The sequence below is a fragment of the Mesorhizobium sp. M0045 genome, assembly GCF_040323385.1.
Classification (GTDB): domain Bacteria; phylum Pseudomonadota; class Alphaproteobacteria; order Rhizobiales; family Rhizobiaceae; genus Mesorhizobium.
Map to the genome: position 1 here is coordinate 1 of NZ_JAMYUY010000024.1, position 56,585 is coordinate 56,585.

52 protein-coding genes and 2 pseudogenes are annotated in these 56,585 nt (G+C 60.5%); 24 read left to right on the top strand and 30 right to left on the bottom strand.

What is annotated here, in order from left to right; genetic code table 11:
• Positions 1-1,568 (top strand): calcium-binding protein (locus tag NKJ72_RS26615; protein WP_352480108.1); only part of this gene is annotated, 1,568 nt, incomplete at its 5' end.
• Between the two features lie 301 nt (positions 1,569-1,869).
• Positions 1,870-2,757: a LysR family transcriptional regulator gene (locus NKJ72_RS26620; protein ID WP_352480109.1), complete on the top strand. Its 888-nt coding sequence runs from the start codon at positions 1,870-1,872 to the stop codon at positions 2,755-2,757.
• A gap of 127 nt (positions 2,758-2,884) precedes the next feature.
• On the opposite strand, the gene NKJ72_RS26625 is transcribed toward NKJ72_RS26620, so the two are convergent.
• Positions 2,885-3,013 carry a DUF2274 domain-containing protein gene (locus NKJ72_RS26625; RefSeq protein WP_352480110.1) on the bottom strand — a complete coding sequence of 43 codons (129 nt, stop codon included), beginning with the start codon at positions 3,011-3,013 and terminating at the stop codon, positions 2,885-2,887.
• A complete protein-coding gene (locus NKJ72_RS26630; protein WP_352480111.1) occupies positions 3,006-3,686 on the bottom strand; it encodes a hypothetical protein in 681 nt (226 codons plus the stop codon). The genes NKJ72_RS26625 and NKJ72_RS26630 overlap by 8 nt, the downstream gene beginning before the upstream one ends.
• Positions 3,687-3,875: 189 nt before the next feature.
• Between NKJ72_RS26630 and NKJ72_RS26635 the strand changes: the two genes are divergently transcribed.
• From NKJ72_RS26635 to NKJ72_RS26660, 6 genes are all read left to right on the top strand, one after another.
• Positions 3,876-4,082, top strand: coding sequence for a helix-turn-helix domain-containing protein (locus tag NKJ72_RS26635; RefSeq protein ID WP_352480112.1), 207 nt, complete (start codon positions 3,876-3,878; stop codon positions 4,080-4,082).
• Between the two features lie 1,425 nt (positions 4,083-5,507).
• A complete protein-coding gene (locus NKJ72_RS26640; RefSeq protein WP_352480113.1) occupies positions 5,508-6,695 on the top strand; it encodes a magnesium transporter in 1,188 nt (395 codons plus the stop codon).
• 141 nt (positions 6,696-6,836) lie between these two features.
• The gene (locus tag NKJ72_RS26645; protein WP_352480114.1) at positions 6,837-7,937 is read left to right on the top strand and encodes a cyclic nucleotide-binding domain-containing protein; all 1,101 of its coding nucleotides are present in this window, start codon (positions 6,837-6,839) and stop codon (positions 7,935-7,937) included.
• Positions 7,938-8,249: 312 nt separating this feature from the next.
• On the top strand, positions 8,250-9,524 hold the full coding sequence (locus NKJ72_RS26650) for a tetratricopeptide repeat protein (protein ID WP_352480115.1): 1,275 nt from the start codon (positions 8,250-8,252) through the stop codon (positions 9,522-9,524).
• An 11-nt stretch (positions 9,525-9,535) separates the two neighbouring features.
• Positions 9,536-10,348: a FecR family protein gene (locus tag NKJ72_RS26655; protein WP_352480116.1), complete on the top strand. Its 813-nt coding sequence runs from the start codon at positions 9,536-9,538 to the stop codon at positions 10,346-10,348.
• Positions 10,349-10,363: 15 nt separating this feature from the next.
• The gene (locus NKJ72_RS26660) at positions 10,364-12,388 is read left to right on the top strand and encodes a CHASE2 domain-containing protein (RefSeq protein WP_352480117.1); all 2,025 of its coding nucleotides are present in this window, start codon (positions 10,364-10,366) and stop codon (positions 12,386-12,388) included.
• A gap of 86 nt (positions 12,389-12,474) precedes the next feature.
• Here the strand turns inward: NKJ72_RS26660 and NKJ72_RS26665 are convergent, their stop codons facing one another.
• From NKJ72_RS26665 to NKJ72_RS26695, 7 genes are read right to left on the bottom strand one after another with little or no spacing between them, the layout of a single operon-like run.
• Complete coding sequence (locus NKJ72_RS26665; protein WP_352480118.1) at positions 12,475-13,266, bottom strand: sugar isomerase domain-containing protein; 792 nt, start codon at positions 13,264-13,266, stop codon at positions 12,475-12,477.
• Positions 13,267-13,300: 34 nt separating this feature from the next.
• On the bottom strand, positions 13,301-14,071 hold the full coding sequence (locus NKJ72_RS26670; protein WP_254820103.1) for a GntR family transcriptional regulator: 771 nt from the start codon (positions 14,069-14,071) through the stop codon (positions 13,301-13,303).
• Entirely contained in the window at positions 14,068-14,943 is an 876-nt protein-coding gene (locus NKJ72_RS26675) for an ROK family protein (RefSeq protein ID WP_352480119.1), read from the bottom strand. The genes NKJ72_RS26670 and NKJ72_RS26675 overlap by 4 nt, the downstream gene beginning before the upstream one ends.
• Positions 14,940-15,680, bottom strand: a complete 741-nt coding sequence (locus NKJ72_RS26680) for a PIG-L deacetylase family protein (RefSeq protein WP_352480120.1) — start codon at positions 15,678-15,680, stop codon at positions 14,940-14,942. The genes NKJ72_RS26675 and NKJ72_RS26680 overlap by 4 nt, the downstream gene beginning before the upstream one ends.
• Positions 15,677-16,516 (bottom strand): carbohydrate ABC transporter permease, encoded by an 840-nt coding sequence (locus NKJ72_RS26685; protein ID WP_352480121.1) that lies wholly within the window; start codon positions 16,514-16,516, stop codon positions 15,677-15,679. The genes NKJ72_RS26680 and NKJ72_RS26685 overlap by 4 nt, the downstream gene beginning before the upstream one ends.
• Positions 16,513-17,445, bottom strand: a complete 933-nt coding sequence (locus NKJ72_RS26690) for a carbohydrate ABC transporter permease (protein WP_352480122.1) — start codon at positions 17,443-17,445, stop codon at positions 16,513-16,515. Before NKJ72_RS26690 ends, NKJ72_RS26685 begins: the two co-directional genes overlap by 4 nt.
• Before the next feature lie 27 nt (positions 17,446-17,472).
• On the bottom strand, positions 17,473-18,738 hold the full coding sequence (locus NKJ72_RS26695; RefSeq protein WP_352480123.1) for an extracellular solute-binding protein: 1,266 nt from the start codon (positions 18,736-18,738) through the stop codon (positions 17,473-17,475).
• Between the two features lie 327 nt (positions 18,739-19,065).
• Here NKJ72_RS26695 and NKJ72_RS26700 point away from each other — a divergent pair, with 327 nt between their 5' ends.
• The 4 genes from NKJ72_RS26700 to NKJ72_RS26715 all read left to right on the top strand — a co-directional run bounded on the left by NKJ72_RS26700 (position 19,066) and on the right by NKJ72_RS26715 (position 23,053).
• Complete coding sequence (locus NKJ72_RS26700) at positions 19,066-20,358, top strand: ABC transporter substrate-binding protein (RefSeq protein ID WP_352480124.1); 1,293 nt, start codon at positions 19,066-19,068, stop codon at positions 20,356-20,358.
• 43 nt (positions 20,359-20,401) lie between these two features.
• On the top strand, positions 20,402-21,292 hold the full coding sequence (locus NKJ72_RS26705; protein WP_352480125.1) for a carbohydrate ABC transporter permease: 891 nt from the start codon (positions 20,402-20,404) through the stop codon (positions 21,290-21,292).
• Entirely contained in the window at positions 21,289-22,161 is an 873-nt protein-coding gene (locus NKJ72_RS26710; protein ID WP_352480126.1) for a carbohydrate ABC transporter permease, read from the top strand. The genes NKJ72_RS26705 and NKJ72_RS26710 overlap by 4 nt, the downstream gene beginning before the upstream one ends.
• A 211-nt stretch (positions 22,162-22,372) precedes the next feature.
• Complete coding sequence (locus NKJ72_RS26715; RefSeq protein WP_352480127.1) at positions 22,373-23,053, top strand: hypothetical protein; 681 nt, start codon at positions 22,373-22,375, stop codon at positions 23,051-23,053.
• Between the two features lie 668 nt (positions 23,054-23,721).
• Here NKJ72_RS26715 and NKJ72_RS26720 read toward each other — a convergent pair.
• The 7 genes from NKJ72_RS26720 to NKJ72_RS26750 form a co-directional block, all read right to left on the bottom strand.
• Entirely contained in the window at positions 23,722-24,600 is an 879-nt protein-coding gene (locus tag NKJ72_RS26720) for an SMP-30/gluconolactonase/LRE family protein (protein WP_352480128.1), read from the bottom strand.
• 36 nt (positions 24,601-24,636) lie between these two features.
• Entirely contained in the window at positions 24,637-25,599 is a 963-nt protein-coding gene (gene kce / locus NKJ72_RS26725) for a 3,5-dioxohexanoate:acetyl-CoA acetone transferase (protein WP_352480129.1), read from the bottom strand.
• The gene (locus tag NKJ72_RS26730) at positions 25,596-26,543 is read right to left on the bottom strand and encodes a 3-hydroxyacyl-CoA dehydrogenase (protein WP_352480130.1); all 948 of its coding nucleotides are present in this window, start codon (positions 26,541-26,543) and stop codon (positions 25,596-25,598) included. The genes kce and NKJ72_RS26730 overlap by 4 nt, the downstream gene beginning before the upstream one ends.
• Positions 26,544-26,553: 10 nt before the next feature.
• On the bottom strand, positions 26,554-27,360 hold the full coding sequence (locus NKJ72_RS26735) for an SDR family oxidoreductase (protein ID WP_352480131.1): 807 nt from the start codon (positions 27,358-27,360) through the stop codon (positions 26,554-26,556).
• Positions 27,361-27,373: 13 nt separating this feature from the next.
• Entirely contained in the window at positions 27,374-29,440 is a 2,067-nt protein-coding gene (locus tag NKJ72_RS26740; protein WP_502901901.1) for an ABC transporter permease, read from the bottom strand.
• Positions 29,437-30,975: a sugar ABC transporter ATP-binding protein gene (locus NKJ72_RS26745; RefSeq protein ID WP_502901902.1), complete on the bottom strand. Its 1,539-nt coding sequence runs from the start codon at positions 30,973-30,975 to the stop codon at positions 29,437-29,439. The genes NKJ72_RS26740 and NKJ72_RS26745 overlap by 4 nt, the downstream gene beginning before the upstream one ends.
• Before the next feature lie 72 nt (positions 30,976-31,047).
• Positions 31,048-32,175, bottom strand: coding sequence for a sugar ABC transporter substrate-binding protein (locus NKJ72_RS26750; RefSeq protein ID WP_352480132.1), 1,128 nt, complete (start codon positions 32,173-32,175; stop codon positions 31,048-31,050).
• 232 nt (positions 32,176-32,407) lie between these two features.
• On the opposite strand from NKJ72_RS26750, the gene NKJ72_RS26755 reads away from it, so the two are divergent.
• Positions 32,408-33,088, top strand: a complete 681-nt coding sequence (locus tag NKJ72_RS26755; RefSeq protein WP_352480133.1) for a GntR family transcriptional regulator — start codon at positions 32,408-32,410, stop codon at positions 33,086-33,088.
• Between the two features lie 180 nt (positions 33,089-33,268).
• Here NKJ72_RS26755 and NKJ72_RS26760 read toward each other — a convergent pair whose 3' ends face one another.
• Entirely contained in the window at positions 33,269-33,568 is a 300-nt protein-coding gene (locus tag NKJ72_RS26760; protein ID WP_352480134.1) for a DUF1236 domain-containing protein, read from the bottom strand.
• Positions 33,569-34,483: 915 nt separating this feature from the next.
• Here NKJ72_RS26760 and NKJ72_RS26765 point away from each other — a divergent pair.
• The 6 genes and pseudogenes from NKJ72_RS26765 (at position 34,484) to NKJ72_RS26790 (ending at position 39,322) form a co-directional block, all read left to right on the top strand.
• Positions 34,484-34,909: a YidB family protein gene (locus NKJ72_RS26765; RefSeq protein ID WP_352480135.1), complete on the top strand. Its 426-nt coding sequence runs from the start codon at positions 34,484-34,486 to the stop codon at positions 34,907-34,909.
• Positions 34,910-35,835: 926 nt separating this feature from the next.
• Positions 35,836-36,375: pseudogene (gene selD, locus NKJ72_RS26770) on the top strand (selenide, water dikinase SelD); the annotation flags it as partial.
• Between the two features lie 571 nt (positions 36,376-36,946).
• A complete protein-coding gene (locus NKJ72_RS26775) occupies positions 36,947-37,342 on the top strand; it encodes a helix-turn-helix domain-containing protein (protein WP_352480136.1) in 396 nt (131 codons plus the stop codon).
• Between the two features lie 567 nt (positions 37,343-37,909).
• Positions 37,910-38,374: a nucleoside diphosphate kinase regulator gene (gene rnk / locus NKJ72_RS26780; RefSeq protein WP_352480137.1), complete on the top strand. Its 465-nt coding sequence runs from the start codon at positions 37,910-37,912 to the stop codon at positions 38,372-38,374.
• Positions 38,375-38,534: 160 nt separating this feature from the next.
• Positions 38,535-39,098 (top strand): GreA/GreB family elongation factor, encoded by a 564-nt coding sequence (locus NKJ72_RS26785; RefSeq protein ID WP_352480138.1) that lies wholly within the window; start codon positions 38,535-38,537, stop codon positions 39,096-39,098.
• 95 nt (positions 39,099-39,193) lie between these two features.
• Complete coding sequence (locus NKJ72_RS26790) at positions 39,194-39,322, top strand: hypothetical protein (protein ID WP_352480139.1); 129 nt, start codon at positions 39,194-39,196, stop codon at positions 39,320-39,322.
• Between the two features lie 87 nt (positions 39,323-39,409).
• On the opposite strand, the gene NKJ72_RS26795 is transcribed toward NKJ72_RS26790, so the two are convergent.
• Positions 39,410-40,255, bottom strand: a complete 846-nt coding sequence (locus NKJ72_RS26795; RefSeq protein ID WP_352480140.1) for a LysR family transcriptional regulator — start codon at positions 40,253-40,255, stop codon at positions 39,410-39,412.
• A gap of 125 nt (positions 40,256-40,380) precedes the next feature.
• Here NKJ72_RS26795 and NKJ72_RS26800 point away from each other — a divergent pair, with 125 nt between their 5' ends.
• From NKJ72_RS26800 to NKJ72_RS26810, 3 genes are all read left to right on the top strand, one after another.
• A complete protein-coding gene (locus NKJ72_RS26800; RefSeq protein ID WP_352480141.1) occupies positions 40,381-41,043 on the top strand; it encodes a 5-formyltetrahydrofolate cyclo-ligase in 663 nt (220 codons plus the stop codon).
• Between the two features lie 102 nt (positions 41,044-41,145).
• Positions 41,146-42,741: a cytochrome c oxidase subunit I gene (gene ctaD, locus NKJ72_RS26805; RefSeq protein WP_352480142.1), complete on the top strand. Its 1,596-nt coding sequence runs from the start codon at positions 41,146-41,148 to the stop codon at positions 42,739-42,741.
• Positions 42,742-42,790: 49 nt separating this feature from the next.
• Positions 42,791-43,483 carry a Tim44/TimA family putative adaptor protein gene (locus NKJ72_RS26810; protein ID WP_352480143.1) on the top strand — a complete coding sequence of 231 codons (693 nt, stop codon included), beginning with the start codon at positions 42,791-42,793 and terminating at the stop codon, positions 43,481-43,483.
• Between the two features lie 443 nt (positions 43,484-43,926).
• Here NKJ72_RS26810 and NKJ72_RS26815 read toward each other — a convergent pair.
• From NKJ72_RS26815 to NKJ72_RS26855, 9 genes and pseudogenes are all read right to left on the bottom strand, one after another.
• A pseudogene (locus tag NKJ72_RS26815) lies at positions 43,927-45,332 on the bottom strand (glucoamylase family protein).
• Positions 45,333-46,077: 745 nt separating this feature from the next.
• Positions 46,078-46,374, bottom strand: coding sequence for a hypothetical protein (locus tag NKJ72_RS26820; protein WP_352480144.1), 297 nt, complete (start codon positions 46,372-46,374; stop codon positions 46,078-46,080).
• A gap of 76 nt (positions 46,375-46,450) precedes the next feature.
• The gene (locus NKJ72_RS26825) at positions 46,451-47,986 is read right to left on the bottom strand and encodes an FAD-dependent oxidoreductase (RefSeq protein ID WP_352480145.1); all 1,536 of its coding nucleotides are present in this window, start codon (positions 47,984-47,986) and stop codon (positions 46,451-46,453) included.
• Between the two features lie 240 nt (positions 47,987-48,226).
• Positions 48,227-48,883, bottom strand: coding sequence for a fructose-6-phosphate aldolase (gene fsa, locus NKJ72_RS26830; protein WP_352480175.1), 657 nt, complete (start codon positions 48,881-48,883; stop codon positions 48,227-48,229).
• 137 nt (positions 48,884-49,020) lie between these two features.
• Positions 49,021-49,392, bottom strand: coding sequence for a DUF488 domain-containing protein (locus NKJ72_RS26835; protein WP_352480146.1), 372 nt, complete (start codon positions 49,390-49,392; stop codon positions 49,021-49,023).
• Entirely contained in the window at positions 49,389-49,610 is a 222-nt protein-coding gene (locus tag NKJ72_RS26840) for a hypothetical protein (RefSeq protein WP_352480147.1), read from the bottom strand. Before NKJ72_RS26840 ends, NKJ72_RS26835 begins: the two co-directional genes overlap by 4 nt.
• A 39-nt stretch (positions 49,611-49,649) precedes the next feature.
• Positions 49,650-50,057, bottom strand: coding sequence for a c-type cytochrome (locus tag NKJ72_RS26845; protein WP_352480148.1), 408 nt, complete (start codon positions 50,055-50,057; stop codon positions 49,650-49,652).
• Between the two features lie 110 nt (positions 50,058-50,167).
• Complete coding sequence (locus tag NKJ72_RS26850; RefSeq protein ID WP_352480149.1) at positions 50,168-51,937, bottom strand: GMC family oxidoreductase; 1,770 nt, start codon at positions 51,935-51,937, stop codon at positions 50,168-50,170.
• Between the two features lie 27 nt (positions 51,938-51,964).
• A complete protein-coding gene (locus tag NKJ72_RS26855; RefSeq protein WP_352480150.1) occupies positions 51,965-52,726 on the bottom strand; it encodes a gluconate 2-dehydrogenase subunit 3 family protein in 762 nt (253 codons plus the stop codon).
• Positions 52,727-52,912: 186 nt separating this feature from the next.
• On the opposite strand from NKJ72_RS26855, the gene NKJ72_RS26860 reads away from it, so the two are divergent.
• Positions 52,913-53,773: a LysR family transcriptional regulator gene (locus tag NKJ72_RS26860; protein ID WP_352480151.1), complete on the top strand. Its 861-nt coding sequence runs from the start codon at positions 52,913-52,915 to the stop codon at positions 53,771-53,773.
• 8 nt (positions 53,774-53,781) lie between these two features.
• On the opposite strand, the gene NKJ72_RS26865 is transcribed toward NKJ72_RS26860, so the two are convergent.
• The 3 genes from NKJ72_RS26865 to NKJ72_RS26875 all read right to left on the bottom strand — a co-directional run bounded on the left by NKJ72_RS26865 (position 53,782) and on the right by NKJ72_RS26875 (position 55,659).
• Positions 53,782-54,612, bottom strand: a complete 831-nt coding sequence (locus NKJ72_RS26865) for an ATP-binding protein (RefSeq protein ID WP_352480152.1) — start codon at positions 54,610-54,612, stop codon at positions 53,782-53,784.
• A 112-nt stretch (positions 54,613-54,724) separates the two neighbouring features.
• Entirely contained in the window at positions 54,725-55,249 is a 525-nt protein-coding gene (locus NKJ72_RS26870; RefSeq protein ID WP_352480153.1) for a plastocyanin/azurin family copper-binding protein, read from the bottom strand.
• Positions 55,246-55,659 carry a DUF5602 domain-containing protein gene (locus tag NKJ72_RS26875; RefSeq protein ID WP_352480154.1) on the bottom strand — a complete coding sequence of 138 codons (414 nt, stop codon included), beginning with the start codon at positions 55,657-55,659 and terminating at the stop codon, positions 55,246-55,248. Before NKJ72_RS26875 ends, NKJ72_RS26870 begins: the two co-directional genes overlap by 4 nt.
• 414 nt (positions 55,660-56,073) lie before the next feature.
• Here NKJ72_RS26875 and NKJ72_RS26880 point away from each other — a divergent pair, with 414 nt between their 5' ends.
• Positions 56,074-56,577 carry a PTS sugar transporter subunit IIA gene (locus NKJ72_RS26880; protein WP_352480176.1) on the top strand — a complete coding sequence of 168 codons (504 nt, stop codon included), beginning with the start codon at positions 56,074-56,076 and terminating at the stop codon, positions 56,575-56,577.
• Positions 56,578-56,585: the final 8 nt, after the last annotated feature.

The window sequence follows — 56,585 nt, forward strand, 5'->3', positions numbered from 1 at the left end:
CGAACACCTACAATCCGGCCAACACGCATATCGACTATTTCGGAATAGACCCCTATCCGGTGCGCACGGGAACGGACACGGTCGACTACGACATGATCGATCGAGCCGTGGCTGCAGCGGTGAAATCGGGCATCCCGGTTAGCAACATCGTTCCGGTCTACCAGGCCTTTGGCGGCGGTAACTGGGAGACTTCCGATGGCGGAAGACATGTCATGCCCACCCCCGAACAGATGCAAATCATGATCGATCATTGGGCCGCATTGGTTCCGACGCCTGCCTTCGACTACACCTATAAATGGGGAACGCAGAACGGCGACACCGCGCTTGAAAGCTCCTCCGAACTGCAGGCCTTTTTCCGGGAGCACAACCTCGCTACCACCGAAACCACCCCGCCTCCCGTCGACACAAGCGACATCTTGTATGGCACCAGTGGCGACGATGTATTCCACGGAGCCGGCGGCCACACGATGATCGGCTATGGCGGCAATGATACCTATTATGTCGATGACATCCGCGACAAGGAGATCGAGGCTGCGGGCGGCGGTACCGACAAAGCATTCGCCTCCGTAAGTCATGCGCTTGCGGCCGGATCGGAAATCGAACTTCTCGCCACCAACAGCCCGTCCGGTACCACGGCGATCAACCTGACCGGCAATGCGTTCGCCCAGACTATCCAGGGCAATGCCGGCGCCAATGTCATCAACGGCGGGGGTGGGGCCGATACCATGACCGGCTATGGTGGCAACGACACCTATCATGTCGACAATGCTGCCGACAAGGTGGTCGAGGCCGCTGCCGGCGGCTCCGACAAGGTGCTCGCCTCGGTGAGCTATGTCCTTTCGGCAGCCTCGCAGGTCGAACTTCTTGCGACCACGAACCCCTCCGGTACGGCCGCAATCAATCTCGTTGGCAACGAATTCGCCCAGACGATCCAAGGCAATGCCGGTGCTAATTACATCAACGGTATGGGTGGCGCCGACACGCTGACAGGCTATGGCGGCAACGACACTTACTATGTCGACAATGCCGGCGACAAGGTGATTGAAGCGGCGGTCCCGGGCCACGACAGGGTATTCGCCTCGGTGAGCTATGCGCTTTCGGCCAGCTCGTCCATCGGGCTGCTCGCCACCACGAACCCGTCCAGCACGACGGCAATCAACCTCACCGGCAACGAGATCGGCCAGACCATCCAGGGCAATGGCGGAGCCAACATCATCAATGGTGGCGGCGGTGCCGACATCTTGAGCGGTAACGGAGGCAATGATGCCTTTGTGTTCAACAGCGCTCTTGGAGCCGGCAATATCGACAGGATCACCGACTTCAACAAACTCCAGGACAAGATCCAACTCGACGACGCGGTTTTTGCCGGGCTTAAGCTGGGAGGCCTTTCATCCGATGCTTTCTTTGCTGGCACGGCCGCGCATGATAGCTCCGACCATATCATCTACAACAACTCAACAGGAGCACTCTCTTTCGACAGCGACGGGATCGGTGGCGCAGCTCAAATACAGTTCGCCACGCTCTCTCCAGGTCTGTCGCTTGCAGCAGGTTCGTTCCTTGTGATCTGAACGACCCGGAACGGCGGACCTTCTGCTCGAGCCGGTCCGCCGCTCCGTCTTTGTTCAAGCACCGGATTTTCCAAGCAAGTAACCAGTCCGGGTGGCGCTCTCCTTCTGGAGCTAGCGCGACGTGCCCTCGATAAGGTTCGCCGAAAAATGGAAAGGTATCGTCCTTATCCTCCTGATCCTGCTTGAAGGCTTAAAGACGCAGGGATGGTTTCACCCTGTGTCAATACTGAGATTTGGCGATAGCCCGCAGCGGCCAAAAGCGCTCAAACGCGTTTTGTCGCCAACTTGACTTTGAGCAGAGATGCGGAGCTCCATCCAACTTGCTACCCTCAATTATGCACTTGTGGTCGCGGAGGAGGGCAGCTTCCTTCGCGCCTCGCGACGTACAGGGATCGATCACTCCGCGCTCAGCCGGCGCATCCGCGATCTCGAATACGCGATGGGTACGCGGATATTTCATCGCCATGCCCGCGGCGTCGGCCCAACCCCGGCCGGCGAGCGCTTCCTGGAGCATCTGCGCTCCGTGCTGCTCGAGCTCGACAACACGCTCACCCTGGCCAGGTCCGGCACCAAACATGACCAACAAAAGCTTTCCATCGGCTCCAACGGGATCCTCCTCGCCGGGCGAGCCTTGGATGCAATCATCGAGTTCGGGCAATCTCATCCCAACGTGACCATCAGCTTGACAGAAAGTCCTTACCCTTCGCCTGAGGCTGCTCTGTGTGCCACTCAGGTCGACGTGGTCGTGACCTCCTCCTCCCGATTTACCGGCGGCGCATTCGAATTGACGCTGTGGAGAGACACTCTGGCTGTCGTTCTTGCCGCAAATCATTCTCTCGCCAGCCGTTCCGTGATCGAGTGGCACGAGTTGCAGCAGGAGACATTACTGGTGCGCAGGGGCGAAGCATTTCAGCTCGCCGACGCCGTTGGACGCGCCGTGCAGCTTCCTTCAATCGTCGAACATCACGTCAGTGCGGGCATCCTTTTGCGCCTTGTCGGAAACGGGCTCGGAGTCGCTCTGATTCACGACCAAGATGCCGACAGTGTTCCTCAGGATGCGGTCTGCCGCAAGCTGCGGATCGGGGGCAAACCAATCCAGATCTCCGGTCTAGCCCGTTGGCGCCCCGACAACGCCAATCCTGCCCTGCCGACCTTCATCTCTTTCCTGCGCGATCGGTATTCGTGCTGACAGTCATCCGACCGGCATGACCCGAACAGTCACCCGGTTTCAGAGTGCGTTGGGTCTGGCGAACGAACGCTCTGTCTGTTGTCATGAATCGTGTCAGCATCGGCTCATCAGCTTGCCGGATCGGCGGCTACCTGTCCAGTCTCGCGGCCGAGCAATTCGGCATAAGGACGAGATCGCGATGAACCGCGCCGGACAGTTTGACAGTGATTTTGACCGGACGGTCAGCGGGTATGGCGGAGAGTTTCAGCTTAGTCATGACGGATCTTTCGGCGTCGCACCCGGTCAGCACCAAAGCCTTCGGCGATGCGCACCAGATCACAGAGCGCTGAGCGGATTTGCGGCCAAGGAAATTCGGAGCATTCCTCCCATGCCTCGCCCTCGCGCAATACGGCATCGAGCTTGCCTGCCACACCGGCGACGGTGGTGGCGGGAGTTGCTGAGAATGCTTGCATCACATCTTGCATTTTCTCGCCAGCCTCGCGCTCGGCCCTGAAGGCGGCGGTGTAGCCAGTTTCCTCGGCAGCCGCATCCCACCGCGCCTGATGCGCAAGGAACTCAGTTTCGGCCTTCTTTCGGACAGCGGCGGTATCCGGTCCGTTGCCGAGCACCTGATTGAGCGCCTCGATCGAGTGGACCGTCAGTTCCTCACCTTCTGGCACGCGGAGGGTCACACAAGGGAAGCCGACTCTCTCGACAACCTTTGTCTCGAGGCGCTGCTGCCTGCGGCAAAGCCGCTCGGTCAGTTTGTGGACTCTCTCCCATTCCCGCCAAAGCGCCAGCGCGGGATCAGAACGCACATTCGTGCTTCCGGCGCCGCTTGCGGACGCGTTGCCTTCGAGCGTCCACGCAGTTGTGGCCACAACTGTTCCCGCAAGCACTCGCCTGCGGGTGACGTAAGGCAGAGTCGTGGTATTGTCGGAATCAGCCATGATCCGAGCTCCAATCAGCTTGGGTTGCGGTCAGGCCGGGCGGGATGGTGCAAACATCCTGTTCGGCCGCGAACTTGCCGCACGTACAGCCGGGACAATTTGACAAGTTGCCGGGGAAAAGTCAACCCAAGAGATAAACGTTTGACTTATAGTAAGATTTCTGCCGCGCAGTGCCGGGGCGCTCGCGCGATGTTGGGAATAAGTCAGCGCGAGCTGGCGGACGCGGCCAAGGTATCACGGCCTACGGTGGTCGATTTCGAGCGAGGCGCCCGGGTTCCGCATCCGAACAATATGGCAGCGATTCGCCAAGCGTTGGAGGTTGCCGGCATCGAATTCATCCCAGAAGACAGCGGCGGGCCTGGCGTACGACTGGTACGCCGTCCGGAAAGCAAATGACCTGACGGCAGCGAGCAAACCCGAATCCGGGGGCATCCCGCCACCGTATCGTAGACCGGCAGGCGCACCGAACGTCATGTGCAGGTCGGCTATTCCCAGCGCTGCACCCTCCTGCGGGAGGTAGGTTCTGTGGAAGCCCTGCGGGCGCCCGAAGAAGTCATGGACATGCAGGTGCCCGCCACCGCGCCATGGGTCGCACCTGCTCGCGGAAGTTCAGGCCCGCGAGTGGTGGACTCAATATAGGCGTGGCTGAAAATCGATAGGTGCCACTTGGGATGGCCGAGCGCCTTCACCTGCGCAATCTCCGCCGGGCTGCGCCGACACTGCCCCGGTTCTGGCGAAGAGGTTCTCGAAGACGATGCGCGCCCCATAGGGCTTGCTGAACTCGGCAAGCTCTAACAACGCTTCGCGTTCGCGTTCCTCGGCACGGGCTCGTTCGACACTCTGGTCGCCGCCAAAATGCCCACTATGCTGGACAAGGACGCGCGCATCGATCCGATCGCAAGTTCGATCAAGGCCTTGGCGGCATCAATCCGGTAGCGGCGGACCGCCGGGTCCATGAGGTTCGATGAGACGACGCCATGAACCGTAGTCGAATTGGCCGGTCAGCGCGACAAGCCTCTCGGCTCTTTCAGAGATGACACGGCGGGACCTGCTGTGAGGTCGAGGGACGTCAATCTCAGTTCGACGGCTTTGACGCCCATATCGGCAAAGCTGCGAAAAGTCCGCTACAACACTCTCCAACCGAGATTGGCAGACATAGAATTGAAACCGGCTGCAATGATGCTGCCAATATGCATTTCCCAAGGTCCAGAAAAGCAGACTCTTGGCGCCGGGGCTGCGAGCTCTTCAAGAGCACGTTGATTCGCGACGAACCTTAATGCAGAGAATCCCTGTCCCCGAGTAAGCTGTTACATAAATCACCTTATCGCGTCTCGGATATTGCATCGCCCATCAACTGAGGGTGGGAACCGGCAAGATGCATCCAACGAAGCACAAAAGTTCGACCCTGCCCTTGCAGCATTTCCGGCGCTCATGTTGTTTATGATGGTGACTGGACCGCTATGGCGGGTTAGTGGGTCTAGGAGGCTGTGGATTTCCGCATGCTGCTACCAGATAAATTTATACGCTATGCGACCTCATCAAGAGTGGCCGCTGGAACAATGAGTTCGTTGATGGTTCCGGCGTGCCCGTAGGCCCCCGCAAGAGTGGGTGAAGTTCGGTAACAGGTCAATTTCTTGGCGACACGTAGACGTTACAGCCCGCCTGTATGCACCCGCGACGGCTCAGATCTGTCTGGGTCCGATCGGCGCCCCGAGAGGCGAAGATTTCCGGATCGAGGCGCTTGAGCCACTGCGGCCAAGGCAGAGCGATCAGATTCGTGTCATACCGTCAGAGGCAAGACACTAGCAATCGGGGGAACAGATGAAGGAAGAGAACGAGGTTGAGAAGCTGGTGCGCACGCTGCGCGCTCGAGCACCTGATGACGCGGCGGTATTGCTGGCCCGAGAGTCTCCCGAGTTTATTCGGGAAACACTGATGCTGTTGCCGGACAGGCACGCCCGTAAGGTGGCGGAGCATTTGCCGCCGCATATGCGGCCAGCCAAGCCTAATGGCGATGGCAAGGGCCTCGCGATCCCCGAGTCGCTCATCGAGCTGATGGACCCGATTCCCGCCAGCGTTCCCGTCAGCACGACGGTAGCCGCCGCCGTGGAGGCCGTCAGACGCACCCAGGTGCCGACCGAGCTCACTTATCTCTACGTCACCGACCGGGGCGACAAACTGGTTGGCCTCGTGGTCCTGCGCGATCTGATGCTGAGCGAAGCGGACGCCACGGTAGATCAGATCATGCTGCCAAAGCCGTTCGCCCTCCCCGTTGATCTGTCCTTGAGTGACGCCTGCAAGGCTGCGGTGCGCAGGCACTACCCTGTCTATCCGGTTGTGGACGGGGAGGACCGGCTGCTCGGGCAGGTTCGCGGCTGGCGCTTGTTCGAGCAGCAAATCATCGAGATTTCTGCCCAGTCGGGCCAGATGGTAGGTGTCCAGAAGGAGGAGCGTTCTTTCACACCGCTGTTTTCAGCCTTCCTGAAGCGTCATCCGTGGCTGCAGCTCAACCTGCTGACGGCCTTCATGGCCGCTTTCGTGGTCAGCTCGTTCACAGGCACGATCGAGAAGATTGTCGCCTTGGCGGCATTCCTCCCGGTCTTGGCCGGGCAGAGCGGAAACACCGGCTGCCAGGCGTTGGCTATGACACTGCGTGGCCTTGCCCTGGGAGATGTGGATAAGCGACCGAAACTGCACCTGGTGATCAGGGAGGGCGCGCTCGGGATCGCCAACGGCGTGCTCGTCGGTCTTGTGGCGGCCGCGGCCATGTGGTTCTACGCCTCGCGGCAACCGGAGTCGGCAGCCCAGGCGCCGATGCTGGCACTTGTCATCCTGCTCGCCATGTCTGGATCGTGCCTCATGTCCGGAATCTCCGGTGTGCTGATCCCACTGGGCCTGCGGCGGGTCGGCGCCGATCCGGCCGTAGCTTCAGCGATCTTTCTTACCACCGTCACCGATATCGTAGGCATGGGCCTGATGCTCGGGCTGGCCACCATGCTCGTGCTGTAGTTAGCGGCGCGTCCGCCCATGCGGGTCCTGCACAGGACGCGCATCGGCGGGATCACCACCGTGGGATTTCTGGCAGGCGTAGCATTGCCGATGTGCGTCTCCTCCGGCGTCCTTGCCCTATCACCGCTCGGCGCAGATCGGGTGGCGGAAGGCGCGCTTGCCGGGGTCATCGCTGCCATTGTCGGCGGCGTTGTTGCGTCCGCATTTCAGCGGTCGTGCTTCGTGACGACCATGCCCAGCAACTCGCTGATCCAGGCCAGCCTGCTGGGATCCCTGCTGGTCGCTCTCGACGGCAACACGACCGTTATCGGCGCCGTCGTTGGCGTGGCCCTGGCCTGCATCGTCTTCATAATCGAAATGAACCGGCCTGTGGTGCGGCGCAAGGAGATCGTCGGCACGACGCGCTCGAGGCGCATCCGTTCCACTGCTCAGACCGAGTTGCTGGCGATTCACGGGCGGGAGCTGGCAGTTCTCGAACTGCAGGGCGTGCTGTTCTTTGGCAATGCCGATGAGCTCGCGGAGGAAATTGACCGGCTGCCCAGCGTGGTGCGGGTGATCATTCTCGATTTCCGCGCTGTCAGCGACGTCGACGCCTCCGGCGCGTTGACCTTGCAGCAGATCTCCGCTCGCTGCGCCCGGCGTGGCCAGCGATTGTTCTTCGGTGATCTCAGGGACGCCGAGGCCCTGGAGGAGTTTACGTCACAAAGCGATAAGCCCAACATCAACCGCGATCTGGAGGCGGCGCTGGAGCGCTTCGAAGAGGAAATTGTTGAGCGCGCGGACAGTTCTGCCCGCTCGGTGATAGAGGTGCCGCTTGGGCGCACCGATTTCGGCATGACCATGGCACCGGAAGATCTGAAAGTGCTGATGAGTTATCTCGACCGCGTCGAGTTCCCCCGAGGCACAGTGCTGTGCCGCGCTGGCGATCAGGCCGACCGACTGTGGATGCTGACGCGCGGCTGTATCAGCGTCTGGGTGGATGCGCCTGGCGGACGGCGCCGGCTGGCGAGCATCGGGGCTGGATGCACAGTGGGGGAAATGGGGTTCCTGACCGAGCGACCGCGCTCGACCGACGTGATCGCGGACGAGGACGTTGTTGCCTATGAGCTGACCTCGTCGGCCGCCAACAAGATATCAAAGGCCAAGCCGCATATCGCGCAAGCCGTGTTGAGAAGCATTGCCCGCCAGCTCTCCGATCGCCTCCGCAATGCGACGGAAGACCTTCGGATGAGCCATATGTGACATTGATGGATCAGGCCGCGACCAAATACGTGCAGAATCACGCGAACTATATTGATCTTGAAGCAAGCCAGGTTCGCTATCGCGTGATGAGTTTTGTTAGTTTCTATCGCGACCGAATATTTCGACCAATACAGCAACGCCGAGAAGATGTTTTTGCAACCAGCGCAGCCGAAATACGAATGGACCCGATAGTTTGTTGCGCGGCTGCAACAGCTGTTGAAAACTCGGACGATTTCGCCAAAGTTCAGTCGCCTTTTTTCTTGTGGTCGTGCTAAGTCCTTCGCACTGGTCGGGTTTGGGGTGGTTCTCGGCATGCAATCTTCGTTTCGAACAATCGTCGGCTGCGCCGCGGCGCTGCTTTGTAGCGGCGCATTGCCGGCTGGCGCGCAGGGTCTTTTTCCGGCCTATGACGATGCTTTTTCAGCCCGCATCGCCAGTCCGTCGGACAACGGAACGCTCGCCCAGTTCGTCACGGTTGCCGTCAATGCAGGGCAATACGACCAGGCGATCTCCTCGATCGAGCAGTATCTGATCAAATATCCCCGCGATGCGCGTGCCCGGCTGGCGGCCAGCCGGTTGTACTATCATGTCGGCTCCTACGAATTGGCCCGGCGGCAGGTGCAGTACGGCATCGAGGTTGGGGGGCTGTCCGCGGCTGAGCAGCAGGAAGCTGCTCGCCTGCTTGCCCGCATCGAGCGCGCGTTGCGTGGCGTCACCTGGGAACTCGCCCTGACCGGCGGCGTGTTCAGCGCATTCACCGATTTTGAGCCGGGTGGGGCGCAGGACGACGACAGCTTCGTCTCGCCCTATGGGCGGGCCGAAGGCTTTGTGCGATGGGACCTCGGCACGCCAAGTGCCGACGCCCTCGTCCTTTCGGGGTCATTGACTGCGACACAGCGCTTTTTCACGGAAGACTTGTCGGTTCCGGGTAGCAAGGAGACTTTCGTCCACGGCAACGCCGCTATCACCTGGGACAAGGGGCTGCCCAATAGTGGGATCGATTCGCTGCGCCTGTTACTTTCGGCGTTTACCGTTACAGATCGTTTCGACAGCGACATCCAAGAAACCGGCATCGGCCTCAGTGGACGCTTTCTTGTGCGCCCGACGGTCGAGACGACGCTTTTTGCAGGCGGCGGCTACATCGATCTAAGCGCCTCGCAAGGCATTTTCGCCGATAGCAGGGTTTTCTATGAGGCAGGCGGCAGCTACCGCTTCCGCAATGGCCAGGCGCTCGGACTGCGCTTTGTCGGCTCGAATGACTTCGCCTCCGGATCTGGCGAAATCGGACACAGCTACACGGGCGAGATCCGCTATGGCGGCCTGTTGATGACCGTACCGGATCTTTTCGCATGGTCGCACCAGGTCGCGTTCTCGGCCGGCCACAGCAACACTCCCGATCTGTCCGTTGGCATCGGGACAAATATCAAGAGCGACTTCTGGCGCATTGCCTCGGAAAGCGATTTTCAGCTGACGGAGTCGCAGAAGATCAGCGTCGATCTCGCCTATCGCGAAACCAACTTCGACATCGCCAACCGCGACCGGAAATCGTTCGAAATGCTCATGAGCTACACGTTGACGCTCAATTGAAAGAGGCCGCGATGAGGACCCCGTACCGTCAGATCGCCATTTTTGTCGCCTGCCTTGCCTTCGCGGCACCATCCGCCGCTGAAACGATCGGGTCGATGACGGCCTACCAGACCAACATCGTCCGCAACAACGGCGGGACAATGAACGTCGGTGCCGGCGTCGAACTCGGCGATCAGTTGCGCAGCGATCCCACTGGTCTTGGAATGCTGGTGTTCCGGGACGAATCGAGCGCCAAGATTGGTCCGAACACCAGCCTGACGATCGATGAATTCGTCTACAATCCGGGCTCCGGATCTGGAAAAATCGACATCGGGATGAACAGCGGCCTGGCCCGTTTTTATGGCGGCCAGGTTTCGAAAGGCGGCGTCATGCAGGTTGCGACGCCGCATATGGTGCTCGGGGCGAGAGGCGGCATCATCGAAGTGCTGGTGGCAGCCGGCCAGACCGTCGGCATACTGCGCGCCGGCCGCATGACCTGCACGATCAATGGCAAACGGCTGGTCATCACAAACCCGGGCTACGCCTGCACATCGGACGATGGCAAGCTGCTGACCGGCTACGGCGGCATCGACACCTTCCCGATATTGGACAGCATCGACCGGATAGCCGGCACCGGCCTGCCAGGCGCACCGGGTCCTGGATTGGATGTAAGCGCGATCTGTGCATCGGCACTCGGCGGCTCCCTCAAAGTCTGCGACTCCACCGACGGCGCATTGCCCGGAGTGGTCATGGAGTTCCCCGACAGCCTGACGCCACCTGTGGGCGGCGGGGTGGAGGATGATGGCGAGTGTGAGGGTGAAGGTTGCTGCTACTACTGCAATTAGGCCTGGCCGCACGACATGAGCTTCTTGGTCGGTTGGCGCTGGGCTGATTGGCGGCAAGCTGGCAGGCGCAAAATATCGGGTCTCGCGGTCGTGCTCCTGCTGCTCGCTTGCCATTTGGCTTTCGACGGGCCGCTGTCGCGCCTGCGTGAGCGCACGTACGACTTCTACCAGTTTCTCGCCCCGCGCCAGGCGACCAGCAATCCTGTCGTGATCGTCTCGATAGACGACGCCAGCCTCAAGGCACATGGGCGATGGCCCTGGAACCGTGGCCTCTTGGCCGATCTGGTCGATGGCATCACCGCATCCGGCGCCCCGGTGATCGGGCTTGCGCTGGTGCTGCCCGAGGCCGACACCTCGCCTGAGGGCATTGCCGGAGACAAGCGCCTGGCAGCGGCGCTGGCCAAAAACCGAACGGCGCTTGCCGTCAGCCTGGGCAACGAGGCGACAGTTTCAGAAGCAGAGCCCAAGGCCGGCTGGTCGATCGTCGGGCAAGTACCCGACACACTTCCCGGCTTCACCGGCCTGACCGGCTCGCTTGCCCAATTCTCGAACGCCGCCGCGGGCCTCGGCGTCATTCGCACCTTGCCCGATCCCGACGGCGTACTGCGCCATGTGCCGCTGCTGTGGCTTCGCAATACCGCTCAAGGCGTGCAGCTGTGGCCGTCCTTCGCACTCGAGCTCCTGCGCCTTTATGCCGGGCAGGACGGCTACATAGCCCGCCTGAATGCCGCCGGGTTCGATGCACTCAGGATGGCCGGCGCCATCGTGCCGCTCGAACCGGAGGGGAGCATCCGCCTCTGGGAAACCAGCACCGATACGCCACGCATATCTGCCCGCACTATCCTTTCGGGCGACAGTGATCAGCGGCTGCGGGATGCCATTGTCATTGTCGATCTGTCGGCCGTGGGACTGACGCAGTACCTGCCCACCCCGACACGTCCAGCGCGACCAGGCGCGGACATCCACGCCGATGCAATCGGCCAGTTGCTTGTCGGGCGCTACTTGGCAGAGCCAAGGCACGCGCGCACGGTGGAGCGGCTCTGGTTTGTCCTCACTGCCCTCATGTTCATCGGGCTTTCCGGAGTGCTCGCCGAGCGTGTCGTGCTTGGTGCCCTGGCTCTCGCGCTGCTGGCCGTCACGCCCTTCGTGTTCGGCGCTCTCGAATACAGCATGCAGGGTACACTCTATGACCCGCTGCAGCCGGCGCTTGCGACGATCCTGGTAGCCGGCTTCGAAGGCTATGTCCTCTACAGGCGCAGCGAGCAGCGCCGGTCCACCCTGGCACGGCAGTTCTCCCAGTATCTGTCGCCTTCCGTGGTGCAGCGCCTCGCAAGCTCGGACACCGAAGCCATCCTGTCCGGCGAGAAGCGGGAGATCACAATCCTGCTCAGCGACATACGCGGCTTCACGACGATGAGCGAACAGCTCGATACCCAGGAAATTGCAAAGGTGGTCAACCACTTCCTCGGCATTGCGACCGATGAGATCCTCAAGCGCGACGGCACCATCGACAAGTTCATGGGCGACGCGGTGCTCGCCTTCTGGAACGCGCCGCTTGATCAGCCGGACCATCGCGAGCGCGCGCTCGCAGCGGGGCTAGCCCTGATAGAACGGGTAAAGCGTGAAGACGCCGCTTTCACCGCCGACGGCCACCCCTCTATCGCAATCGGCGTCGCCATCGAGACCGGCATCTGCTCGGTTGGCAATTTCGGCTCCGAACGGCGCTTCGATTACACCGCGATCGGCTCGCCCGTGAACCGCACGGCACGGCTCGAATCGACGACCAAGAAGCTGCGCATCCCCCTGGTGCTTGGTCCCGGCTTTGCGAAGGGAGCATCGATGCCAGTTGTCCAGGCGGGCGCCTTTGAGCTCCAGGGTTTCAAGGGCGAGGTGCCGGTTTTCACCGTTCCGGAGATGCACAAAGGCATGAGCCGCGAACAAGCGATTCAGAATGGCGAGCAATCTGGCGGCCCAGCCCTGGTGGAGGGTTCACCGCTGTCCTCAAAAACAGCTCCTCCTGATCCTGCACCCGGAGACTGATCGGCTCCAGCGGAGCGCGGGGGTGCCGCCTGCCTCATGACCTGACTTCGGGAGGCCTCGCAAATTTGCGTGGCCTCCCCGGTTCGTCATTCGCCGCGCATGGTTGCCTGGAAGGCCGGTAGGTGCTTCTTCTGCGCCTCGAGCATTCTCTCGCGATAGACGCCATAAATGACGTCGGTGTCGTGCAGTGTGACGCCGGCAATCGTCGGCGAGGCGAAGACCGGCAGCTCGATGCCGCGCTTCGTAAGCGCCTCGGCGGTGCGGGCGATCAACTCATGCGCCAGGATCATGGCAAGCACGGTCGACGAACCGGAGACCGGCCGGCTCCAGCCCTCGACCGGCACGATGGCATCCTCGATCGGCGAGCAGGTGTCGATGACAAGGTCGGCGGCGTCGGCCAGCCGTTTGCCGGAAGAGTGCGTCGCCGGCTTGTCGAGATTGTTCTTGCTGGTCACCGCAACGACAAAGATGCCGCGTTTTTTCGCGTAAAGCGCGGTGTCGATGCCGGACGAATTGCGGCCGCTGTGGCCGAAGATGATGATCGAATCGCCTTTGTTGAGCGGCTGATGATCTAGGAATTTCTCGGCGTATTTCTCGGTCCGCTCCAGCCACAGAAGTTCGCGCACGCCACCGGCGCCGAGCACATTATGCCACATGACACGCGGGTCGGTCAGCGGATTGAAGCCGACATAGCTGCCGTAGCGCGGAAACACTTCCTGGACCGGCAACACCGAATGGCCAGAGCCGTAGAGATGAACCAAGCCACCGCTCTCGAGTGTGTCGGCAAAGCGGCTGGCCGCCTCACCAAAGGCTTCGGCATTGGCTTTCGAGGCCTGTTCGATAAGGGCGGCAAGGCGAGGTATGTAAAGATCGGGCACGTCGGTACTCCTGTTATGGTCGGCTTGGTATGGCTCAGCTTCTTGCGGTTGGCGCGGCGCGACCGGCACGCAGCGTCGAGCGGATTTCGTAGCGGTCCCCACGCATGACCGAGACGGTGAATTCGAATGGGCCGCGCTCGTCGGTGGTGATGCGCTCGACCACGAAAGCGGGACTCCCCGCGGGCAGATCGAGCAACTCGGCATCCGCCGCTCCGACCGCACCGACACGGTAGTTTTCGCGTGCCGCGACCGGCACGATGCCGTAATGGCGCTCCAGCGCTTCGTAGAGCGAGCCCTGCAGCAGGCCGGCATCGAGAAAGCCGGGCACGCGCGCGGCCGAGAGCTGCGCCGTCTGGATACCGATCGGCTCGTTGTTGCCGAGCCTGAGCCGGCGGACGCGCACCACCGGGTCGCCTTCCTCGATCTCCAGCGCTCCGGCCGCGGCGGCATTGGCGGTGGTCAGGCTGCAGTCGAGCAAGCGCGAGCCCGCGACCACGCCCATATTGCCCATTTCCTGCGTGAAGCTGGTCAGTTCGCGGGTGCCGGCGACCAGCGTGGTGGAGCGCACGAAGGTGCCACGGCCATGTTCGCGCCTGAGCAGCCCGTGCTCCTCCAGATTGCGCAGCGCGTGGCGCAGCGTGATGCGGCTCACCCCGAACAGGGCGCACAGTCTGTCTTCGGCCGGAATCTGGTCGCCAGTCGCCCACTCGCCACTCTTGACGATGGCGCGGATAGCCTCTTCCACCTGATACCAGAGCGGCTCGGGCCTTTTGCGGTCCGGTTGCTGAAAGCTCGGCTCGCTCATCTTATCTGCCTCCACTGTGCTCCGGCGAGACCGGCCAGCGAGGCGCCGACGAGACCGGCGCGGGAACCGAATTCGCCGGACCGCAGAACGACGCCGCGCAGATGCGGCGGCAGCTGACGCCGCAATGCCGCAAGTAGTGGCGGCCCTACCACGTCCAGCGCATCGGCAAGGCCGCCGGAAATCAGGACTGCCTGGGGATCGAGCAGCGCGGCCGCACCCGCAAGGGCGGTGCCCAGCCGGCGCGCCGGCAGCTCCAATGCGTCAAGGGCGGCCGTCTTGCCAGCCCGGGCCGCCTCGACCAGCCTGCCGCCGTTGGCCAGCCCGATCTGGCGTGCCGCGGCGTCGAACGCCCGCCCGGAAGCGAAGCGCTCCAGCCAGCCGCTGCGGTCCTCGCCTTCATCCTCGATGTCGGCGCAGGCCCAGCCGAATGAGCAGGCGCCGCCACGTGCGCCGGCGACGATGCGATTATTGGCCAGAACGGCGGAGCCGATGCCGGTGCCGATCGCCAGCAGGATGGCATCGGACAGGCCCTTTGCAGCACCTTCGACCGCTTCGGCCAGCATGGCGATCTGTGCGTCATTGCCAACAGACAAGCGCAGACGAGGAAACAACGCCGCGATGTCGACACCGTCGAGATAGGGCAGGTTCGGAACCCAACGACAGACCGAGCCTTCGACAAGCCCCGGCACCGCCAGCCCAAGGGCGTCGACCGGACCGGCCTCGGCGCGCAACGCGCCGATACGGGCGACGAAGGCATCAAGGCTTCCCGGCGCAGGCTCGCGGCTGAGCATCTCCAGCCAGCGAACATCGCCGGTATGGATTGCGGCGCGTAAATTGGTGCCGCCAAGATCGATGGCCAGAATGCGTGTCATCGAGAGCGGCTCCGATTGGCAGCCGGCGCGAACAGCCCGCTGCCGGCATGCCAGGATTGCGAGGCCGCGGCAAAACCCTGCGCGTAGCGCGTGCCGCGCAGACAGCCGCGCAGCCGATAAAGTGCGCTGTAATAATCGACATACGGGAAACTGCTCAGGCCACGTGCCAGTTCGTATTCCTGCACCGCCTCGCTCCAGGCGTCGAAGCCGTCACTGACATCGACGAGATGCTCGGCACGAAAGCCCTCGTCGTCCTCCCAGTTCTCGCCGAACAGCAGCAGTTGCGGCGTGTATGCGCCATGATCGCGCTTCAGCGTTGGCAATGCCGCAAAGAAGATGCCGGTCTGCGTCAGCCGGGCCGCGGCGCGATGGTCCTTGTGCCAGCTGCCATGCCAGTGGGTGATAACGATTTGCGGCTTCAACTCGCGCACAACGTCGCACACCTTGAGCGCCGTCTCGTCGTCGCAAGGCAAGAAGGCGTCGTGCAGCCCGAGACTGCGCATGGCAACGCCTAGCCTGGCTGCGGCCTTTGCGGCCTCCTCCTGCTTCTGGACGCAATAGTGCTCGGGGATGAGGCTTGGATGGCCCTGTTCGCCCATGCTGAGATGCAGGAAGGTGACTTCGGCGCCACCTTGCACTGCCGCCGCCGCCAGCGGACCGGCAATCACCTCGGCATCGAAGGCATGCGCCCCGACGACCAGGATTGAGCGTGCGGCATAGACCTTGTCCTCGATCATTTCACCCCTCCCCCGGTGCCGACGCCTTCGCGAATCTGGCGGGCGAGCAGACAGTACATGATCAGGATGGGCGCCATGGAGATCGCAAGCGAGGCGAACACCAGGCCCCAATCCGTGCGGAACTGGCCGACAAAGACGCTGATGGCCAGCGGCACGGTCTTGTAGCGATCATCGAAGATGAAGATCAGTGGGAAGAAGAAGTCGTTCCAGACGGCGATAGCTGTGAAGATGGCGACGATCGATATTGCGGGCTTCACCATCGGCAGCACGATCTGGAACAGGATGCGCGCCTCGCCGGCCCCGTCCATGCGCGCCGCCTCGTCGAGCTCGGACGGCAGCACCCGCATGAAATTTGCGAAGATGAAGACGGCGAAGGGAATGCGGATAGCCGAATAGACGAGGATCAGGCCGGTCAGCGAATCGAGCAGGCCAAGGTTGCGCATCAGCGTGAACAGCTCCACCGAGGCAAGCCGGATCGGCAGCATGATGCCGGACAGGAACAGGCCGAGCATGATGCCGTTCCAGCCCAGCCGATAGCGGCTCAGCGGAAAGGCGGCCATTGCCGACACGAAGATGGTCAGGATCACCGCACCGCCGGTGACGATCAGGCTGTTGATGAAATTCTGGCCGAGATCGGCGCGCGTCCAGGCCGCAACGAAATTGTCGAAGGCAAAGCTTTGCGGCAGGCCGAGCCTGTTGTCGTAGATCTCCGCCGTGGTCTTGAAACAGGAGACGACGAGAATATAGAGCGGCAACAGCACCGCTGCGGTCCACAGGACCAGCGCCGTCCAGCCCGGCAGCCGTGCGAGCTGTTGAGGGATGACGAGGGCGTTCACAATTGCACCGTGCGACGGTCGAAGAAGCGTAGCATCAGAAGCGTGCCGATGCTGAGGATGAGAAACAGCAGCGTTCCCAGCGCAAGCGCCAGGCCTATATCCGTGATGCCGACCGCGCCTTCGGCGCCGAAGGCGAGCCGGTAGAAATAGGTTACCAGCGTGTCGGTCGAATAGCTTGGATTGCCCTGCACGCCTTGCATGACATAGACGATGTCGAACTGGTTGAAGGTGTTGATGAACGACAGCGTCGTCAGCGTGCCGATGGCCGGCATCAGCAAAGGCAGGGCAACCGAGACCAGCATGCGGCCGCTGCCGGCGCCGTCCAGCCTGGCAGCCTCGAATATCTGGCCGGAAATCTGCCTGAGGCCGGCCGTGTAGATCAGCACCGGCAGGCCCATCCAGTTCCAGGCGTCGACGGCGATCAGCATCGCCAACGCCGTGTGGCTGTTGCCGAGAACGGTCAGGCTGCCGTGGTGCAGGCCAAGGCTGTTGAGCATCCATTCGATGGTGCCGCCGGGCGCCAGCAGCAGGCGCCACAGGGCGCCAACGATAACTGGGCTCAGTACCGCCGGGAAAAAGAAGACCGACTGGAAGAAGGCCGCACCCTTGTCGCGCAGGAACAGCAGCCAGGCGAACAGCAGGCCAAGGCCGTTCTGAAACAGCATGATGCCGAAGAACCAGGCGACGTTGTGCCAGAGCGCTCCGTAGAGCCGTCCGCCGCTCGGGAAAACGAACAGGCGGGTAAAATTCGACATGCCGGCGTACTCCAGCATGCGCAGGCCCCTCCAGACGAAGAAGCTGCCCCACAGCGACATCAGCAGCGGATAAAGGACAAACAGCGAATAGACGGCCAATGCCGGCAGGATGAACAGCACGGCCATGCGCTGCTGGGTGCGCTGAAGGCTGCTTTTGCGGCGACGGGCGATCATGTGCTGTTTCGCGCAGGGTGTGACGGCCTACTGCTTCGGCTTGAACCAGCTGCTGACGGCGGCCTGCATGTCGGCCGCCAGCTTCTGCGGCGTGATGTTGCCTTCGACCATGTCGATGATCTCGGACTGAAGGATCGAGGAGGCCGTCGGCGTCTGCCAGCGGAAGCCGACAAGCGTCAGATAGGGTGTGGAATTCTTCGACATTTCCATCATCTTGGCGAGCACCGGATCTTTGACGGTGACGTCGGTGCGGGCCGGCGGCCAGCCCAACTCGTCGGCGAAGAGCTGCGCGAACTCGGCCGAGGCCATGAAGTTGAGCACCTTGGTCGCCGCCTCCTTGTTGGTACTTTCAGAGACCAGGCCATAGGAGCCGTCTGAAAAGGCCGAGGTGTAGAGCTTGGTTGCCGGGTCATCGGCGGGGAACGGGAAGATCGAGAATTTCAGCTTCGGGTTCTGCGCCTTGAAGCTGCCGTTCTCGAACGAGCCGCCGAAGAACATGGCCGCCTTGCCGCCGATGAATTGCTGTGTCGAGGTGGTGTAATCGACGCCGGCAAAGCCGTCGGAGAAATACGGCTTCAACTCGGCATAGCGTTTCAGGGCAGCCACGTAGCGCGGATCCTCGAAGGTCGCCTTGCCGCTCATCATTTCGTCGTAGAAGCCCGGGCCATAGATGGTCGGGCCGACGACACCAACGCCGATCTCCAGTGCCCAGGCGGAGCCGTTGGCGCCGCCGGCGGCAATCGGCGTTATGCCGGCCGCTTTCAGCTTCTCGCAGGCGGCGACGAAATCCTTGTAGGTCTTGGGGATCTCGATGCCCTCGGCGGCAAAAATGTCCTGGTTATAGAAGACGCCCATCATCGGCACCGAATAGGGCACGCCGTAGATCTTGCCGTCGGCGCGGCCACGAGCGCCGCCGAGGGCGGCATCAGCGATGTTCTTCAGCTCCGGCACGCTGTCGTCGAGCGCATCGAGATAACCACCCTCGATGAAAGGTTGCAGTTCCCCGTATGCCTTGAGCTGGGCGATATCAGGCCCGCGGCCGCCACGCAGCGCCGTGCTCAGCCGGTTCTGGTAGTCGGCGTCGGGGGTGAACTGGACGTTGACCTTGATGCCTGGGGTCTTGGCCTCGAAGGCATCGAAGATGCGGCGCATCGCAGCCTGGTCCTCGGTGCGCCAACTCCACAGGGTCACGGTGTCCTCAGCCTTTGCCGGCAGTGCGGTGAGGACCCCGGTGCAGACTGCGGCAAAGCCGCCGATCAGGCCGAGTGCGGCGCGTCGATGAATTGAAAACATACTCAGTCTCCCATTCTTGTGGATTGTCATTCCCACAGCGGTTCAAAAGCCGAGAGGCGGTCATAAGCCTTTCTCATCTCATTATAACGACATGACTTCAACCGCAAGTGCCTTACAGTGTGTTCGGGCATGGCCGGCAGCGGAGAATCAGCTCGAACCGTATCACCTAATTCTTTGTTTTCACAATATAATATGGCACGATTTGAGGACCGCAGTAAGAAAACGCCGTAACACCGGCAGGAGCTCATCACGAAGATAGCGCTTGCATCGTTGCTTCATGTTGTCATAACGTCATGGACATAGCTGTGTGGCTATGCGGAGGGCCGGATGTCTTTGGCTTGGATTTCGAAACTGGCGCTGGCTGCAGGGTTGTTGGCCTCGCCCACCCTTGGTTGGGCCCAATCGGTCAACATCTCCTATCTGACCCACTGGTCGCCCGAAACGGTCGCTTTGCTGGACGCGGCGGCCAAGGACTACGCCAAGAGCAATCCGGATGTGACCGTCACCATCCGCGCCGTCCCCTTCGGCGACCTCCTGACGACACTGCGTTCCCAGGGCGGCAGTTCCGATGGGCCGACGATCGGCGGCATCTACGATTTGTGGCTGCCCGAACTGGCGCGAGACAAGCTGGTCGCGCCGGCCCCCGATACGGTTGCCGGCGAGGTCAAGAGTGCGTGGCCGGCCGGTGTCGTCAGTGCGGCCTCTGTCGGCGGCACGCTCTACGGCATTCCAAACGAGATCGACGTCTATGCGTTGAACTACAACAAGGAGCTGTTTAAGCAGGCCGGCATTACGGCCGCACCGAAGACCTGGTCCGAATTGAAGGATGCCGCCCAGAAGCTGACCCGGAAAGACGCCGGCCAGCAAGGTTTCGGCATGATCAACTCCTGGGCGGCTGGCGTCGTCCACCCGTTCGCCTCGCTGCTGGTCTCCAATGGCGGCGAGCTGGTCAAGGACGGCAAACCGATGCTCAACAGTCCTCAAGCCGGCGAGACTTTCCAGCTCTACGAGGATCTGATCCAGTCGGGCGCCAGCGATCCGGCGATGGCCACCGCCGACGCCAACACCACCGGCCCCTTCCTAGACAATTTCGTCTCCGGCAAGACCGGCATGATCATCATGGCCAACTGGTGGGAAAGCGCATTGAAGAGCGGCATGGGCGACAAGTTCTCCAATATCGCCACCGCACCCATCCCGGTCGGCCCGAGCGGCGACAAACCGCACTCGATCTCTTATTCGTGGATGACCGTCGTCAACGCCAATGCCGGTCAGGCCGAGCAAAAAGCGGCATGGGATTTCCTGGCATGGCTGAACAGTCCGAAGTCCGGCAAGAACGGCGCCTCGGCAATGTCGGATATTCTGATGTCGATGGGCATCCTGCCGACGCGGACCTCCGACATCGAAGCCCACAAGGACAAGCTCGGTTCCGAGTTCCTGTCTGGCTATGTCAGCGTGCTTGCCGACGCCAAGCCCTTCCCTGTCGTCCCGGGAGGGCAGGAGTTCAGCGAATCGCTCCAGCAGACGCTCGAGGCGTTGCAGTATGGGCAGCTCTCGGCCAAGGATGCGCAGGCGAACGCGCAGGCCGATGCCGTCTCGATCCTGGAGCGTGCCGCCAAATAGCGAAGGCGCCGTTTCGTGAGCCCGACGCTTTGGAAGCAGAGCGATGATCAAGACCTATCGTGCCTCGGCGGGCATCATGCTGGCGCCCGCCGTGACATTGATCGGCGTTTTCATCCTGCTGCCGATGCTGCTCACCATCTGGCTGTCATTCCAGGACTGGTCGACGCAAACACCTTTTTCCAGTGCGAGCTTCATCGGCTTCGACAATTTTCGCGAAATATTCGGACCGACCTCGGTCGGACGGGATTTCAAGCGAGCACTGCTCAACACCGCGATCTACACGGCGTTGTCGGTGATGCTCATCCTGCCCCTTTCGGTAGTGTTCGGCTTGATGGTCTACCAGCGCGATGTCGCAGGCGGCACGGCGCTGCGGACCGTGTTGTTTTCCACCTACATGGTGCCCATGATCGCCGTGACGCTGGTCTGGTCGAAGCTTTATTCGCCGAGTGAAGGGCCGCTCAACCAGATGCTCGGCCTCGCCGGCATCGGCCCGCAACCCTGGCTGTCCTCGCCAAGATCGGCGTTGATCTCGATCGTCGTGCTCAATGTCTGGCAGCAGATCGGCTATTTCACGGTGCTGGCCGTTGCCGGGCTGACCCAGATCCCGGGCAGTCTTTATGAGGCGGCGACTCTGGACGGCGCCAATCGGCGCGAACAGTTCCGCTTCATCACCTTGCCACTGCTGCGGCGCACGCTTCTCTTCAGCGCCGTCATCGCCATCATCAACGCCGTGCAGGTATTCGAGCCGGTGGCGCTGATCACCCAAGGCGGGCCGGTCGGCTCGACCAACGTGCTGACCTATCACATCCGCCGTGTCGGCATTGAGCGCGCGCAAGGCGGATTGGGCTCGGCCATGGCAGTGATGCTGATGCTGGCGCTGATCGTCGTTGTGTGCGCGCTGTTTGCATTTGCCAACCGGAAGGATGACCAATGAGCGCGCGGGGCCCCTCAGGATCGAGCCTGTGGGCGCGCAAACGCCTGGCGGGCCGCAGAGCGCTGCTCGCCACGCTGATGCTGCTGGTTGCCGTGGCCTCCGCCTTCCCGCTCTTGTGGATGGTACTCTCCAGCCTGAAGACGCCGGCCGAAACCATGCAGGTGCCGCCGGTGTGGATACCGCGCACGCCGAGCCTCGAAGCCTATGAGAAAGTCTCCGGCGTCATCAATGTCGGCCGCTCGATGTGGAATTCGCTGGTGATCGCCTCGATCACCACCGCAGGCATTCTGGTCACCAGCATGATGGCTGGCTACGCCTTCGCCAAGCACCACTTTCCCGGTCGCTCGCTGCTGTTTTCCGTGCTGATCGCCACAATGTTTCTGCCGCCGATCGTCACGCTGATCCCGTTGTACCGGCTCGTCGGATCGATCGGCTTGAATGCCAGCCTTGCCGGCATCATCGTGCCCAACCTCGCCAATGCCTTCGGCATCTTTCTGATGCGCCAGTTCATCGCCGGCGTGCCGGACGATTTGATCGACGCGGCACGGATGGATGGGGCGTCGGAACTTGTAATCCTGTTCAAGATCGTCGCGCCGAGCGTGGCGCCCGCGATCGCAGCATTGGCGCTGTTTGCCTTCGTCTATCATTGGAACAGCTATCTCTGGCCGCTGACGGTTCTACAGGGCGATGCACACGACTATCCGATCGTCATCAGCCTCAGCCGCCTGCTCAGCTACAACAGAGGCGCCCTCAATACTGGGCTGGTGATGGCCGGCGCCACACTTGCCGTGCTGCCTCCGTTGGTGCTGTTCGTTTTCCTGCAGCGCTTCTTCGTGGATTCGATCGTCGGCTCGGCGATCAAGGGATAGCGTCGGCGGCACTGCCGGCATCCGCCCGGCCGTCATTGGGACGCGCTGGTGCGCATAACGGAGCTACGCTGATAGCCGCGTTCTGAAGCTTTCTGTTTATCGGCGAATCCGACGCGAATTCCCCCGCTGCCTACGTGCATCCAGCGCAGCCCCGATATTGGTTATGCTGCTATATATGTAACTGTGCTCATCACCCAAGGAGCGGGATATCATGGCACCTACCAACGAGACCATCGAACTGTCGGGATTTGGCGCTCTCACCGGAACGCCGAAGCAGGTTGTTGACCAACTTGATCGGTTAAGTGCGGAGCAGGTCATAGCACTAACGTTCGAGCATGGGAGCGAACCTGCTGTGCGCAGCCTCGCGGCCACGCTCGTCAGCATTGCGCCTCTGGTTCGTACGATTCTGATTAATCATCAACGCGAAGCCATAAGCTCAATAATCGAGGCCCTGGTCCCTCACGTACCGCCCCCGCAGCATATGCTTATAGAAGCGCGGATGACGGCCGAGGCGAGAGGGGCAGTGTTGGAAAGCGGTGATTGGCTGACCGCTCCCCAAATCGCGTCAATGGCAGGGTTCAGCACAAGCAACCCAAGTGCGCAGCCAAACAAGTGGAAAAAAGAAGGGCGGATCTTCGCAGTTCGGCATCGGGGCGTAGACTATTTTCCTGGCTATGCTCTGGACTCTACCGCTGGATACCGGCCCGTCAAAACACTCGCTAAGGTTCTGAGTGTATTGCACAGGAAAAAGGATGACTGGGGGCTCGCCTATTGGTTTGCATCGGTCAATAGCTTCCTGGGAGGCAAACGTCCGCAAGATGTGCTCGCCTCGGACCCCGAACGTGTTCTTGCAGCCGCCGAGGATGAGCTGGTAGGCGCACCCCATGGCTAAATCAAAGATAGGCCGGGAACCGACGACTCCAGTTCCCGTTCCATCGAACGATTTGCAGGACATCATTACTCGAACGATCTGGCCAATGGACCAGGTCATCCATCGCATTCATTTGAATCTGTATGCCGGCTGAATCTGTATGCCGGCGCGCAGTTCAATCCAGGCTTCGCTTCTTCGTGGATTCGATCGTAGGCTCGACTATCTAAGAGCATCGTCAGGGCGGACCTGCGGTTTTCCACTATTATGATCGGCTCGTGCCCCAATTTTTCTACCAACCTCGCCGCGACTCAAGTATTAGGTTTTGCTTATGGAGCGTCGGCACGCCATCCGGAGGATCAAGGACGGGCTTTGGGAGGTCTATGACATAGACAATGAAGAGGTTGTCTTCGTGGACAGCGTAGCTCTGACCAATTTGCGGGACGAAGACGCACTCGATGCATTGGAGTTGCTAATGGGTGGATTTCTTGTTCCGAGCAGGCTTCCAAGGCTCGGTTGATGGTTTCTCCGGGAACCATGTTCGCGCGCACTTCGCGCGAAGCGACCCCAGGCTCGTCATTGTGGGTTCCATCAGAACCGCAGGGCACGAGCTTCCAGCGCCGGGTGCCCTGCGACGAGACGTTGGGGTGGCACCAAGCGGGCGGGAAGGACGATCGCAACTACGCACCGATCTACGCGGCAAATCTTGGCTCCGGAACTCCCGTTACACCGAGGCCGGTGACGGCAAAAAGGCTGCCACGTAAAACTCCGTCGCCCGGAAAGCGCGGCAGCGGCGGCTTGGTCATCGACGTGACGTACAGGGTGTCGAGCTTCGGCCCGCCGAACATGACGCTGGTGATCTTCTTGACGGGCATGTCGATGATGCGATCAACACTGCCGTCGGGCGCGTAACGCACCAGCCTGCCGTCATAGACCAGCGCGTTCCAGAGGAATCCTTCCGCATCGACAGTCGAGCCGTCGGCCGCCCCTCCCCGGCTGGTATCGACGCGCGTGAAAGTGCGCCGGTTGGTGGCGGCACCGGTTTCGATATCATAGTCGTAGGCCCAGATCTCGCCGGTCCAGGTGTCGGCGAAATAGAAAGTGCGGTCGTCGGGGCTCCAGCATGGGCCGTTCGAGCAGATGATGCCGGAATCTATTTTGGTGACGGAGAAATCGGGATCGAGCCGGTAGAGCCCACCGGACGGCCCCTCTTCCATGGTATCCATCGAGCCGGCGAAGAAGCGGCGGCGCCGGTCGACCTTGCCGTCATTGAGTCTGTTCATCGGCCTGTCCGGCTCCGGATCATGGATCGGCGTCACCTCGCCGTTGGCGAAATCGAGCAGATGGAAACCGCGCTGCAGCGACACCACCGCGCCGCCGCCGTCCTTGCGCAATGCCATCGAGCCGATCTTCATCGGCACGTCCCAGCAACGGATCTCGCGGCCGTCGGCGGTCGCTCGAAACACGCGCCCATCGAAACTGTCGATCCAGTAAAGGCGCTCCTGCTCGACGTCCCACAGTGGTCCCTCGCCCAGCGTGGTCTTCACGTCCACTACGACTTCGATCTTCATGCGGTCCTCCTCTGTTTCGGCGCTCTCGGCAACGAGTCAGAACGCGACCTTGTCGCCGCCTTTCAATGACAGGATTTCGCGAGCCTCGTCGGGCGTCGCCACTTCCATGCCGAGGCCTTCGATGATCTTGCGGGCGAGCACCACCTGCTCGGCGTTCGATTTGGCAAGCTTGCCCTTGCCGGCCCACAGACTGTCTTCGAGCCCGACGCGGATATTGCCGCCAAGCGCTGCCGATTGCGCGGCAATGCGCAACTGGCTGGCGCCCGCGCCCAGCACCGACCAGCGGAATCGATCACCAAACAGCCGATCGGCGGTGCGCTTCATATGGGCGACGTCTTCGGGGTGCGTACCGATGCCGCCGAGCAGGCCGAACACGGACTGCACGAAGAACGGTGGTTTCACCAGCCCGCGATCGGCGAAATGGGAGAGGTTATAGAGATGGGCAATGTCGTAGCACTCGAACTCGAAGCGCGTGCCGTTGTCGTAACAGGTCTCCAGTATGTACTCGATATCCTTGAACGAGTTGCGGAAGACCAGGTCACGCGTCGCTTCCAGGTGCGGCCTTTCCCAGTCGAACTTGAATGTCTCGTATTTGTCTACGAGGTGATAGAGCCCGAAATTGATCGAGCCCATGTTGAGCGAGGCGACTTCCGGCTTGAACTGCGCGGCGGGGCGCACACGTTCCTCGACCTTCATGTAGGGACTGCCGCCGGTGGTGATGTTGATGGCGGCATTGGTGCCTTGCTTGACGCGCGGCAGGAAACGCGCGAACGCCTCCGGCGTCTGGTCCGGCTTGCCGGTCTCAGGGTCGCGGGCATGCAGATGCAGGATCGCCGCACCGGCCTCGGCCGCCGCGATCGCCTCCGAGGCGATCTGGTCCGGCGTGATCGGCAGATAGGGCGACATGGTCGGCGTATGGATTGCGCCCGTCACCGCACAGGTGATGATGACCTTGCCCTTGGTCTGCTGGGAGCCGGGCTTGCGGCTTGTTTCCGTCATCGTCCAAACTCCTGATCCGATTTTTTCTTGTGCGCAGCCAGCGCCATCAGTCGGCGGTCGCGCCAGACCTGCCGCTCGCCAAGTTCTTCCCGCGGCAGCCGGTTGCGGCGCTCGGCCTCGACCGTCTCCATGACCTCGCCGGCCCAGTCGACCCGACGCAGCATCTGCGGGAAGATGTTGGAATAGATCGTCTGGTAGCGCTCTACATAGTCGCGCACGCCACCAGGCGCGTTGAGGTCGATCGTTTCGAACGGACCCATGAACGACCAGCGCAGCGCCAGCCCCTCGCGCAGGCCCGTGTCGACGTCCTCGACGCTGGCATAGCCGTCGGCGACGAGCCGGAACGCCTCCTCCAACAGCGCACCCTGCAAGCGGTTCATGATGAAGCCGTCGAGTTCGCGCTTCATCACCAGCGGCGCATGGCCCGCGTCGACAAGAAAGGCGCGGGTCCTTTCCACCGTTTCGGCGGAGGTCCATGGCGCCGGCACGACTTCCGCTGCTGGGATGAGATAGGGCGGATTGATCGGGTGCACGACGAGGCAGCGATGGCGCCCCTGAAGATGATCGCTGAATTTCGACGGCAACAGCGCCGAGGTGGAACTGGCGAGCACCGCCTGCGGACCGGCAAGGGCGTCGATCCGGGAGAACACTTCCCGCTTCACCTCGAGGTTTTCCGGCGTGTTCTCCTGGACGTGGACGGCATCGGCCAAGGCCACGCCAAGCTCCGCCACGATGGTGATGCGGCCAAGCACGGCATCGACCGCCTGTTCCCGCAGCAAATCGTTGGCGGCAAGGTCGCCGAGCACGCCGGCAATATAGTCGCGCGCACCGCTGGCCGCGGCCGGCGCCTGGTCCCACATGCGCACATCATGGCCTGCACGAGCGAAGCTGATGGCCCACGCTCGCCCGATGAAGCCGCTTCCGACAATTGCTACCTTCGCCATGATCTCCCCCTCAGAGTGTCTCGACGTTGCCGTCGACGCCAAGCGACTGGCCGGAAATGTTGATGCCCGCATCGGAAAGCAGGAAGGCCACCATTGCCGCGACGTCATATGGGCTGGTCATGCGTCGCAGCGAGATGTTCTGCAGATAGCGTTGTGTCATCTCCTCGTTTGAAACGCCGAGCTGCTTTGCCCGGTCGGCAATGACCTTGTCGATGCGCGGCCCTTCGATGATGCCGGGCAAGATGGCGTTGACCCTGATCCCATGCGGTCCGAGTTCCTTTGCAAGACTCTGGGTCAGGCCGACAACGCCGAACTTGGCGGCCGAGTACGGCGTTCGGAACGCGTAGCCATGGCGGCCGGCGGCCGAAGACATCGAGACGATCGAGCCGCCGCCCGCCGCCTTGATCAGCGGCACGGCACGCCGCGCGCACAGGAACTGGCCGGTCAGGCAGATATCTATGCAACGCCGCCAGTCTGCCGGATCGATCTCATCGACGCCGCCGGTCGGCCCGGCAATGCCGGCATTGTTGATCAGGGCGTCGAGCCCGCCGAGCTTCTCCTTGATAGTCTCGAACAGCCGGTCGACATCGTCGTCGCGCGAAACGTCGGCCTTGACCGCAGCGGCAAGGGCAATCCTTTTCGGAGCGGACGCCAATGCCTCGTCCGAAATATCGCAGATCACGATACGCGCGCCGAGCCGCGACAGCGTCTCTGCAATGGCAAAGCCGATGCCGCCGGCGCCCGCCGTGACCAGCACGCGCTGGCCTTTGAGCCCGGTCAGGAATTCGTCCGCCGATGCCGGTGCGCTTGAGTTCATTGTTCCATCCCTTTCACTGAATCCCCCTTTCACGCAGCGCCATGACGGCACCGAGCACCACCAGCCCGAACAGGATCGCCCGCGTCGCATAAGGAAGCGTCGTGCCGGCGAGCAGCATCTGCAACGCGGTCAGGAGCAGCACCCCGCCCAGCATGCCGAGATAATGGCCGCGCCCGCCGGTGATCAGCGCACCGCCGACCACGACGACGGCGATGGAGGGCAGCAGATAATCGTCGCCCATGCCGAGGCTGGCCTGGCCGGAAAAGCCGGTCAGCATGATGCCGACCAGCGCCGCGCAGACTGCCGACAGCACATAGACGAGGATGAGCGTGCGACCGACCGCTATGCCGGAGAGCTGGGCTGCGCGCAGGCTGTTGCCGATGCCGTAGACGCGGCGGCCGAAAGCGGTGCGGCCAAGCAGCAGCACGGCAAAGAAGACGAAGGCGATCATGAACAGCACCACCGGCGTGATGGCGAATACCTTGCCGGTCATGAACCAGCGCAACATCGGCGAGGAGAAGCCGGCCGGCGTACCTTGCGAGTAAAGCAACGCGACGCCTTGCAGAATGCCGTTAGTGGCCAGCGTCATCACGATCGGCGAGATGCCGAGAAAGACGATACCGATGCCGTTGGCGAGACCGATCAGGCAAGCGATGAGCAGCACCGCCGGCAGCGCATAGGCGAGTGCAGCGTCGGATCCGTTGACCATACCGGCAAGCAGGATGCCCGACAGGCCGATCGTCCACGGCACTGACAGGTCAAGTCCGCCGGTAAGAATCACGCTGCCTTGCCCAAGCGCCAGGATGGCAAGGAAGCTCGACAGCACGAACAGCGAATTCCAGTAACCAAAATTGACGATGGCGCGTCCGAGCCAGATCTGCGTGACGATCACGACAATGGCAAGACAGACATAGGCCGGCAGCGCGTAACGCAACGTCTCGGCGTTACGGACATGGAAGGCCGGCTGCGGCGCCTGCTGCTCGCCGGCGCTGCCCCGCGCAATTCTCAGTCGCCGGTCGGTGCGATCGATCTGCGAGGGCAGCATTCCGGCCCGCCACGCGGCCAGCCGAGCCCGCAGCGCACGCAGTTGGCGGGCAAGCACGGAATCATGCGACAGCGAGCCGGCAAGCACGGCAAGGATCAGGATCGTGCCTTCGGCGATCGTCGAATAGTAGGCCGAGACGTTGAGCACGAGCAGGATATTGACGACCATCATTAGGATGTAGGCGCCGAAGACAGTGCCGACGGGCCCACCTTGACCGCCGCCCAGCCTTGTACCGCCGACGACGACCGCCGCGAACATCGACAGCAACAACGGGTTGCCGACCAGCGGATCGCCGCTGCCGGTCTGGGCGCTGATGAAAACGCCGGCAAGCCCATAGCAGCCGCCGGCAATGACATAGACCAGGAAGCGTACGAGAACGACCCGCACGCCGACCGAGGCGGCTGCGTCCGGATCGCTGCCGACGGCATAAAGCGCCGTCCCGAAGCGTGTGCCTTTGAGCCAGAACCAGCCGAGCAGGACCACGCCGATGACCACCAGCGGCATCGGTAGCCAGCCGCCGATAGCATCACCGAGATAGAAGGCGCCAAGATCGGGCGAGACGAAGCCGCCGGGCTTGTCCATGACCAGCAGCGTTACCCCCTGCAGGATGAACATGGTCGACAGCGTGACGACGATCGGCTGCATGCGCAGGACGGCAATGAAGAAGCCGTTGAAGGCGCCGACCAGCATGCCGACCCCAATTCCGGCCAAAGTCCACAGCGCAACACTGGTGCCGGTCGCCATCGGATCCATGCCGTTTGCCAGGACGACATTGACCAGCGAGATCACCGCGCCGGCGGACAGGTCGAAACCGCCGGACAGGATGACGAGGGTCTGGCCGATCGCCGCCAATGCGGAAGTGGCGCCGCCGCTCGACAGGAACGAAATGTCGAAATAGGTGAGCCGCCCGGCACTGACCAGATCGACGATCAGCAGGAGCAGGGCAAAGACGATCGCGGCGATGATGGCGCCGTGATGCCGCGCGAGGAGCCGTGTCGCGGTCGGTGCCGCGGCGGCCGAGCTCGTCACACTCATTCCGCCGCCTCCCGGACCACGTCCCGGTGGCCAAGCGCCGGCCGCATGATCGCGCCTTCGGTGATCTCGTCGCCGGCAAGCTCAGCCACCAGATGGCCGTCATAAAGCACGAGCACCCGGTCGCATTGATGGACCAGCTCGGGAATCTCGGTTGAATGCAGAAGGATCGAGCCGCCGGCCGCCACATAGTCGCGCATCATCACGTAGAGCTCGTGCTTGGTCCCCACGTCAATGCCCCGGGTCGGATCGAAAAGCAGCAGGATCCGGCTTTCGGCGACGAGCCATTTGGCAATGGCTATCTTTTGCTGGTTGCCGCCCGAGAAGGCCCCTGCCCTCGTCCACAAAGCACTGCGGTCGACCTCCACGGTCGAGAAGGCGGACTGTACGGCCTTTGCCTCCTCGTCTGGTCTGATCAGGCCATAACGGGTGAAGCGCGCGACGACCGGCAGCGATGCATTCTGCCGGCCTGAGAGTTTCAGGAACAGGCCTTCGGTTTTGCGGTCCTCCGGCACCAGCCCGATTGCCATATTGGGCTTGAGCGCATCCGCGGGCGAGCCGAGCCACACTTGGCGCCCGTCGACCAGGATGTGGCCGCGCTCGATCTCGGTCATGCCGAAGCAGGCGAGGAACAGGTCGAGCTGACCCATGCCCTGCAATCCGGCAATGCCGAGGATCTCGCCCTTGCGCAGGTCGAAATCGATGCCGTCGAGCTTCCTCCCGGCTTTGAGATCGCGCACGCCGAGCACCGGCGGACCAAAGGCGGCCTCGCTTTCTGGTTTCGGCGGGAAGGTCTGGGCGATGCTGCGGCCGATGATTTTTTCAATCACCTCGCCATCCGAAACGTCGGCAACCGGCGCGGTGACGATGTGGTGGCCGTTCCTGAGAATGGTCAGCGTGTCGCAGAAAGCCCGCACCTCGCGCATGCGATGGGTGATGAACACGACCGTGGTACCGGCCGCTTTCAACCGCGCGATGATCGCGGCAAGCCACTCGACATCGCCACCCGACAGCGTCGAGGTCGGCTCGTCGAGCAGTAGGATGCGCGGCTTGCGATAGAGCGCGCGCGCGATTTCGATCTTCTGGCGGATGGCGAGATCGAGAGTCGCTACCTCGGCATCGAGATCGACCGTAAACCCCAGATCGGAGATGTGCTTGCGCACTGCCCTACGCGCGCTCAACCGCCTTATCAGGCCGACTGGGCCAACGGGCGCGTAAGGCAGCAACATGTTGTCGAGAACGCTGAGATCGCGTACCAAGGTCATTTCCTGGAAGGCTGTCTGGACGCCTTTGGCATGCGCGGCCCGCGGTGAACCCAGTGGCGCCGGTTCGCCTGACAGGGTGATTTGCCCGTCGTCGGGCCGCACCAGCCCCGACAGCAGCTTGACGAGCGTGGACTTGCCCGCACCGTTCTCGCCAAGCAAGGCATGCACGCTGCCGGAAGCGATCTCGAAGGAAACGCCATCGAGGGCGACTGTTGCGCCAAACGCCTTGCGGACGCCCTCTATGCCGACAGCTGTCGAATGCGCTGACATCATGATCCCAGTCCCGGCCTGCATGAAAGGTGCGTGGAGCGCCTCGCAAGCACTCCACGCCCACTTTCGGAGGGCCTACTCCTCAGGCTGGCCTACAAGGGCTGCTGCGAGACCGATTTCAGGTGTCTGATCGGAGAAGATCGAGGCGAACCAGCCTGGGTTCGAGACCAGCGACGGTTTGAACGCGTTGCAACCCGCCTTCATCTCCGCCCAGGTGCCCTCGTCGCAAAGCTTTATAGTCTCGTTGGTGACGACCGGCAGCGGCAGGATCGTCTTCTTGGCAACGTCCTTGCCTTCAAGTGCTTCGACGGCAAGCTTGAGAGCGAGCGCCCCGGAATAAGGCGGCGAGGCGTAGGAAATGCGCGACGCGCCGAGCGGCGCATAGGGAGAGGTCGCGCCCTCGACCTCCGTGCCCTCCGGCAGCATCTGGATACGCCCGCCATTCGAACCCTCGCCTGCGCAAGGCAGGAGTTCGCTGCTCTTCTTGCCGGCCTCGAGCTGCATGGAATTGGCGGTGAAGCAGCCGACCTGCATCCATAACCCGTTGATGTCGTCCCAGCTGCGCGTCGCCAATATCTTGGAAAGTTCGGTACGCGCCACCGCCTGGCTCCACATGCCGACAGCCTCGCCGACGATCTTGATGTCGGGGTGCTTGGCAAACACCTCCTTCGCGGCCTTGGTGCGCAGATCATCGACCGAGGTGCCAGGAACGCCGGTCACCGCGATGATGTTGCCCCTGCCATTGAGCTTCTTAACCAGCCACTCCGCCGTTACGCGGCCAGCCTCCTCCTGGTCGATATGGACATTGTAGGCGCAAGGCTCCGTGATCTCGGCATCATAGGCAAACACCTTCACGCCCTTTTCGCAGGCGTTCTTCACCACCTGGTTGAGGGCTGTCGGCGAAATCGGGAAGATCACGATGGCTTCGGCGCCGGCCTGGACCATGGCATTGATCTGCTGGATCTGGCGCTGTGCGTTCGGCCCCGCCACCTGGACCTGAAGGTCTACCTTGTCGACCATGCTCTTGTGCGAGGCCATTGCCTTGACCATGTTGGCGGCCTCGGCCTGCCAATCATTGCCGATGAAGCTCATGCTGAGAAATATCTTGTGCTTTCCGGCCGCTTCGGCGCCGGACATCCCAAAAGCGCAAACAGCCATGCCGGCAAGCAGCGCAAGCCGCCGGGCTTTCGATCCGATACCCATTCGAAACTCCTCCCAGTTCAGACGACCGAATGCCTCCCAAGGGCACGAGACGTACGCCTTGTCATTCGATGCGGCTGACCGTATCATGATTTGATCAAAGATCAATGATGAAATGCCTGAGAGGCAAAGCTGGACACGCAGGCGCTTGACGCGGCAATTCGAACCTTGCATTCCGGGCACAGGCGCCGGGTATGACAAGGAGCGTCGCCCGAATGGGGGAAGGTTGGCAGAAATGGCTGGGGCGGCATTCAGGAAGCCGGGCGTCGACATCACGCCGCTGTCCAGGGAAACCCTGCAGGACAGGGTTTACCGGCACGTTACCGAGTTGATCCTGGATGGCAGCATCGTTCCCGGTGAGATGGTGACGGTGCAGAGCCTCGCTGACGCTTTCGGCGTCAGCCCGATGCCTGTTAGGGAGGCACTGCGGCGTCTGAGCGCCGCCAACGCCCTGATGGTGGTTTCGGGCCGTTCGATCGGTATCCCGGCATTAAGTCGTGCGCGACTCATCGATCTCAGAAACGTCAGGTTTGAAATCGAGGCGATCGCCGCCGCATGGGCCGCAGAACGCATTGACGATCGCGGCGTGATGCTGCTGGGCCAGCATCTGGAGGCACTCGAGCAGGCCAATGCCGCCGGCGACGTAAAATCCTATCTCAGGGCCAATTACGCTTTTCACTTTTCCATCTACCGGGCCGCGGGCTCGGAAAACATGCTCAGCATCATCGAGAACCTGTGGCTGCAGATCAGCCCCTATTTCAACATGCTGCACGATTCTGGAAACTATTCGACCGCCAACCAGCACCATCAGCAGATGTTTGCAGCTCTGCGAGACCGCAATGCGGAAGCGGTTCGGGCGGCGGTTCGCGCCGACATCGACGCGGCTTTCGCAGTGCTGATCAAACTGCTGAAGTAACATTCCTCGAAGTCGCGCCGGTAGCGGCGGCGAGCCGCCGCTAGGCACGAATATGTCCATTTGCACGTAGCGCCCGCCCGTCCGGTCATCATCACCAAGAACGGTCGCCCCCTGTGGAGCGGCTGACCCGGACTATTGACGATTGCCACCGCTATCCGGGCCAGCGCTCCCAAGATCAGCTCAGTCGTAGACCTTGATGATCTTGCGCGTGCTCGGATCCACCAGAACGGTCCGGTTGTCGACGATCACATAACGGTATTTGACGTTCGGCACTTCATGAAGCTCGACTGTATCGGGCAGAGGCGAGCCGATGTTGAGCTCCACCCCAGGAATTTTGACCGAAGCGAGCGGCTGCTTCTTGACGTATTCCTTGATGACGGTTTCCTGCTGCGGTTCGATGATCACGTCCTGGGCGGCAGCGGCACCAATGCCGGCCAACAACAGAAATCCCGCCGCTGCGGTGGAAAGATGCATTCTCATAGCCGTCTCCTTGTTGAGATTTTGCGGGGACGCAGCTTCATCGCGCCAAGCTCACCTCAACGCGAGCCAACCAACGAACGTTCCTCGAAGGGGCTTAAACCACTAGACCGTAGGACTTAAGTCTGGCCTGGCCGCGCAATGGTCCGGTGCGCAGGACGCGGCGGGAACCAACCCTCGCCATTGCCTGTTGGTAGCGTCATCTTCGAGAGGAGATTTGGCGCATAGAAAGTCCCTTCATGCGCTGACGGGGTCCGCCGGCCATTGCTGGATTTGGCAAGCGGACCCTTAGTTCCCAAGAGGCTCCGGATCATCTCTGAGCCTAGCAGCGAAACGTTTCGCCGCGAAGAAACGCGAAAAACCGCCACCTGTAGGGGACTACCCCGGAAGCATTGCAGCGGCGATTCCGTAGCGAACCAGAACTGCGGCCAGCGCGACCCATATCCCGGATCCGCCAACAACGCCATTTCACTGCGAAGCTGCTCCATCTCGTGGTTCCAAGTGGTTTCAGCCCTCAGCCGCTGCTCCCGGAGGCGAGCGGCTGAAGTCTCGTGCCGTGCGCTCGTCGTCGATCAGCGCCCGTGTCTGACATACGCTCTGTCGTGTCTTTGCTTCTCGATGGCCAAGCGGCGCTCTCCTATGCGAGGCCCGATCTGGGCGAATAGTGCTACTGATCGAACCATCGTCGCAGCGGGTTTTCCACCCAAGACAACGAAAAGCCCGCCGAGCGAAGCCGACGGGCCAAGTGCGACCGGCAGCTGGCACAATTTGCTGTCTGGCCGGAGTACAAAGTATCAACACGCGAAAAGGCCGAAAATTCCCAGATGCTAAATATAGCCCGGAATTCCCGGTGGGAGACCGAACCGTGGAACCTTTCAAAAGCGCATGGCTTTTGCTTCTTGTGGAAGGAGATGCGAAATGAGCCTCGACATAGGAAAGGTCGCCATAGCGTTGCTCGGCCTGCTTGCCTACAAGAACAGGGACAAGATCGGCGAGTTGATCGCTGGCAGGAAATCGACCGATCCCAACGCTAGCGCTGGCCCCCCAGGCGGCCTCGGCGACATCCTGGACCGCCTCAGAAATGTGGGTGCGGGCGACGAAGTTGATTCGTGGGTAAGCAAGGGATCAAACCGGCCCGTTCAGCGCGAACAGGTTGAGAAGGCAATCGACCCGCAAACATTGGACGATCTTGCCGAGCAAACAGGATTGTCCCACGACGAGCTTATCGACCGGCTCACTAGAGAACTCCCCGACGCAGTGGACAAGCTTACGCCCGAGGGTCAGTTGCCAGCGAGCAAAGGTCCAAATCTCCTGGACGAGGTCCCAAGGACTGGTCGTACTTAGCGCCACCTCGCCACCGACAGCTAGGTCATCCCGGGTCGCTTTTCGATCGCAACCACGCGGTGCGGAAATTGTTGCGAATTTGGTCCTTAAATGGCGGCCCCTTGGCAATAAGGAGAAAGTCGTCATCCGACCAGCCAGTCACTATCCCTTACCGGGCGGAAAAGGGCACCGCGACGGAAATGACAAACCCGCCGAGCGCGAGGCGCGGCGGGCGGTCACGCGTCGCACCAAGCTGGGCGGGGGGCTTGGGGTACCCTGGTGCGAGCAAACGATAGGCTATTAGCAAGCCGACAGATCGTAGTCCACCACCGCCGATGGAGAAGTTGGTCGCCCACGTGCGATGACCGCCTTTGTCGATTATCAACGACGCGGCTCACCCATCCGCCTTTTTGGAGGGGTTTTAGTGATCTTTCCACCAAATGACGTACATTGATCCGATCCTGACCACCGGCACGCGACGCTCCCGCTCGCGGACGCGCAGCCCGCTAGGTCTTCACCTTCAGCGTGCCCCCAGGCAGCCTGATGCGTAACGCCATGACCAATATCCTTAATGGCGGCAATCTACGCGCCTTTTGTGACGGAAGAGCAACCCAAGTTTGCTAATTGGCCGATTCTGCATTCGTGGACGTATGATGCAGCCGCGAGATCGTGCCGTTGCTGACATTGTAGCGGCTGGCGACCTGCTCCTCTCCTCCCTATTGTGGAACAAAGGGCAGCCCTCGCGCGAGGCGAAATCCAGCCACTGCCGCGCATCAGGCTGTTCGCAACCTCGTTGCCGCACCACCCGCCTCTGGAAATGCGGTATTTCGAGGTGTCCGAGCGATACGATGCGGTTGCCACGTCAGGCGCAATCATTGAAACAGTTTCTTGAGGCTGCCTCAAAGCGAGAAACTGGTAAGGTTGTAGACGCGACTGTAGGTTGCACCAGGCCGGGCGACACCTTGATCCTGACGAAAGGGCTCGGTGTCGGCATCTATTCCGCCGCCATCAAGATGCAGGCGCTTTCCGAGAGCGGCTATCGCGAAATGATCGCCTCCACCACCCTTCTCAACCGGACGGATCGGAGCTGGCGAAGGACGCGAGCGTCCACGCGGTCACCGACGTGACCGGATTTGGCTTGCTCGGACATGCTCTCGAGATGGCACGCGGTTCCGGGTGCACGCTGATAACTTGCAGCCGCGATGTGCCGCTGTTTTCCGAAGCCGCCTCGCTCGCGGTCGACGGCCACGTCACCGGCGCATCGTGGCGCAACTGGGCGAGTTATGGCGACGCGGTAAGCCTACCTCCCGGCATGCCCGAGTGGCGACGCCACCTTCTCACGGACCCACAGACTTCGGGCGGGTTGCTGGTTGCTTGCGAGACCGACAGCGCAGCGGCGCTCGTCGAGAGGATCGGACGGTAATCCTTCGGCTCGCATCATCGGCCATGCTAGGCCCGGCGCGCCGACAATAGTAGTAGAGGCCTGAACGAATCGGCGAACCTCGTAACATTGATAGATAACGATAATGGTAGGCTGGGAGGGTCAGATTTTTCACGCAAAATCAATATGTTAGCGGCTGGTTCGCCAACCCATTTACTTCGTATTCTCTCGTAAGGCCTGGCGAACCTAAGGATCAAGAGGGGGACTAATTTTCATGCAAGTGGTGTCTCGTTTTTCCACAAAAAGGATCGATGAACCCTCGGGCTGAAAGCCGACGGTCCGCTATCGGGAGGTATCTAGCTCAGGCGGACATTCCACATACAACGAAGGAGGCCGTTCCGGCTTGGTCGTGCCAAACCCGAACGCTGACGGATTAAGCCGGGACAACACAACGACTTGGCGCTCAGCAAAGTCATCCGTGATGCCGGCAAAGTGACCGTAAACCTTCGGCCGCTTATGACGTCGATCTCATGTGTTTCCGTTTGGTCGGTTCCACAACTTGGGCCTAAGTCCGACGATCATTTTTTAATCCGATTTGTCGCGTCGCCCGGCGGTGCGGTGGCTTGTATCCGGGCACGCGTCTCAACATATCACTATTCGGCAAGCGGACTCGCGGTTTGGCAACGGTCGCAGGAGCCCGTCTTGCCCGGGCGTCTTGGCTTTCAGCAGGCGGTGATTTCGCTCCCGAAGGCGGCGTAGAAGGAGACTATGTGATGATTACTGGTGCTCAATGCCGCGCCGCTCGCGCGCTGGTCGAATGGACTCGCGAAAAGCTCGCCGGCAATTCAGGCGTGGATGCGTTGGTCATCGAAGAATTCGAGCGTCGGATCACCCTCCCCGACCGTGACATCTGCGACAAGCTACAAACCGCGCTCGAAAACGCCGGTGCCGCTTTCATTGCGGAGAACGGTGGCGGTATCGGAGTTCGCCTTAAGCTCAACCGCTCCGAAGTCAGACGGATCGGCGTTCTGGAAAATGAAGGCGGCATCGTCGGGACAGATGCCGTTCCATAGGCTCAATTGGTTCGAAGTTCGATGGACCTACAGGAGCCATCGGTTTGCGACCAAGGAGGCCGTCGTGACGGTTGTCTGGAACGATCTTACACAGGAGGAGCAGACAGCGCTTAAGGGGTTGAATCGCGGTCCCTACCCGGCGCTATCCAAAGCATTGGCAGAACGCCTTGTCTTTCTCGGACTGGCGGAAGAAAGACCAAGTGGCACGGGCATAAATGGACGAGCGCTAGTGATAAACACCTTGCTGAACGTTCGCCCTGACTAGCTCCGAACTTGATAGCCGAGGCGGTGCCTTGACTTCCGAAATTGCTTCACCAACTATAGCTTTATGGACGTCACCGTCAAAATCCGTTGCGATTTTCTTTTCCGGGTTTGTCCCATCGCGGGATCATAACCCCCGGCTCGGCTGCTATGGGCCCCGAGCCGAGGGGCAACACTCCTAAGTCAACATGTGATCCGTAGGGTGCACCGCCTCTGGGCTTTGGTGCATCGACGAAGATTTTCCCGAATTGGCCACTTCCCGCCACCTTTGATGACGGCTGGCCCAACTAGAATATGAGTATCCAAATGCAGAACAACACGAAAACCGGGCGTAAGCCGAACATCCGCATCTCGCAGTCGGATCATGCGCGTCTATCGGCGCTTGCGAGCACTGTGGCTGTACGAAATCCGAAGGCTTCCGATGAACTGCTCGCCGAACTCGAGCGGGCGCGTATCCTCGCCGATGGTTCGGTCTCCGCTGACACCGTCCAGATGGGTTCGTCGGTGACGTTCAAGCCCGATACGGGCGACGCGAAAACAGTCACGCTGGTTTTTCCTGGCGATGCGGATATCTCCGCAGGCAAGGTTTCAATCCTCACGCCGATCGGCACGGCCCTGATCGGTCTCTCGGCCGGGCAGTCGATCATGTGGACTGCGCGCGATGGGCGCCGGCACGAACTGTCGGTGCTTGCGGTGAGCCAGCCCGCTCCGGAAGGCGATATAGCTGATCGGCGCGTGCCAGCGTCTTCGACAATTGCGGCGGGCGTCTAGACATGGGCGTTTCCATCCGTCTCCTCAATCACGCGGGCAGCCTCATCGCGGGAGTGTGACCCCTGCGCCGGCCTATCCTGGCCCGGCACAGGGGTAGCTTTCCACACCCGATCAATTGCTTGACGCCGGATCCCTGCAGAGGGCCGGCCGGAGACGCGCCATGTCCACTATCGATAGCTGCCAACTGACCACCAAGGACAACACGATACTTGAAGTGATGCAGGAGCGCCGCCCTGCCCGCGGCGATGCCTTCTCGACTATACTTCAACGGAAGATCTCGAGCGCGGTTGTAATGTTTCGGGAAGACATCCCGGCCACCGTCGTGACACTCAGTACCCGCGTGGCTTATCGGGTGAACGACGGCCCTGCCGAAACCCGCATCGTCGCCCATGACGAGATGCGCGGTCTGGTCGGCATGCTTTTGCCGATCACCAATCCGCGCGGCCTTGCGCTGCTTGGTCTGGCCGAAGGTCAGTCCATGTCCATTTCGACAACGGACGGCGGCGTTGAGACGCTGACTGTGCATGAAGTGGTCTATCAGCCAGAAGCCGCAACGCGCGAGAGACTGAAGCTGGCGGGGGGTGCTGCACCGGGTTCGTGGCGAACGGACGGACCGGTTCTGCGCATCGTCCATCGTTCCGATGAGGCGCAAGACAACGCGGCAAAGCAAGTCATGGCGGCTTTCGACCCCGGGTTCGACGACCCGGGCCCGTCAGCCGCCTGAAAGCTCGACTATCCCGAAGGCTGTGAAGGCGGATAAACAAGCATTCCGTTAGCCCTTGCCTGTACCAAGCTAGGCCAACAAACTAGGATCTGATTATGGATGATTACGACAACCAGAAAGGCGCCAAGCCGGAAGATGTGCGAGCCGCGTTGAGAGGCTGGGCATTCTTCGGCGTTCTAATGACCGGAATCTTTGGCCTGGCCTACGCTTTGATCGAAATGTAAATGACCGACGAAGCCGACCAGCTTGTCATTGCAGTCTTTGCGATCCTTCCAGTAACGCGAACCGTGGCTTCGTGCCTGGAGGGACGATCATTGCACAACCTGCTTCAATCCGCGTAGCGCCTCCTGCACGTCGGCTCGCGCCTCGCTTGCTTCTGGATAGACTGCATAGGCCGGATAGGTGAATTCCGGCGCGCCTTCCACGACCTCGAGCTGCCCCGCCTCGATGTGGGGCGCTGCGGCGCCCCTGCGGAAATAACCCATTCCGCCGGCGCGCAGGATGTAGCTCAGCCCAAGCGGGCCAAGGCCGACCATTAATCCCGGCTCGCCGAAGGCAGAGGAACTGGCACCATGCTGGGCCGCAAACAGCGGCCCCCAATCGACATAGACATAGTCCTTGGAGCCGACAGGTTCCCCGTCTTTGTCCGTGGTCCGAACCAGGACGAGCTGCTCCTCGACGAGAAGAACTACCCTGAAACCCGGCAGCAGCTTCGGCGCATAGAGCACCGCAATGTCCAGAACGCCAGTCCTGAGCTGTTCGAGGAGCTGGTCCGGCACGCCGACTTGGGCTTGGATGGCGATCTCCGGCCTGGCCTTCTTCATCCAGACCAGCCAGTCGAGCAGCAGCGGGTTCCATAGACTGAGCTCTCCGCCCAAGGCAACGACGCTTGTCCTTCCCGATGGGATGGCGAGCTGGTGCCGTGCCCGTTCCCAGATTTGCACGAATGACTGGGCAAACCGCTCGAACTCCCGGCCCGCCGACGTCAGCTGCGCGCCATTACGGTTGCGGATAAAGAGCTGACGTCGGAGCTCTTCCTCCAGCGCGCGTATCCGCGCGCTGACAGTTGTCTGAGTGACGTGGAGTCGGTCGGCAGCTCTCAGAAAGCTGCCGGAATGGACGATTTCTAAAAACGTGCGTGCGCGGTCGATGTCCATCACAGGTTCCAGTTCAGTGCAATAATCTTGCACTAATACAGCATTTAATTCCGTTTGCCTTCCTGTTTTACGCAGCGCAACGTCCAGATAGGCGGGGTTTCCGCTGCAAGGATATGGAGCGTGCGATGTCTGATCAGGAGGATGTTTACCCGGAGAGGAGAGAATACGCCTCTCCGCCATGCTTTATGCATGAGCTTGTCCTCGGGTACGGCACCGAGTCGGTCGTCCAGGACGCATGGCCCGATGTCTGTCGATGGCGCAAGGCGGAGCGCAAGCGCCTGATCGACGAGCGTCTTGCCGTCGACGCCGAGGAACGCGTTGCGAGGTCTTTACGCATCGCTTCCGCTCTCGACCTGGCTGTCGGCCGGGTGAGCGGCCGCATCGTCAGCGGCTACTGGCCCTTTCGAGGCGAGCCGGACCTTCGCAACTGGGCGATACGGGTGATCGAGCGCGGCGGGCGGATCGCGTTGCCGGTTGTTATCAAAAAGGGCTGGCCGCTGGAGTTTCGTATCTGGGGACCGGGATACCCGCTGGAACGCGGCGTCTGGAATATTCTTATCCCCTCTCATGGACCTGCCGTCCAACCGGATGTGGTCATCGCGCCCGTTGTCGGTTTCGACCAGGCAAACTATCGCCTGGGCTATGGCGGCGGCTTTTTTGACCGGACCCTGGCCGCCGCGCCGAAGCGGCCTTTCGTCGTAGGCGTCGGTTACACCGGCAGCAGGGTCCAGACGATCTATCCGCAGCCGCACGACATTCCGATGGATGTGATCGTCACCGATGAATGAGTAAGTGCAGGCAAGGCCTGATCCCCTTGTGACGGCCGATTGCAGATGCCGTCCATCGTTGAGTCGGCTTGCCTGCCAACAGTGAAGAGCAGGAAGCACATCATGTCTGATCCAGCCACGGCCTTGGACGATCGCAAGCCCCGGTTTGTCATCAGGTGGCTGTTCTCCACCAACCACAAGGATATCGGGACGCTTTACCTGCTGTTCTCGATCATGGCCGGGGTTTTCGGTACAGCGCTTTCCGTATTGATCCGCATGGAGTTGCAGGAGCCGGGCCTGCAGATATTTGGCGATCCGGGGGTCTACAACGTCGTCGTCAGTGCCCACGGACTGGCCATGATCTTTTTCGTCCTAATGCCGGCACTGATTGGTGGCTTCGGCAACTGGATGGTGCCGATCATGATTGGCGCCCCCGACATGGCTTTCCCCCGCTTGAACAACATCTCATTCTGGCTGCTGGTGATGTCATTTAGCCTCTTCATCACCTCGATGTTCGTTCCGGGAGCGCCCGGCACGCTTGGCCATGGCGGCGGCTGGACGCTCTACCCGCCCTTGTCGACTGATGGCCAGCCAGGCCCCGCGGTCGACCTCGTGATTCTGTCAATCCACCTGTCAGGTGCCTCTTCGATCCTTGGCGCTATCAACTTCATCACCACCATCTTCAATATGCGCGCGCCTGGCATGACGATGCACAAGATGCCTCTGTTCGCCTGGTCGATGCTGGTTACTGCCTTCATGCTTCTGATGTCGCTGCCGGTACTCGCCGGCGCCATCACCATGCTTTTGACCGATCGCAATTTCGGGACGACCTTCTTCGCGCCCGCCGGCGGCGGTGATCCGATCCTCTACCAGCATCTGTTCTGGTTCTTCGGCCATCCCGAAGTCTACATCATGATTCTACCCGGCTTCGGCATCATCAGCCATGTCATCTCGACCTTCGCCAGGAAGCCGATCTTCGGCTATCTCGGCATGGCCTATGCGATGGTGGCGATCGCCGCGATTGGCTTCGTCGTGTGGGCGCATTATATGTATACCACCGGCCTGTCGGTGGACACCCAGCGTTACTTCGCCTTCGCCTCGATGGTCATCGCCGTTCCAACCGGCGTGAAGGTGTTTTCGTGGCTGGCGACTATGTGGGGAGGATCGATAGACTTCAAGACACCGATGCTCTGGGCTCTCGGTTTCGTCCTGCTGTTCACCATCGGCGGCGTAACCGGCATCATGGTTGCAAATCCTGGTATCGACCGCGTGTATCACGACACCTATTTTGTGGTCGCCCACTTTCATTATGTGCTGTCTTTGGGCGCGGTCTTCGCCATCTTCGCCGGCTTCTATTACTGGTTCCCGAAGATGACCGGCTATATGTACAACGAAACGATGGGCAAGCTGCATTTCTGGGTGATGTTCATTGGCGTCAACCTGGTCTTTTTCCCGCAGCATTTTCTCGGCATGGCCGGCATGCCGCGGCGCTATGCCGACTATCCCGACGCTTTCGCCGGCTGGAATTTCGTCTCGTCGATCGGGTCCTACATTTCAACGGCCGGACTTGTCGTCTTCTTCATCACGGTAGCGGAAGCCTTCAGACGCAAACGCCAGGCTGGCGCCAACCCATGGGGCGAAGGGGCGGCCACCCTCGAATGGCTGCTGCCGTCGCCGCCACCCTTCCACCAATGGGAAAAGCTGCCGCGCATTCTCTAACACTGGCCTCTGCTCCAAATCGGCGTTTGTTATTGTTGGGGAGACTGTCATGAACGAGACCACAGATCCAAACAACCAGATCCTGCTCGTAGTAATTGTCGCGTTTTATTGGGCATTGCTGGCAGGTTGGGACCAGCTGCTGCCGCGCTCGGATGACGACAAGACCAAGCGGGGCGATGCAGTGACTGAGCAACGAAGCAGCGTTGCCGATTACACTTCATCGGCGGGCCCTCCCTTGGATGTGATTCGGGACATCGATCCGAATTTTGACCTCGCCGCGTTTCTGATCGGCGCGAAAACGGCCTATGAAGTTATCCTGCGGGCCTATGCAGATGACGACATCCAAACGCTGAAACGCCTTGTCGGGCCGGAAGTGCTTGAGACCTTCGAACGAGCTATTGCCGGGCGCCGGGATCGGGAGGAGATGCTGCAGCTGACCCTCATCGGCGTGAGTGAAGCAAAAGTCATCGAGGCTCTCGAGGAGAATGGGACCGCGGAGATCGGCGTTCGCTTCGTTTCAGAGGTGGTCAGTGTCACCCGTTCAGCCAACGACCGGGTCGTGGCTGGCGATCCCACGCTGATTGTTGAGGTGATCGATACGTGGACGTTCGCCCGCGAAACACAGTCAACGAAGCGCGACTGGGTTTTGATCGCCACCGAGGGCGACTCACAGGTATGTGCTCTCCCCTGCCTCCCCGTGTCACCGTTGAAGGCAGTCAACCCGGAGCGTTGGGTGGCCTGAGCGGATTTGTCAGTTTTTGACAACACCCACGGACTATTTGCCTGTCGCGATCAATTGGACAGGACACGGCTTCAGTCGACCATTTTTCAAGCAGCGAGATGCGTAGCACGGCCTGGAAATAAATTACCAGATCGTATCCTTATGTGATATGGTCAAATCTTGGCCGAGAAAAATTAATAAGAAACAAAGGAGGCCGCGATGAGAGAGTATTTTTCATTTCAGCTATTCATGAGAATGTCGACTGCGTTATTTATTGGTGCCGCTATCTATTCCATCGTTTTCGGGAATACATAATAGCGCTTCGAGCCCGCAGTTAGACTTTCTCGAGACCAAGTCGCTGACATTTCCCGATCCTGAGCAGTAGCTAGGACGCGGCAGGACGCGCCTCGCGAACTGCTCCGACCTGCCAGCAGATCACTCAGGGACAAAACCACCCTGCGGCGCTAAGTGCAACCCAGTGGAACCATACCCGCGGCAGCTCGTGGCCCCTGGCCAGACGTTGATGCGTCGAGGTGCTGGCTGGTGAAGCCCAGTCTCGCCAAGCCCCTGCGTACTTCCGGCGCGCCCATGAACAGCCTCCACAAAAGCCCTGTACGATGGTTCTCGATCATTGCGATGATTGGCCCCTGATTGACGCCAGATATGTCCGGGAGTACCAGTTGCGAGGTTCGCAAAACGCGTCGACAAAGCCGAAGCGGCCCCATATGCGGTTTCGAGGCTTGGTCAGGAAACCGCGCAGTGCGCGCATCGCTTCCCCGGGAGCATAAGGGAAACTCGACAGGGCAGCGGACGGGGTGATTACGCCAAAGTCCCTGTCAGGTGCACTCGCGATGTATCCTCGCGGTCCATGGCTCGCGGTCAGACCCCAGCAGTCAGGGCCGTATCCCAAATGGTTATGGGGGTTGCGGACGCAATGCCGATAATTGATCTGCGTATGACGGAGGTTCTGTTGCCAGTAGTCGGCGTATCGGTCGCTTAGGCCTCGTGGATCGAGCCCGCAGAAGGAATATTGCGAAAAAAAGAGCGGACCACTAGAATCCATTCCCAATGGTAGCACGATCCCGTAATGATCGCGCCCGTTTCGAAAGTCGGATCCACCAGCAAAGCCTTCGTGATAGATGCCCGGATCGATGGGGTGGCGAGTTGATCCCGCCGCCAGCACGAAGGTGAGCATGCATTCGTTCCAACCTCTGATCGGGCTGTCCATCGCCCAGCCGTGGTTCGGGCTCCAGTGCCACATCAGTTGCCGGGCTCCGCGTGTGAACCAGTTCCATTCGACCTGCAGCAACAGCGCGTTCACGCTATGGCGAAGGCGTACCTCCTCGGTTGCCATCCCGGCGAAATACTCGCGGGCGCAGATCAGACCTTGAAACAGGAAAGTGGTTTCGACCAGATCAGCGCCGTCATCCTTGCGACGGAATGGAATTGTAGCACCGGTTCGGCCATTGATGAAATGCGGGAACACGCCGTGGTAGCGCGGCGAGCTTTCCAGGAAATCCAGCATTCGCAGCAATCGGCATAATGCCACAGTGCGATCGATCCAACCGCGTTCAACCGCAACGATGATTGCCATGATACCGAAGCCAGAGCCGCCAATAGCTGTGAGATCGTTGGCCGGAGCACCGATGGTCTTCTGACGGTCTCGGGCAAGACCACTGACGGGATGTGCGCCTTCCCAGAAGTACCGGGCCGTTTGCCGTCGCACGATATCCAGCAGCGCTTCATCGTCGAGCTCGCGATCGTTTGCCGGGAAGTCGGGTGCTTGGAGCGTGCTGGGAATCATCGGGACGGTGTTCCTGAAATGGGCATACAGGCCGCCGGTCAATATGCCGTACCGGCTTTGCGGCATATTGAAAAGTTTTTAGAGTTTCTCCGCCGGGCCGCTGGCGCCAAAGCCCGCTATACCGATGAAAGTGCCGCGGCGCCTTCTCGTCGAGCATGGCCTTGGCGGTCATCAGATCGTCGCTTCGCTTTTATGAGACCGCAGCCTAAATATACCAGCACCGACCACAGCCCAAGGCATTGCAAACGCGCCAATGACGTTACCGATCTTCTCGGGCAACCCGAAAGGCTAGCTGCTTCGTTGGCCACTACATCTCAATTAGGACGTAGGCGACACCCAAAGACTACTCATTAGAACACCAAACAATGCCCACCCTTCAATGAGGCGCGCACGTCCTCAGGCTCAGCGCCTTTCTGGTTGTGGTAGTCGTCCATAATTAGATCCCAGGTTTGTCGATCGGTACTTGGTACAAAATCAATAGAGAATGAGCAATCCCAACCCCTGCCCGCTAAGCGTTCGCGGGATTCGCGCTCCTATCTTTCCTCAGAGAACGGCAACGGCCCTTTACATCGCATCTTATAATTTGACGTAGTCAGGGCAAAACCACACTTTCATACGCGCAAGCTAGAGAAGCTGGAGAATTTCTCTCACAAAGTCCGTCTGGTCTGTTGACAATGCCGGAATATCAGCCTGAGACGTCCTTGCCTCCGGCTCGGCTAGACGCCGGAGGCGTGCTCTGCATTATTCGAAAACTCATGACGATCATTGTAGCAGGAGTCCGCCGGCCGGTGTGATCGAAAGGGTTCCTTCTCTACTCGAACATGATCCGAGCAGCACCTCTTTTGGCGAGCAACATTCTCCGAGCTTCCTGGATACGCTGAGCCTGTTGTTTGGTATATGGACCCATCGGCCGGGTCTTTTCATCGCCGCGACGAACACGGCAATACCAGCGGCCGCTGTCCGAGAAAATTTCAACCAGGGTCGGTGCATCGTTAGCCGCCTGCTCAGCGACCTCGTCGACGAATTTCACGATCTTTGAATAACGCTGGACGGGCGCAACCGTGTCCAAGCCATTGGTGACACCTAGTTCCTGCTGCACTGTGGACATAGTCGAACTCCTTTCAGTCACAACCACATTCCGCTTCGCCATTCCGACTCTGACTTCCGCTTTTCGGAAGTCGAAGCTAGCTTGTCATTTGGCGCTCCATTTCCACCTCGGCCTCCAGACTTTCAACGTCGCGAAAGATTGAGGCGACAGCCAGCGTGCGCCCTTCTCGTTTGAAGCGGAGCAGGCAATCTTTGGCAGCAATGTCGCCGTCTACCGCGATCTCCTCCCACCGTTCGGCGTGACCGACATAGTTGATGGGAACATCGTAATGCTGGCTCCAGAAGAACGGCACGGCCTCGAATTTCTCACGATGACCGAGCATGTTGAGCGCGGCTGCTTGCCCCTGCCTCTCTGCAACCACCCAGTGCTCGACCCGAATGTTCTCGCCACTGTGAGGATCTGGCCACCGCGCAATGTCGCCGGCGGCGAATATGTCTGGCGCGCTCGTCTCCAGAAAGGCGTTCACCAGGACCCCGCGGTCAAGGATGAGCCCAGCCTTTTCCGCGAGGCCGATCCGCGGGCGCACGCCTATGCCGGCGACGACGAAGTCGGCAGCTAACGTGCCGCCGCTGCTGAGCTTCACCTTTTTGCCATTGATGCTGCTCGCCGTGTCCTGAAGATGGAAAACAACGCCGTTTTCCTCATGGATAGTGCGGATGAAGTCACCCATTTGCGGACCGAGGACCCGCTCCATGGGGCGCTTATCCGGCGCCACGACATGAACTTCGATCTTGCGCGAGCGCAGGGCCGCGGCAGCTTCCAGCCCAATGAAACTGGCACCAATCACGACAACGATATGCGCAGTGGTGGCTCGCTCAATGATCGCCTTGCAATCTGCGAACGAGCGCAGTGTGTGAACATGCGGCTGGTCTGCCCCGGGTGTGGTCAAGCGAACCGGCTCGGCCCCGGTCGCAAGAAGCAGCTTGTCGTAAGGAGTCGAGGTCCCGTCCGCGAGTACAACCTCGCGAGAACGTAGGTCGATCCGCGCGACATTCGCATTAAGATGCAGGTCGATACTATTCTTTGAGTAGAAGCTTTCGCCACGCAACGGAATCCAGTCCTCCGGTGCCTTGCCGGCGAGGTAGTCCTTGGAAAGGTTGGGGCGATCAACCGGCGGTGCTTCATCATTGCTGAGCATGACGATACTGCCTTGATAGTGTTCGCGCCGCAATTTTTCGGCCGCCGCGAAACCGGCTGCGCCGCCGCCGACGATGACGATTTTCTCCGGAACGGTGCCGGAGCCTCCATCGCGCGGCTTGGGTGCGGTCCGTTTGCGCTTCTCGCCCACGAATATCTGATCATCGCGTTGTTCCACCGACCAGCACGCGAGTGGACTGAAGGCAGGCGTTCGCAAGGCTTCGCCTGTACGCAAATCAAAGCACGCGTGATGCCACGGACACCGGACCGTGTCTTCCACCACAAGACCGTTGACGAGCGGCCCGCCGTAATGCGTGCAAGTCGCCCCGACGGCGAAGATCTCGGCCCCGCGGCGTACCAGCAGCACCTGCTCATTGCCGCAATGGCCGACCAGCTTTCCACCGTCGGGAAGATCGGCGAACGCGATGCCCTTGACCAGGTCTGGCCCGATCACTTCGGTAGGGTCCACAGCCATTTTCTTCTCCTTGGCGATTTCGACAAAATCGCATCCAGGGGAGCGGCGACAGGCTCATCAGCCTCTGAGCGCACAAAGCCAGCGCGTCTTCAAATTCTCGATTTCGCTTTCACCTGACTAGAGCGAAACTGGCGCTCCACGGCTCAACTTCCCGCCATTCCCGGCATCATGCAAACGAATTTAATCGGTAATTGAGTGCAATTTTTATGGTGGCTTCCTCAGCCATTCCACTGCGGGCAATTACAGAATCGCTTGCCCCGTCTTACCCCAGTCGGCGAGAAAGGACTCGAGGCCCTTGTCGGTGAGTGGGTGTTTGACGAGGTTTCTGAGTACCGCTGGTGGTACGGTTGCGATATCGGCGCCTGCGATCGCCGCCTGTTTGACATGGAGAGGCGTGCGAATCGAGGACGCCAGGATTTCCGTGGTGAAGGATTTGTCGTTGTCGTATATCGTGCAGATTTCTCGGATCACTTCCATGCCGTCCAGACCGAGATCGTCGAGCCTGCCGACGAAGGGCGAAATGAAGGTCGCGCCTGCCTTGGCTGCGAGCAGTGCCTGGTTGGCTGAAAAGCACAGGGTGACATTGACCTTGTGCCCAACCTGACTGAGCGCCCGGCAAGCCCTGAATCCTTCCCAGGTCGACGGCACCTTGACGGCCACATTGCCGGCAATGCCGGCCAAACGCTCTCCCTCGGCGATCATGCCGTCGAAGCCGGTCGCGGTGACCTCTGCCGAAACTGGGCCCTCAATTGTCTGGCAAATCTCTTTTATCACATCCCTGATCGGTCGGCCGGTCTTTGCGATAAGGGACGGGTTTGTGGTCACCCCGTCGAGAATGCCAGCGGCGGCAAGCTCGCGAATTTCAGAAATGTCGGCTGTATCGACAAAGAATTTCATTGTTCTTCTCCTCAACTGAACGCGCCCATCGATGATTGGATGGATTTTCCTTGGTTTGGTTCCGGAGAAACGAGTTTGTTGTCGCTGTCGAGACCGCAAGCCAGTGTCTTCGGCAGTGGAGGAGGGGCGCGCCGTTTTCATCGATGTCTCAGCAAAACCTCTCTAAGGACGACGGCATCGTTGTGAGCCTCGTCATGAGCCGCGTAGACGAGTGTGACGGCGCCTTGCCGTAGCAGATCGCGTAGTCGGTCGAGCACATCGCGATGCTCATGGATTTCCGCCGCATATCGCTGGCGGAATTCCTCCCAGCGTGCTGGATCGTGTCCGAACCATTTCCGAAGCTCGGTGCTTGGCGCGAGTTCCTTCATCCAATAGTCGATCGCTGCTTCCGTCTTCTTGACCCCGCGCGGCCAAAGCCGGTCAATCAGCACGCGAATGCCGTCGTCGGCGGCCGGGCTCTCATATGCCCGTTTCAACTTTACTCTCTCGTTGAAGATTTTTTCGCTCATCGAGGTCGAGTCCCGTCCGTGTCTATGTCGTTGAGGGCATCGAGAAGGCTGGCGAATTTGCTTCTCAGGATTTCTTCGTCGACCGCATCCGACACGAATACGAAGATGTCGCCGCGATATCGCTCGATCCAGTGATGGCCGGCGCCGCGGCTACGCAGGTAGCTACCGATCAGTTGGATCGTGGAATCTCCCAGACCCTTGTGCAGGAGAAATTTCATCAAGGTTGCACTTTGCCCAGGGACAGGTTCCCGTCTGATTCAGGGGCCGACCTTCTGGCCCTGAGCGTTGAACTGTTTCAGATAGGCGATGACGTCGGCGATCTCCTGGTCCTTGCTGAGACCGGCAAACGCCATCTTTGTGCCCGGCACCAGCTTGCGCGGCGCCCTCAGATAGGTCGTCAGCGTCGGTTCATCCCAGGTCAGACCCGAATTCATGTTCGCCGAGGAATAGCTGTAATCGGGATACTCACCGGCCGCTCGGCCGACGATGCCGTTCAAAACCGGACCTACCCCGTTTTGTGCGTCAGGGCCGACCTTGTGGCAGGCCATGCACCTCCTGAAGACGACGGCACCGGCTTCGGCGTTGCCGGGGGATGAATCCTGCGCATGGGCCGAACCGACTGCAGTGACAATCGCGGTCGCCAATCCAAGCATGGTCGATTTCATGGTTGCTGCTTTCAATGAGCGGCGGCTTGGTTTTCGCCAAGTCCGCCCCTGGCAATATCGGGATTCACACAGCCTGCCGGATCCAAATCGCGGATCCGGCAGACGTTGCCTCAGGAGGGAACCAGTGGGCCGGGGTTCTTCAGATACTGATTCTTGATCGCGTCCACCGCCCAGTAGGCAAGAGCGCCTACCGGTCCGGTCGGGTTCTTCCCCGCGTTCTGGGGGAACACGCAAGCGCCGGTGACGAACACGTTCGGGACATCCCAGACCTGAAGGTATTTGTTCAGAACACTGGTGCTCGGGTCGGCTCCGAATACTGCCCCGCCTGTGTTGTGTGTGCTCTGGTAAGGCACGATCGAATAAGGCACTGGGGGAATGCTCCGATCGACCTTGGCCGCACCCATCTCCTTGGCGATCGTCACGCAGATGTCGGCCTGAGCGTTCATCTGCTTTACCTCGTTGTCCTGGAAGTCGAACGTCATCCTCATCAGCGGACGCCCGAAAACGTCGGTGTAGGTCGGATCGAGACTCAAATAGTTCTGCCGGTAGGCCATCACCGCGCCTTGATTGCCAATGCTGGCCGCGTGGTCATAATTGTCGACCACTGCCTCCTTCCAGTCGGAGCCCCAGCGCGGCGTGCCGCGCGGTGTTGGATGCGACTGGATCGGCCTGGCACCCGAGTTGCTGCAGCTGATGCCGCCGCCACCGATGTAGCCGGCCTTCTCGAAATCGTAGTTGTCGGCGTTGAAATCATCCATGCAGGTGCCGAGCGCGCCGGCCCCCATGAAGCGATTCAGGATGGTTTTCTTGTCGAAGAAGGCGGTAGCTCCGCCACCGCACTGATAGGCATAGTTGCGGCCGACCACGCCCTTTCCCGTTGCCGGGTCATAGGGCACGCCAATCCCCGAATGCAGCAACAGGTTGACGTTGCCGAGCGCATAGGCCGCCAGGATGATGAGGTCGGCAGGCTGTTCCAATTCCCGCCCGCGTGCGTCGAGATAGGTGACGCTGACCGCCTTCTTGCTGGTCGAGTCGAGATTGACCTTCAGCACGATCGAGTTGGTGCGCAGTTCGAAATTCGGGTTCTCCAACGCCAGCGGGATGACGGTGAAATGCGGGCTAGCCTTGGCATTCGCCTCGCAGCCGAAACGTTCACAGAATCCACAGTAGTGACACTGGCCGAAGGCAACGCCGTCCGGATTGACGTAATCCCGCGACGCGTTTGACGACGGGTTGGGGAAAGGGTGGTAGCCGAGATTGCGGGCCGCCTTCTCAAACATCACCATGCTCTGCGCGGCAATCATCGGCGGCTTGGGGTACTCGTCCTTTCGTGGTCCCTCGAAGATGTTGCCGCCATCGATCTTTCGGCCGTTAATGTTGCCGGCTTTGCCGGAGGTGCCGCAAGTTTTTTCGAACTTGTCGTAATAGGGCTCGAGATCGTCATAGGTGATCGGCCAATCCTGCAGGTGCATATCCGAAGGGACGAGCTTTTCGCCGTATTTGTCGACCGTCCGGGTGCGTGCCTGATGATCCCATTCTAGCCAGCGCCAGGTCACGCCATTCCAGTGCACGCCGGCGCCGCCGACGCCCTGGCCGGGCAGGAACGAGCCGAGTTGACGCATCGGCAGCGCCGTCTGCGATTCATTATTGCGGAATGTGATGGTTTCCCGCCGCACGTTCTGCATGAGGTCGTAGCGGGCGGCGTAGCGCAACTCGTCATGGATCTGCGGGTCGATGAAATCCGGATTGGTGTCACGCGGGCCTCCCCGCTCAAGGGCGACGATTTTCAGCTTTGTCGATGCAAGCTCCTTGGCAATGATGCCGCCTGTCCACCCAAGACCGACAATCAGGACATCGACCGCGTTGAGTTTGGTGGCCATGTTAGAGTCTCCTTTTTATTGCGTGAATTAAATGAGATCCTGTATGCCCTTCGGATCGGCCGCGTAGGGCTTGTTCCGAAACGGTTCGATCTTGTCCATGTACATGGCGTCGGCGCCTGGGAAGCCGATCATCTTCCACGCCGCGCCATCCTTGTTTCCGCCATACATCGGGTCGGCGAAATAACCCTCGATCGTGAGCTGGAGCAGAAGCCCGAAGAACGTTTCGGTTGGCACTGTTGGAAGCTCGACCATCTTGCCCTCGAGTTCGCTCATCACCGCGACACGATCTTTTGCCGAAAGGTTCTCGAAAGTGCTCTTGTGGTTTTTCTGCACATAGGCACTGACGTCGGCGATGCCGGCCCGGATCAATTCCGATGGCGTCATCAGCAATTGATAGCCTTGTTCTGGCGTGCCCTCGCCGAACGGCCCTTCCAGATACAGCCGGTCGCCCTTGCCGTATCCGCTGGCCATTTGCCGATCGATGTAGATCGCAACGCCGAGTTCCTTGGCGCCGGGGCCGGTTGAATCGCTGGGAATGAGCGTGTCGATCGCTGCCTCGATGAAGGCGGATTCGTCCACATTGAAGAATTCATAGCCAGAGCCTCCAGCTTGAGGTTCGGTGGCGGCGGTTCCGCGATGATGTTTTGTATCGGCCGTCGCGGCCACCATTTCGTCCGCCGATGCGGATCCTCCAAGCGGTAGTGTACTCGCGGCCGCGCCAGCCGCGCCGAACAGCTTCAGAAAGTCGCGACGCCCCACATCGCCTTGGCTCTTTTCTCTCGTCGACATGATTTCTCCTGTGACGCTGCAGGCAAAACGATGTGGGAGGATGGAGAGAGCTTCCGCCCGCTCCAACCGGCGCTGCGCAGCATCCAGCGCTAGGCTTGGTGGAATTCTTCGAGCCTAGTGCTGGAGCTAAGTATCTAGCAAACGAATTTGATTGACATTTAAACGCAATTTTTATGCTATTACCTTATGGATATTGAGCTCGCCCGCACTTTTATCGAGATCGTTTCGACAGGGAGTTTTATTCGGGCCTCGGAGCGCTTGAATGTCGCCCAGACGACCGTAAGCGCACGAATCCGCAACCTCGAGCAGCAACTGGGCCGCACCCTTTTTGTTCGCCACAAAGGCGGAGCTTCGCTGACCGCGGCCGGCGAGCAATTTCTGCGCCACGCCCCGATGTTCGTCCAACTATGGCAACGCACCCTTCATCAGGTTGCCGTGCCGCAGGGACGCCGGGCTGTTCTTACGGTCGGCAGCGAAGTCAGCCTTGCGCAACCTCTGCTGCTTGATTGGGTCCGATGGATGCGCGGCTCGCTTGAGGATATTGCGCTTCGAGTACACGTCGATGTGCCGCAGGATTTGATCAATCAGGTCGCATCGGGAATGGTCGACTTAGCTATCATGTACGCGCCCCCGCACAGACCGGGTTTGAAGATCGATCTGCTTCTGGAGGAAAAGCTCGTCCTTGTGACTACCAATTCCGAAGCGCGCCTCATGGACGGGTCCGATTATGTTTATATGGATTGGGGACCGGATTTTGGACTTCACCACGGGATGAATTTCCCCAGTGCTGCGCCGGATCTTTCTTTCGATCTCGGTCCACTCGCGCTGAACTATGTTCTCGCGGCTGGCGGCTCCGGATATTTCAGGATGAGCGCGGTTCAGCCGCACATAATGGCGGGCCGACTGCACCTTGTGCCTGAAATGCCGCAGTTCTCCTATCCGGTCTATGCGGTGCAATCCGCAAGTGCGGACGAGAGTGTAGTTGGTCCAGCGCTGATGGGATTGCATTCCGTCGCAAGCGGCGACATCAAATTCTGTGAGTTCTAGTGGAGCGTCTAAATATCCGACTGGACTGACGGGAACAGAAGGTCGACCGTTGTCCCAATCCCTCGTTCACTGCTTATCCGGATCCGACCACCAACCATCTGGGTCAGTGCCTGCACTTGTGGCATCCCTATCCCGGTACCCTTCTCACCCTTCGTCGTGAAGAATGGATCGAACACCTTCCGCAAGACTTCAGGAGCCATGCCGCAACCGTGGTCTTTGACGCGAACGCATGCGTGGGTTCCAGGTCCGGGCGGGTCAGGTTTCGCGGTCGTCTGCACCAGTCGTTCAGTGATGATGCGGATCTCCCCGCCACTTGGCATCGCATCTCGTGCGTTCATGACGAGATTAAGCACTGCGGTGTCGAACAGTGCGGGATCGATCAAGCAGTCCGGGACATCGGGACCAAGTTCCAGCTTGACCCGGACATCGGGCCCTGCGCCATACCTTAGGAAAGGCTCGAAAGACGTGAGGAACCTATTCAAATTGCCAGCGTGGATATCCACTTCCTGATGCTTTGCGAAGGCCAATAGCAGTGACGTTAGCTCGATCCCTCGATCGATTCCTTCCCGCGCGGCCGCGATGTAGGCACGAACCCTTTCGGGCTCGTCGGCTCTTCGTTCAGCGAGCCCGAGCCCGGATTCTATTACTGCCAGGAGGTTTCTGAAGTCATGGGCAATACCGCCCGTCATCTCGCCCAGCTCAGCAAGCCGGTGCGTTGCACGCTCGCGTTGCTCGGCAGCAGTTCGGGCATCGCGAGGTGCGTCCGGCACTTGGGTGCGCGCGTCGCGTCCTGCCAGAGATGATGGTTGAGTTTCACACGCAAACACGCAGCCTGTCATGAAAGTCGCCCCTATAGGTCACTGACGACACCCAAGAAAACTCGCGCTTCCATTGGTATCGTCGTATTAGGTTCCACTTGTTGCCGAGGGCCGTGCCTTTCATGGGCATGATCTAAGCGCGACGGACGACCCTTTTCGTCATGATGTCTTCGACAGTCGGGAATGCCTTGAGGGCCGCCTCCGGTAGGTCGCCATTTGCTCCAACCATTTCAGCCCAGCCATGTGCCTCTGGTTCGCCGACGATAATACGGCCGACCATTCCAGCATGCTCATGCGGGATACAGTAATAGTCGTAGACCCCCTGCTCGGTGAAGGTAACCAAAAAGCTTTCCTTGGGCAGGAGGTAGTCGGAATCCCACGATTTCGCCGTCTTGGGCATGCGAAGCGGTCGCCCGAAGTTTGCCGGATTGTACGCCGTCGTCGTGTGCGAATTGCCAGGATTGAGGTTGGTCCATCGGATCGTCTGCCCTGGCTTGATCAGAATGCCGATCGGGTCGAACCAGACTTGCGAACCGTCGTCGCGCCCTTGCATCCGAATTTCGATCGCCTCGCCGGCCCATACTGCCACAGAAGAGAGCGAGAGGGCGGCGGCAAGGCCCCCGCCCGCGCTTAGTATCTCACGACGCGTGAGTGTCATTTGGCGACCTGGGCCTCGTCAGCAGCGGAGACATGCCACAGAACGACGTGGACATGCGGCCCTTCGACTCCCGGATGGCCGGCATTGTAGTAGACATCGACATGGTCGACATTGCCGCCGGGTGAAGCGAGATCGTCAAAACGCTTGTCTGGATTGAGGTCCTTGGTCGGCAGCATATAAATCGTGCTGACAAGCTTGCCATCGTGGTCATAGGCAAGGAATGGTCCGGCAGGCAATGTCGTCGGAACAACGAAAAGTTGGCCCATGCCCGGCAGGAAGTCCGGCAGCTTCACAAGCTTGCTGACCTGTTCGTACAGAGCGGCTGGCGGAGCTTTGGTGACCTCATCCGCCGCCATGGCGCAAAGCGAACTGCCTACTGTCAGGGCAACTGCGAGGACGAGTTTTTTCATCACGGTATCTCCTTGTTGAACTAAAAAACGCGATGGCCGAAGATCTGAACTAGGTCAAAGAATCCGATTTCACTTGCTGGCGCGGCCTGTTCGCGTCAGGCCAGCAAGCAGGAGACTGTTCTGATCGTCAAACGAAATTAACTGGCATTTCAGTGCATTATTTCTGCTATTCGGCTGCACACCTGTTTGCTTGATTTCGAAAAATCTTTCACTACCTCTGAATTGCTATGGATAGTTTCCACCTCGATTTCCGGCAGCCGAGACTCCTCAAAACGGGTCATTAGCCCGGACGCGAGAAAGCCTTGGCTTCGCGTCCGGGACAGCCAGCATCTCCACACCTCATCTGCCTTGCTTAACCAGTGCGGCTGAACGCTGATTTGCGATCGCGTTTGGATCGACTTGGAGTTGACCCTGATGATCTCCCCCGTCTTGTCAGAGGAAGACATTTCGCTTGACCTTGCGACAAAGGGAAAGCAATCAGCCTTATCAAAAATCGCGATCAGGATTGCGCGAAGAGCCGGGCTTGACGAGCAGGTGGTTCTCCGTGGTCTCTTCGACCGCGAGGATTTCGGCTCGACGGGCATAGGTCGTGGCGTCGCAATCCCCCACGCTCTACTGGGTATGATCTCTTCGCCTGTCGCGTCTTTGACACGCTTGGCCCAGCCTATCGATTTCGACGGCCCCGACGACGACCCCGTCGATCTCATTTACACCGTACTCTGGCCGCGCTCTGCCACTTCCGCCTTCCTCCCTGCCCTTTCCCAAATATGCCGGCTGTTTCGGGCATCTCAGGTTCGCGAGCAGCTCCGGCAGGCACGGTCATCCGATGAAGCCCTGGCGATTCTCGAAACTGAGCCGCATCAGGAATTTCCACCAATTTGCATATTGCCCATGCCGGCCTGGCATTATGATGTCTAGGCAGTCCA

Excerpts from the sequence above, each read along its gene's own strand:
- NKJ72_RS26795 (WP_352480140.1), bottom strand. The coding sequence starts at position 40,255 with ATGGACATCGACCGCGCACGCACGTTTTTAGAAATCGTCCATTCCGGC.
- NKJ72_RS26695 (WP_352480123.1), bottom strand. The coding sequence starts at position 18,738 with ATGTTTTCAATTCATCGACGCGCCGCACTCGGCCTGATCGGCGGCTTT.
- NKJ72_RS26835 (WP_352480146.1), bottom strand. The coding sequence starts at position 49,392 with ATGAGCGAAAAAATCTTCAACGAGAGAGTAAAGTTGAAACGGGCATAT.
- NKJ72_RS26865 (WP_352480152.1), bottom strand. The coding sequence starts at position 54,612 with ATGACAGGCTGCGTGTTTGCGTGTGAAACTCAACCATCATCTCTGGCA.
- NKJ72_RS26820 (WP_352480144.1), bottom strand. The coding sequence starts at position 46,374 with ATGTCCACAGTGCAGCAGGAACTAGGTGTCACCAATGGCTTGGACACG.
- NKJ72_RS26630 (WP_352480111.1), bottom strand. The coding sequence starts at position 3,686 with ATGGCTGATTCCGACAATACCACGACTCTGCCTTACGTCACCCGCAGG.
- NKJ72_RS26735 (WP_352480131.1), bottom strand. The coding sequence starts at position 27,360 with ATGAACTCAAGCGCACCGGCATCGGCGGACGAATTCCTGACCGGGCTC.
- NKJ72_RS26880 (WP_352480176.1), top strand. The coding sequence starts at position 56,074 with ATGATCTCCCCCGTCTTGTCAGAGGAAGACATTTCGCTTGACCTTGCG.
- NKJ72_RS26810 (WP_352480143.1), top strand. The coding sequence starts at position 42,791 with ATGAACGAGACCACAGATCCAAACAACCAGATCCTGCTCGTAGTAATT.
- NKJ72_RS26715 (WP_352480127.1), top strand. The coding sequence starts at position 22,373 with ATGGCACCTACCAACGAGACCATCGAACTGTCGGGATTTGGCGCTCTC.
- NKJ72_RS26755 (WP_352480133.1), top strand. The coding sequence starts at position 32,408 with ATGGCTGGGGCGGCATTCAGGAAGCCGGGCGTCGACATCACGCCGCTG.
- NKJ72_RS26860 (WP_352480151.1), top strand. The coding sequence starts at position 52,913 with ATGGATATTGAGCTCGCCCGCACTTTTATCGAGATCGTTTCGACAGGG.
- NKJ72_RS26750 (WP_352480132.1), bottom strand. The coding sequence starts at position 32,175 with ATGGGTATCGGATCGAAAGCCCGGCGGCTTGCGCTGCTTGCCGGCATG.
- NKJ72_RS26720 (WP_352480128.1), bottom strand. The coding sequence starts at position 24,600 with ATGAAGATCGAAGTCGTAGTGGACGTGAAGACCACGCTGGGCGAGGGA.
- NKJ72_RS26850 (WP_352480149.1), bottom strand. The coding sequence starts at position 51,937 with ATGGCCACCAAACTCAACGCGGTCGATGTCCTGATTGTCGGTCTTGGG.
- NKJ72_RS26765 (WP_352480135.1), top strand. The coding sequence starts at position 34,484 with ATGAGCCTCGACATAGGAAAGGTCGCCATAGCGTTGCTCGGCCTGCTT.
- NKJ72_RS26785 (WP_352480138.1), top strand. The coding sequence starts at position 38,535 with ATGTCCACTATCGATAGCTGCCAACTGACCACCAAGGACAACACGATA.
- NKJ72_RS26870 (WP_352480153.1), bottom strand. The coding sequence starts at position 55,249 with ATGACACTCACGCGTCGTGAGATACTAAGCGCGGGCGGGGGCCTTGCC.
- NKJ72_RS26875 (WP_352480154.1), bottom strand. The coding sequence starts at position 55,659 with ATGAAAAAACTCGTCCTCGCAGTTGCCCTGACAGTAGGCAGTTCGCTT.
- NKJ72_RS26675 (WP_352480119.1), bottom strand. The coding sequence starts at position 14,943 with ATGACACGCATTCTGGCCATCGATCTTGGCGGCACCAATTTACGCGCC.
- NKJ72_RS26690 (WP_352480122.1), bottom strand. The coding sequence starts at position 17,445 with ATGATCGCCCGTCGCCGCAAAAGCAGCCTTCAGCGCACCCAGCAGCGC.
- NKJ72_RS26660 (WP_352480117.1), top strand. The coding sequence starts at position 10,364 with ATGAGCTTCTTGGTCGGTTGGCGCTGGGCTGATTGGCGGCAAGCTGGC.
- NKJ72_RS26700 (WP_352480124.1), top strand. The coding sequence starts at position 19,066 with ATGTCTTTGGCTTGGATTTCGAAACTGGCGCTGGCTGCAGGGTTGTTG.
- NKJ72_RS26680 (WP_352480120.1), bottom strand. The coding sequence starts at position 15,680 with ATGATCGAGGACAAGGTCTATGCCGCACGCTCAATCCTGGTCGTCGGG.
- NKJ72_RS26825 (WP_352480145.1), bottom strand. The coding sequence starts at position 47,986 with ATGGCTGTGGACCCTACCGAAGTGATCGGGCCAGACCTGGTCAAGGGC.
- NKJ72_RS26840 (WP_352480147.1), bottom strand. The coding sequence starts at position 49,610 with ATGAAATTTCTCCTGCACAAGGGTCTGGGAGATTCCACGATCCAACTG.
- ctaD (WP_352480142.1), top strand. The coding sequence starts at position 41,146 with ATGTCTGATCCAGCCACGGCCTTGGACGATCGCAAGCCCCGGTTTGTC.
- NKJ72_RS26745 (WP_502901902.1), bottom strand. The coding sequence starts at position 30,975 with ATGATGTCAGCGCATTCGACAGCTGTCGGCATAGAGGGCGTCCGCAAG.
- kce (WP_352480129.1), bottom strand. The coding sequence starts at position 25,599 with ATGACGGAAACAAGCCGCAAGCCCGGCTCCCAGCAGACCAAGGGCAAG.
- NKJ72_RS26640 (WP_352480113.1), top strand. The coding sequence starts at position 5,508 with ATGAAGGAAGAGAACGAGGTTGAGAAGCTGGTGCGCACGCTGCGCGCT.
- NKJ72_RS26670 (WP_254820103.1), bottom strand. The coding sequence starts at position 14,071 with ATGAGCGAGCCGAGCTTTCAGCAACCGGACCGCAAAAGGCCCGAGCCG.
- NKJ72_RS26740 (WP_502901901.1), bottom strand. The coding sequence starts at position 29,440 with ATGAGTGTGACGAGCTCGGCCGCCGCGGCACCGACCGCGACACGGCTC.
- NKJ72_RS26730 (WP_352480130.1), bottom strand. The coding sequence starts at position 26,543 with ATGGCGAAGGTAGCAATTGTCGGAAGCGGCTTCATCGGGCGAGCGTGG.
- NKJ72_RS26635 (WP_352480112.1), top strand. The coding sequence starts at position 3,876 with ATGTTGGGAATAAGTCAGCGCGAGCTGGCGGACGCGGCCAAGGTATCA.
- rnk (WP_352480137.1), top strand. The coding sequence starts at position 37,910 with ATGCAGAACAACACGAAAACCGGGCGTAAGCCGAACATCCGCATCTCG.
- NKJ72_RS26705 (WP_352480125.1), top strand. The coding sequence starts at position 20,402 with ATGATCAAGACCTATCGTGCCTCGGCGGGCATCATGCTGGCGCCCGCC.
- NKJ72_RS26625 (WP_352480110.1), bottom strand. The coding sequence starts at position 3,013 with ATGACTAAGCTGAAACTCTCCGCCATACCCGCTGACCGTCCGGTCAAA.
- NKJ72_RS26760 (WP_352480134.1), bottom strand. The coding sequence starts at position 33,568 with ATGAGAATGCATCTTTCCACCGCAGCGGCGGGATTTCTGTTGTTGGCC.
- NKJ72_RS26620 (WP_352480109.1), top strand. The coding sequence starts at position 1,870 with ATGCGGAGCTCCATCCAACTTGCTACCCTCAATTATGCACTTGTGGTC.
- fsa (WP_352480175.1), bottom strand. The coding sequence starts at position 48,883 with ATGAAATTCTTTGTCGATACAGCCGACATTTCTGAAATTCGCGAGCTT.
- NKJ72_RS26855 (WP_352480150.1), bottom strand. The coding sequence starts at position 52,726 with ATGTCGACGAGAGAAAAGAGCCAAGGCGATGTGGGGCGTCGCGACTTT.
- NKJ72_RS26655 (WP_352480116.1), top strand. The coding sequence starts at position 9,536 with ATGAGGACCCCGTACCGTCAGATCGCCATTTTTGTCGCCTGCCTTGCC.
- NKJ72_RS26710 (WP_352480126.1), top strand. The coding sequence starts at position 21,289 with ATGAGCGCGCGGGGCCCCTCAGGATCGAGCCTGTGGGCGCGCAAACGC.
- NKJ72_RS26790 (WP_352480139.1), top strand. The coding sequence starts at position 39,194 with ATGGATGATTACGACAACCAGAAAGGCGCCAAGCCGGAAGATGTGCGA.
- NKJ72_RS26845 (WP_352480148.1), bottom strand. The coding sequence starts at position 50,057 with ATGAAATCGACCATGCTTGGATTGGCGACCGCGATTGTCACTGCAGTC.
- NKJ72_RS26650 (WP_352480115.1), top strand. The coding sequence starts at position 8,250 with ATGCAATCTTCGTTTCGAACAATCGTCGGCTGCGCCGCGGCGCTGCTT.
- NKJ72_RS26800 (WP_352480141.1), top strand. The coding sequence starts at position 40,381 with ATGTCTGATCAGGAGGATGTTTACCCGGAGAGGAGAGAATACGCCTCT.